Origin of the sequence: Mesorhizobium sp. M0894, from assembly GCF_040319725.1 — a bacterium.
Lineage (GTDB): Bacteria > Pseudomonadota > Alphaproteobacteria > Rhizobiales > Rhizobiaceae > Mesorhizobium.
Window position 1 is genome coordinate 453,657 of sequence record NZ_JAMYOG010000002.1, and the last position, 56,565, is coordinate 510,221.

The window sequence follows — 56,565 nt, forward strand, 5'->3', positions numbered from 1 at the left end:
TGGCCGGCGCGGCCTTTCGGCAGACCGATCGTAGGGATAAGGCTCATGGCTACACGTTGTTCAGAAGGTCATGTCCCGGCGCGAAGCCAGGATTTTTTGCAGGACGGCACAATCTATATCCGTCGGAACCGGGCGCTCGCCGGTGACGATAGGCAGGAATTCGGTGTCGGGAATGTCGAGAAGCCTCTCATATTGGTCGATTTCGTCGCCGGTCAAGGCGCCGATCTCGGCATCGGCGAAGCTGCCGAGTATCAGGTCCATCTCGCGCATGCCGCGGTGCCACGAACGAAACAGAAGCTTGCGGCGGCGGGTATCGAGCCCCTCGCTTGATCGAGTCGTTCCGGTCATCGTGCAACATCCTTGCCCAGGCGGCGCATATAGCGTGGATAGAAGGCGGTGTCAGCCTTGCGCTCCGGCCGGCGCAACATAAGCTGACATCATGCGTCCCTCCCTCCTCGATCCGCTGTTTGTCCCGATCACCTCGCTTGCTGGCGTCGGGTCGAAGGTTGGCGTATTGATCGAGAAAGTCGTGGCGGCGGATCTCGGCGACCGGGCAGCGCGCGCCGGCGACCTCTTGTTCGTGCTGCCGCATACTGTCATCGATCGCCGCAACCGGCCGGGCATCGCCGGTTCGGCCGAGGGCGCAATCGTCACGCTCGATGTGCGCATCGACCGCCACCAGCCGCCGCCGCGTGGCAACAGGTCGGTACCCTACCGGGTCTACGCCCATGACGACACTGGCGAGATCGCGCTGACCTTCTTCCATGCCCATGCCGCCTATCTCGAAAAAGCGATGCCCGTAGGCGAGCATGTCGTCGTCTCGGGCCGCATGGAATGGTTCAACGGCCGCCCGACCATGGTTCATCCCGACCATATCGCACTTGCCGGCGACGCAGAAAACCTCCCATTGGTCGAGCCGGTCTATCCGCTGACCGCCGGGCTCTCGGGCAAGGTGCTGCGCCGGGCGATTGGCCAAGCGCTGGCCCGCCTGCCGGTGCTGCCCGAATGGCAGGACGGCGAGTTCCGGCGCCGCCACGCCTTTCCTGCTTTCGGCGATGCGCTCACCCGGGTCCACAATCCTGCCGACCCGATCGACGTCTCCGTCGACGGCGCGGCGTGGCGGCGCCTTGCCTATGACGAGTTCTTGGCCGGCCAGGTATCGCTGGCGCTGGTCCGGGCCAAGGTCCGCCGATTATCGGGCCGGCCACTCGTTGGCGACGGCCGCATAGTCGAACAATTGCGCGCGGCACTCCCTTATTCGCTGACCATGTCGCAGGAAATGGCGCTTGCCGAAATCAACGCCGATCTTGGCGACCCCGAACGCATGCTGCGCCTTTTGCAGGGCGACGTCGGCTCCGGCAAGACGGTGATCGCGCTGCTTGCCATGGCGCGTGCCGTCGAGGCCGGCGGCCAGGCGGCATTGATGGCGCCGACCGAAATCCTGGCGCGCCAGCATCTCGCAACGATTGCGCCGTTGGCGGAACGGTCCGGCTTGCGCGTCGCCATCCTCACCGGCCGCGAAAACGGCCGCGAGCGCGCCGACACGCTGACCGGGCTGGCCAATGGCGACATCGACATCGTCGTCGGCACCCATGCGCTGTTCCAGCAAACGGTGACGTTCCATGACCTCGTGTTCGCCGTCGTCGACGAGCAGCACCGTTTCGGCGTCCACCAGCGCCTTGCCATCACCGCCAAGGGCGATGCGCCCGACATGCTGGTGATGACGGCAACGCCGATACCGCGGACGCTGGTGCTGACTGCCTTCGGCGACATGGACGTGTCGAAGCTGACGGAAAAGCCGGCCGGCCGCCAGCCGATCCGCACCGTCACCTTGCCGCTTGAACGGCTCGACGAGCTGATCGGCCGCATGCTCGACGCTGTCGCCGATGGCCAGAAAATCTACTGGATCTGTCCGCTGGTTGAGGAATCCGAGGAGATCAAGCTGATGTCGGCCGAGGACCGTTTTGCCTCGCTGAAGCCGCTGTTCGGTGATCGGATTGGCCTGGTGCATGGCCGCATGAAGGGCGCCGACAAGGACGAGGCGATGCGCGCCTTCAAGCAGGGTGAAACGCGCATCCTGATCGCCACCACGGTGATCGAGGTCGGCGTCGATGTGCCTGACGCAACAATCATGGTCATCGAGCATGCCGAGCGTTTTGGCCTTGCCCAGTTGCACCAATTGCGCGGCCGGGTCGGGCGCGGCGACAAGCCGTCGTCCTGCGTGCTGCTCTACAAGGACCCGATTGGCGAGACGGCCAAACGCCGGCTGTCGGTGATGCGCGAGACCGAGGACGGCTTCCGCATCGCCGAAGAGGATCTGAAGCTGCGCGGCGAAGGCGAGTTGCTCGGCACCCGCCAATCCGGCACGCCGGGCTTCCAGGTGGCGCGCATCGAGGCGCATGCCGACCTGCTCGAGGCCGCCCGCGACGATGCGCGGCTGATCCTGTCGCGTGATCCGGAACTGCAGTCCGAACGCGGCACGGCGCTGCGCCTGCTGCTCTATCTATTCGGCCGCGACGAGGCCGTGCGGCTCCTGCGCGCCGGCTGAGGCATCGCGTCGAGCGGCGGATTGGCGAGCGCGCCGTGGATCTGCTCGCCGTTCACCGTCACCATTTTGACCGCCGGCGCCACCAGGCCGGCCGAAACGATCAGCTTGGCTCCGTCCTCGATCGTCATGTCGAGCAGCACGATGTCGGATTTCGGTACATACATCAGAAAGCCCGTAGTCGGGTTAGGCGTACACGGCATGAACACCGCAATCAGCGGATCGCCTTGCTGGTCGAGCTTCTGGTTGATCTCGGTTTCCTTCTCGCTGGCGACGAAGACCAGCGACCAGACCCCCTTGCGCGGATATTCGACCAACCCGACCTGGCGGAACATGTCGCCCTTGTTCGACAGCACGGTCTCGAAAATCTGCTTCAGCGAACCGTAGATGCCGCGCACCAGCGGCATGCGGCCAAGCAGGCGCTCGCCGAAGTTGACGATGGCGCGACCGACGATATTGGCTGTCAGGAAACCGATAAAGGTGATGAGGATCAGGGCAACGATCAGCCCAAAACCCGGCACTGGAAACGGCAGGTAGGTGTCCGGATTGTAGCGTACCGGGATGTAGGGTTTCACCCAGGAATCGACCCAGCCGATAAGCGACCAGGCAATGTAGGCGGTGATCGCCAATGGCGCGCAAACGACGAAGCCGGTCAGGAAATAGTTTCTCAGCCGGGTCATGCCTGAGGTCTTGAGAGCATCCGACATGGTTCACCGCAGCGTGTGTTTGCAACGCGACACTACTGAACCCGAAGGCGCTTTGGAATTGCGAAGTTTTTAAACGAGACCTATTCCACCGTTACCGATTTCGCCAGGTTGCGAGGCTGGTCGACGTCCGTGCCCATGAACACGGCGGTGAAATAGGCGAGCATCTGGATCGGCAGCGCGTAGATGATCGGCGAGATGATTTCCGGCACGTCCGGCAAAACGATCGTCTCCATCGTCTTCACCGTAGCGTGTGCAGCGCCCTTGCTGTCGGTGATCAGGATGATCTTGCCGCCGCGCGCCGCCACCTCTTGCATGTTCGACACCGTCTTTTCGAAGATGCGGTCGTGCGGGGCGATGACGATGACAGGCATGTTCTCATCGATCAGTGCGATCGGCCCGTGCTTCAGCTCGCCGGCGGCATAGCCTTCGGCGTGGATATAGGAAATTTCCTTGAGCTTCAGCGCGCCTTCCATGGCCAGCGGAAAATTGGTGTCGCGGCCGAGGTAAAGTACATTCTTGTAGTGCGAGAGGTCGCGAGCGATCTTTTCGATCTGCCCATCGAGCTTCAGCACCTGGTTGGCGTAACGCGGCGCTTCGGATAGCGCGCGCACCAGTGTCTTCTCCTGCTCGGGCGAAATGGTCCCACGCGCCATACCAGCTCGCACCGCCAGCGAAGCCAGCACGGAGAGCTGGCAGGTGAACGCCTTGGTCGAGGCGACGCCGATCTCCGGGCCGGCCAGTGTCGGCAGGATGACGTCGGATTCCCGCGCCATGGTCGATTCGCGCACATTGACCACAACACCGATCTTCATGCCGGCCTTGCGGCAGTAGCGCAGCGACGCCAGTGTGTCCGCCGTCTCGCCCGATTGCGAGATAAAGAAGGCGGCATCGGTCTTCGACAGCGGCATCTCGCGGTAGCGAAACTCCGAGGCGACATCGATGTCGACCGGCAGCCGCGCATAGCGCTCGAACCAGTATTTGCTGATCAACCCGGCGAGATAAGCGGTGCCACAGGCCGAAATCGCCAGCCGGTCGATCTTGGCGAAATCGAATGGCAGGTCGAGCGGCTTCGAGACGCCACCGACGAAATCCACATAATATGCCAGCGTGTGCGAGATCACTTCCGGCTGTTCGTGGATTTCCTTTTCCATGAAATGGCGCCGGTTACCCTTGTCGACCATGAAGCTCGTGCTGAGCGACTGCTGGCGTTTGCGGTCGACCTTGTTGCCGTCCATGTCGAAGATGGCAACGTCGTTGCGGCGCACTACCGCCCAGTCGCCGTCTTCCAGATAGGTGATCGAGTTGGTGAACGGGGCAAGCGCGATGGCGTCGGAGCCCAGGAACATCTCGCCATCGCCATGTCCGACGGCCAGCGGCGGGCCATTGCGGGCGCCGACGATCAGATCCTCGTCGCCCTTAAACATGATGGCCAGCGCAAAGGCGCCTTCCAGCCGCTTCAGCGCCTGATGCGCGGCCTCGACCGGCTTCAGGCCCCTGGCCAGTTCGCGCGCCACCAGATGGGCGACGACCTCGGTGTCGGTCTGCGAGGAAAACGTATAGCCGTCGCGGATCAACTCATCGCGCAATTCGGCGAAATTCTCGATAATGCCGTTATGGACGATGGCGAGCCCGTCGGAAAAATGCGGATGCGCATTGGTCTCGTTCGGCACGCCATGCGTTGCCCAGCGCGTGTGGCCGATGCCGATCGTGCCACCGAGCGGTTCGTCCTTCAGCCGGCGCTCGAGATTGATCAGCTTGCCTTCGGCACGGCGACGGGCGAGATGGCCATGATCGATGGTCGCGACGCCGGCCGAATCATAGCCGCGATATTCGAGCCTTTTCAGCGCATCGACGATAAGCGGCGCGACCGGCGAGTTACCGACTATTCCAACGATACCGCACATGGCGCTTCCCCCGACTCTGACTTCAAACCCGGCACTATTTAGAGACTGCCTGGCGACCGCGAAAAATCACATTCCATTTCGTCCGGTATCAGCCGGACTATCCTGCACAGATGCACCATCACAGAGCGCTCTTGCAATCCGGTTACTGCAATTGCTCAGTTTCTCCGCTCATATATCCTATCTCGCCTCAAAGGCTCCTGAAATCAGTCAAAGACATGATGCGGCCATGAACGAACGAATTGACACGGTGACACTTTGGCGTCCGGTTGGGCCACGCGAACTGGAGTTGATCCAGAGTTCAGGGATGCGCGCCTTTCCTCCTCGACTTGCCGATCAGCCGATCTTCTATCCGGTAACGAGCGAGGCCTATGCCACCCAGATCGCCCGAGACTGGAATGTGCCCGCGAGCGGATCAGGTTTCGTGACCCGTTTCGAGGTGCGCCGCAGCTTTCTGGACCGTTACAGCGTCCAGCATGCCGGCAGCCGGGCGCATCTGGAATACTGGATCCCGGCCGAAGACCTGTCCGCCTTCAACGATGCAATCGTTGGGGAAATCCAGCTTGTCGCTGAGTTCCGTTAGGCTATCCTTTTTTGTGGGCAGCCGCGGCCGAAGCGAACCGTTCGCGCAACTCCTTGCCCTTGCCGGGCAGAGTCCGCTGGCGGGCACGGCCGAAGGCCAGTGCATCGTCGGGCACGCTTTCGGTGATGACGCTGCCCGAGGCGATGTAGCCGCCCTTGCCGATCGACACCGGCGCCACCAGCGAGGAATTCGAGCCGATGAAGGCGCCCTCGCCGATATCGGTGAAGAATTTCGAATAACCGTCATAATTGCAGGTGATGGTGCCGGCGCCGATATTGGCGCCTGCGCCGATGCGGGCATCGCCGATATAGGTCAGGTGGTTGACCTTGGCGCCCTCCTCGACGATCGCTTGCTTTACCTCGCAGAAATTGCCGACCTTGGCTTTGTTTCTCAGATCGGCCCCGGGCCGCAGCCGCGCGAACGGCCCGACATCGCAATTCGACGCGATGGTTGCGCCTTCGATATGGCTGAAGGCATGGATCTTGGCGCCCGTGGCGATTTTCACGCCCGGCCCGAACCAGACATTGGGCTCGATGATCGTATCGGCGCCGATATCGGTGTCGTGCGAGAAGAACACGGTTTCTGGCGCAATCAGCGTCACGCCGGAAAGCATCGCTTCATGCCGCCGGCGCGCCTGCCAGATGCCTTCCGCCTGGGCAAGCTCGGCGCGGTTGTTGATGCCGAGCGCATTTTCGAAACTGGCTTCGATGGCGACGACATCAAGTCCTTGCGCAGCGGCGATCTCGACGATGTCGGTGAGATAATACTCGCCCTTGGCGTTCTTGCTGCCGACTTGATCGAGCAGCTTCAGCGCATGCCTGCCGGCGACCGCCATCAGCCCGCCATTGCAGAAGGTGATTTTCTTCTCCTCGTCCGAACAGTCCTTCTCCTCGCGGATGGCGACGAGCTTGCCGGCCTTTTCGATAAGCCGGCCGTAGCCCGAAGGATTTTCCGTACGGAAGCCGACCACGACGACAGCCGCACCTTCGGCCAGCTTCAGCCGCGCCGCCGCCAGTGCTTCCGGATCGATTAACGGCGTGTCGCCAAACATCACCAGGATGTCATCATAACCCCTTGATATCGCTGCCCGCGCGGCAAGCACGGCGTGCGCGGTGCCGAGGCGCTTTTCCTGAACAAAAGTCTCGACCTTCGGCGCGAACTTGAGTGCCGCCTTGCGCATCTCGTCGGCGCCATGGCCGATCACCAGCGCCAGCTCACCGCTGCCGGCGGCTTCAGCCGCCTTGACGACGTGGGCAACCATTGGCAGGCCGGCGATTGTGTGCAGCACTTTCGGCACCGCACTCTTCATGCGCGTGCCTTCACCGGCAGCGAGGATGATGGACAGGCAGGATCTCTGGCTCATGGGGACAGCAACCGTTGAAAGGAGTCTGGAATCGAAGCGTTAGTAGCACCGGCGCCATGCTGCACCAATGCGGTTAAATTCCGGTGAGACGGTGGAACCTCCAACCCGCGAGACGCTCAAGCCGATCGGCTCAGGCGGCTTCCGCCTCGTTGCGTGATGCGAAGCCGGGGGCTCGGCCACGACCGTATTGCCGTGGCGAACAGTTCATGACCCGCTTGAAGGCTGTGCTGAAGGCGCTTTCGGATTCGTAACCGAGCGACAGCGCGATGACGGCGACGGGATCGCTGGAATTCGTCAGCCGGTCGCCGGCCAGCAGCATTCGCCAGCGCGTCAAATAGTCCATGGGCGATGCGCCGACCGTCTCCTTGAATCTAAGCGCAAAGGTCGATCGCGACATGCCGGCCCGTTCCGCCAGCTCCTGTAACGTCCAGCCATGCGCCGGATCGTCGTGCATGGCGCTGATCGCCGCGCCCATCTGTTTGTCCGCCAGGGCAAAGAGCCAGCCGATGCCACCTTTCAATCCTTCCGAAAGATGCAGCCGCAGCGCCTGAACCAGCATCATGTGGGCGAGGTGCCGGATCACCAGAAAGCCGCCCGGTTGTGGCTCGCGCAGCTCCTGCATCATCCGCTCCACCGACCAGCGCAGCGCAGACTGGTCCGACTCTTTGCGGATATGCACAATGGCTGGCAGCATCCGCAACAGGATGCCGGCATGATTGCCGCCAAGCGCGAAGCGGCTGCTGACCAGAAAGAAATCACCGCCGCCATTGTGGGTCACGACACCGCCGGCTCGCGCTGGCGGAAAAATCTTGACGGCTTCAACAGGCGCCAGGCCCATGTCGCTTGCAAGGCGGAAAGGCCGTCCGCTCGGCAGCAGGAAACAGTCCCCCGTCTCAAGGTGCACTGCGTCGGCAACGCCCTCCACCGACAGCCAGCACCGGCCCGAGACCACCGCTCCCGTCTTGATGCTTTGCTGCTGGTCGGGGAACTGGATCGACCATTCACCACCTGCATCGAAGCCGGCCGACATATAGTTTCGCGGCTTCAGCAGCGAGAGCACATCTGAAAGGGGATCCATGGGTCATTCCGGACGATTGCGAAGATAATACGCACTTTACCGCATAGATCGTATTTTCTCAAGCGCCTATCACGACGTCAGCGGGCCGCGAACATGGTCGTGGTCAGAAATGAACAAGGAGAAGTCGTGATGCGTGTTTTCGTTACCGGAGCGACCGGATTCGTCGGTTCTGCCGTCGTTCAAGAACTCATCGGCGTCGGCCATCGGGTGCTCGGCCTCGCCCGCTCAGAGGCGTCGGCCAAGTCGCTTGCCGCCACTGGGGCCGAGGTGCATCGAGGCGACCTCGAAGACCTGGAGAACCTGCGCAGGGGTGCGGCAGCCGCCGATGCGGTGATCCACACCGGGTTCAACCACGACTTTTCGAAGTTCGCGCAAAACTGCGAAATGGACCGGCGCGCCATCGAGGCGATGGGCGGTGCACTCAAAGGCTCCGAGCGCCCCCTGCTCGTCACCTCCGGAACCGCGCTACAGGCGCGGGGCCGTATCGCGACGGAGGAAGATGCGCCTGTCCCCGCTTCCGCTTCGTATCCCCGCGCCTCCGAAGCGACAGCCGCCGCGCTGGCGGCACGCGGGGTGTGCGCGTCGGTTGTCCGCCTTCCGCCGTCGGTCCATGGCCAGGGCGACCACGCCTTTGTTCCGATCCTCATCGACCTTGCTCGCAAGAAGGGCGTGTCGGCCTATGTCGGCGAAGGGCTCAATCGCTGGCCCGCCGTGCATCGGTTCGATGCCGCCCGCATCTACCGGCTTGCGCTCGAGCATGGCGCCGGTGGCGGGCGCTATCACGCGATCGCCGAAGAAGGCGTGCCGTTCAAGGACATCGCCGGCGTGATCGGCCGGCGCCTGAACGTGCCGGTCGTCGCCAAGTCCGCCGAAGAGGCCGGCGATCATTTTGGCTGGTTCACGATGTTCGCGGCGATGGATGTCCCGACTTCAAGCGAGCGAACCCGCGCGCTGCTGGGCTGGGCGCCGAGCGGACCCGGGCTCATCGTCGATATCGACCAGCCAAGCTATTTCGGAGGCTGAACGGACACGTAGCTGTGGTACCTTGTGCCGCAGTTACGGCCTCGCGCCTCGGCCGGGCGGCAAACCTATCCCAATTGCCCCAGCACCGGAAAATTCTCGAGCAACCAATAGGACGCCGCCTGCACGCCGCCGGTCAGGAAAAACACGCCGGCCACGACCAGCAGCGCGCCGATGGCTTTTTCGACGCGGCCGAGATGGACGCGGAATTTCCCGAGAAAGCGCATGAAGGCGCCGGAAAACAGCGCCGCGACCAGGAACGGTATGCCGAGGCCGAGCGAGTAGGCGGCAAGCAGCAGCGCGCCCTCGCCCACCGTCTCGCGGCCGCCGGCAAGCGTCAGGATCGGCCCCAGCACCGGGCCGATGCAGGGCGTCCAGCCAAAGGCAAAGGCCAAGCCCATGACGTAAGCGGCGATCAGGCTGGCCGGCTTGCCTTGTGACTGGAAGCGCGCCTCGCGTGAAAGCAAAGGGATGCGCAATACGCCGAGGAAATTCAGCCCCATCAGGATGATCAGCACTCCGGCCGCCATTGCCAGCGGCTCCTGCCAGACCCGTAGCAGATGGCCGATAGTGGAGGCGCCGGCGCCCAGCGCGACGAAGACGGTCGAGAAGCCGAGCACGAAGGCGATGGAGGAATTAACCAGCGCGCCTCGCGCGCCAGCCTTTGCCGCAATGCCGGCTTCGCCGCGGAAATCGTCGACCGACACGCCGGCCATGTAGCACAGATAGGGCGGCACCAACGGCAGCACGCAGGGTGACAGGAACGAAATCGCTCCCGCCCCGATCGCGCTGACATAGCCGACGTCCAATGCCATTTCCGTCTCCCGATGACTGCGCAGCCATATAGCCGCGACAACGGCCATCCGCCAATCACCATCGCGTGGCCCCAGCAAGTCGTCGCCCTCGCCTGGATCTATGGAAAACAGCCCGGGAAGAAAGGGCCGCCATGCAGCGTTGATCAAACGAAGCGCGTTGTTCCGCGCGCTTTTTCGAATCATCCAAGGAGAAGTCCATGAAAACGATCGCAATCGGCATGGCCGCGCTTTTGCTCGGCACCGTCGTGTCCTACGCCGCCGAGGCGTGGAAGGAAGCAGAAGTCGGCGGCACCAAGATCTACACCGACGCCAGCGGCATGACGCTCTACACCTATGACAAGGACGAGGCCGGCAAGTCGAATTGCTACGACAAATGCGCCGCCAATTGGCCGCCACTGAAAGCTGACGCCAACGCCAAGGCCGAGGGCGAATGGACGATCGTCGACCGCACCGACGGCACCAGGATGTGGGCCTATGAAGGCAAGCCGCTCTACACGTTCATCAAGGACAAGAAGGCCGGCGATGTCACCGGCGAGGGCGTCGGCGGCGTCTGGCATATCGCCAAAGCCGACTGAGCCTTGAGCCTCTGATCCGCTGTAACAGGCGGTAATACGGCTGGTCGCCGGGACGTTGACCCAACCACCCGGCGGCCAGCTTTTCAGCACAGCAATTCCGTGCGACTGTCCGAGCAAATGCCGGGCTGCATATTGCGCAGTTCACAGCGTCTGTTCAAGCAGGGCTGGCGCGTGCTCGATGTTTCTCTTATATCCGCGGGAGAGTTTGTCCCGTTCTCCAGGATCAATTGCCGGGTTTGTCCAGCGATAGGCTGCCCATTTCCCTTGTCCAGGATTGCGGAAATCGCAAGGCGCGCCGTTGGGTTGCGCATTCGGTGCAGGGCCGCATTTTGACTGCTTGGCCTTGACCGGATGCAAAAGCGCGGCCATGTGAGCGACACATTGAACGAGATTTCGTCGCGCGCAGCGGAATTCTTCTGCCGCATCACAACTGATATGAGACCGTATGGACGTCGTCGTCGTCGAATCGCCGGCCAAGGCGAAGACAATTAACAAGTACCTGGGCAAGAACTACAAGGTTCTGGCCTCGTTCGGCCATGTCCGCGATCTACCGGCCAAGGATGGCTCGGTGCGCCCGGATGAGGACTTTGCCATGTCCTGGGCCGTCGACACCGCGTCTGGAAAGCGTCTCGCCGATATCGCCAAGGCAGTCAAGGACGCCGACGGGCTGATCCTCGCCACCGATCCGGACCGTGAGGGCGAAGCGATCTCCTGGCATGTCCTGGAAGTGCTGAAACAGAAGCGCGCGTTGAAGGACAAGCCGGTCAGCCGCGTCGTCTTCAATGCCATCACCAAGGCGTCGGTGCTGGAGGCGATGGCCAATCCGCGCCAGATCGATGCGCCGCTGGTCGATGCCTATCTCGCCCGCCGCGCGCTCGACTATCTGGTCGGCTTCACGCTGTCGCCGGTGCTGTGGCGCAAGCTGCCCGGCGCCCGCTCGGCCGGCCGCGTCCAGTCGGTGGCACTGCGTCTGGTCTGCGACCGCGAATCCGAGATCGAGCGCTTCATTCGCGAGGAATACTGGCAGGTCGCCGCCATCCTCGGCACGCCGCGCAAGGAAAATTTCGAGGCGCGGCTGACCGCCTTCGAGCGCAAGAAGCTGCAAAAGCTCGACATTTCCAACAAGGCGCAGGCCGACGACATCAAAGCGATGCTCGAAGGCGCCAGCTTCAAGGCAGTGTCGGTCGAAGCCAAGCCGACCAGGCGCAATCCCGGCCCGCCCTTCACCACCTCGACGCTGCAGCAGGCAGCCTCATCGGGTCTCGGCTTTTCGGCCAACCGCACCATGCAGGTGGCGCAGCGGCTTTATGAGGGCATGGAGATCGGCGGCGAGACCACCGGCCTGATCACCTACATGCGAACCGACGGCGTGCAGATGGCGCCGGAGGCGATCTCTGCCGCACGCGATGCGATTGCCAAGGAATTCGGCCCTAAATACCTGCCTGAAAAGCCGCGCGTCTATTCCGCCAAGGCCAAGAATGCCCAGGAGGCGCACGAAGCGATCCGTCCGACCGATTTCATGCGCACGCCGGCTTCCGTCAGGCAGTATCTCGACGCCGACCAGGCGCGGCTTTACGAGATGATCTGGAAACGCGCCATCGCCAGCCAGATGCAGCCGGCCGAGATCGAGCGCACCACGGTCGAGATCGAGGCGATCAACGGTTCGCGTACCGCCGAGCTTCGTGCTGTCGGCTCGGTTGTTCGCTTCGACGGCTTCCTTGCCGCTTACATCGAGCAGAAGGAAGAAGATTCGGAAGACGAAGAAAGCCGCCGCCTGCCCGAGATCCGTGCCGGCGAGCAGCTCGCTCGCGAGGCGATCAACGCCACCCAGCACACCACCGAGCCGCCGCCGCGCTATTCCGAGGCGTCGCTGATCAAGAAGCTGGAAGAACTGGGCATTGGCCGCCCGTCGACCTATACGGCGATCCTCAAGACGCTCGAGGATCGCGATTACGTCACCATCGACAAGCGCAAGCTGGTGCCGCAGGCCAAGGGCCGGCTATTGTCGGCTTTCCTCGAAAGCTTCTTCGAGCGTTATGTCGAGTACGACTTCACCGCTTCGCTCGAGGAGAAACTCGACGAAATCTCCGACGGCAAGCTAGCCTGGAAGGATGTGCTGCGCGATTTCTGGAAGGATTTTTCCGGCGCCGTCGCCGACATCAAGGAGCTGCGCGTCACCGACGTGCTCGATGCGTTGAACGAGGAACTGGCGCCGCTGGTGTTTCCCGCGCGCGAGGATGGCTCCAACCCCCGCATATGCCCGAAATGCGGCACCGGCAACCTGTCGCTCAAGCTCGGCAAGTTCGGCGCCTTCGTCGGCTGCTCGAACTATCCCGAATGCTCCTTCACCCGCCAGCTCGGTGACGCCGCCAATCCCAATGGCGAGAACGGCAGCGGCGAAGACGGCACCAAGGTGCTCGGCAAGGACCCCTATACGGCCGAGGAGATCACGCTGCGCAATGGCCGGTTCGGCCCCTATATCCAGCGCGGCGACGGCAAGGATGCCAAGCGCTCCAGCCTACCCAAGGGCTGGACTGTCGATTCGATCGATCACGAAAAGGCGCTCGCCCTGCTGTCGCTGCCGCGCGACGTCGGCAAGCATCCGGAATCCGGCAAGATGATTTCGGCCGGGCTGGGGCGCTACGGGCCGTTCGTGCTGCATGACGGCACCTACGCCAATCTCGACAGCATCGAGGACGTGTTCTCGATCGGCCTCAATCGCGCCGTCTCGGTGATCGCCGAGAAGCAATTGAAAGGCAAGGGCGGCCGCAATGGCGGCACAGCCGCTGCTCTGAAGGAGCTTGGCGAGCATCCTGCCGGCGGCGGCAAGATCGTCGTGCGTGACGGCAAATACGGGCCTTATGTGAATTTCGGCAAGGTCAATGCGACCCTGCCGAAGGGCAAGGATCCGCAATCGGTGACGGTCGAGGATGCGGTGGCGCTGATTGCGGAAAAGGAAGCCAAGGGCGGCAATGGCGGCAGAAAGCCGTTCCGCAAAGCGGCCGCGCCTGCGAAGAAACCAGCAGCGGCCAAAAAACCGGCGGCCAGGAAAAAGGGATAGGACGGGTTGGCGCGCAAAGTCTCCGGAAGAAGCCACGGCGATCTGCGCACCGCCGATACCCGTGCCAAGGTCAGGGACAACTACCGGCCTTCGCGTGACGAGATACTGCGTTACATCGCAGAAAATCCAGACCGCGCCGGAAAACGCGACATCGCCAAGGCGTTCGCGCTGCGCGGCGAAGACCGTATCTGGCTGAAGGACATGTTGCGCGACTTGCAGGACGAAGGCCTGCTGACCAAGGAGCGCAAGCGGCTTGCCCGCGTCGGCGCCCTGCCCCACGTCGCGGTGCTCGACATCTTTGGCCGCGACGCCGACGGCGTGCTGCTGGCGCACCCGACCGAAGCGATCGGCAATGGCGAACCTCCGGTCATAGCGATCCGCGTGTCGCGCGGCGGCAATGGCCCGACGCCTGGCATCGGCGACCGGGTTTTGGCCAAGACCTTTCCAACCGACGATCCGGCAGGCCCGGCCTATACCGGCCGGGTGATGAAGATCTTCGAGAAGCGCACCGATGCGGTTCTCGGCGTTTTCCGTGTGCTGAAGGACGGCACGTTCCGCATCGAGCCGGTGGAAAGGCGCCAGCCGGAGCTGGTCGTCGACAAGGAATTCCAGAACGGCGCCAAGAATGGCGACCTGGTCGAGGTCGAGCCGGCGCGGGCCTCCCGTTACGGGCTGCCGAGAGCCAAGGTGCTGGCGGTATTGGGCTCCTTGACCAGCGAAAAGGCGGTCTCGATGATCGCCATCCACGCGCACGACATTCCGCATATTTTTCCCCTCGACGTCATCGCCGAGGCAGAGGCGGTCAAGCCGGCGACGCTTGCCGGCCGCGAGGATTGGCGCGAGCTGCCGCTGCTCACCATCGATCCGTCCGACGCCAAGGATCATGACGACGCGGTGTTCGCCATGCCCGACACCGACGAGACGAACGCCGGCGGCGTGATCGTCACCGTCGCCATTGCCGATGTCGCCGCCTATGTGCGCTATGGCACGGCGCTCGACCGCGAAGCGCTGAAGCGCGGCAATTCGGTCTATTTCCCCGATCGTGTCGTGCCGATGCTGCCGGAGCGCATCTCGAACGACCTCTGTTCGCTGCGCGAGGCCCAGGATCGTCCGGCGATAGCGGTGCGCATGACTTTCTCGGCTGATGGCCACAAACTCAGGCACTCCTTCCATCGCATCATGATGAAGTCGGCGGCGAAACTCGCGTATCAGCAGGCGCAAGCGGCGATCGACGGCGCACCGGACGACACGACTGGCCCGATCCTCGATGCGGTGCTGAGGCCGCTATGGGACGCTTACGCGATCCTGAAGCGCGGCCGCGACACGCGCCAGCCGCTCGAGCTCGATCTGCCGGAGCGCAAGATCCTGCTCAAGCAGGACGGCACCGTCGACAAGGTCGTCGTGCCGGAGCGGCTCGACGCGCACAAGCTGATCGAAGAGTTCATGATCCAGGCCAATGTCGCCGCCGCCGAGACGCTGGAGGCGAAGCGGCAGGCGCTGGTCTACCGCATCCACGATGCGCCTTCGCTCGCCAAGCAGGAATCGCTGCGCGAATTCCTGCAGACGCTCGGCCTGTCACTGACGCGCGGTGCGCAGATGCGGCCGAACCAGTTCAACGGCATCCTCGCTCGCGTGCGCGGCGCCGACAATGAGGGACTGGTCAACGAAGTGGTGCTGCGCTCGCAGAGCCAGGCTGAATATTCGCCTGCCAATATCGGCCATTTCGGCCTCAACCTGAAGCGCTACGCGCATTTCACCTCGCCGATCCGCAGATATGCCGACCTGATTGTGCATCGTGGGCTGATTGCCGCACTCGGCCTTGGTCCGGGCGGCCTGACGCAGGACGAGGCGGAGCGGCTGGAGGAGGTCTCGGCGCTGATCTCGGCGACCGAGCGGCGCGCCATGGCCGCCGAGCGCGACACGGTCGACCGGCTGATCGCCGCCTATCTCGCCGAGCGCATCGACGACCGTTTCGACGCCCGCATCTCGGGCGTCACCAAATCGGGCCTGTTTGTCCAATTGCCGCAGTATGGGGCGGATGGCTTCATTCCGGTTTCAACCCTGGGCGGCGACTACTATATATACGACGAAACTGCTCGATCGCTTTTCGGAGAACGCACCGGCAAGGGCTATCAGCTTGCCGATCGCGTCGAGGTTCGCCTGATCGAGGTGGCGCCGATGGCCGGTGCGATGCGTTTCGAGATGCTGACCGAGCCAAAGCCGCTGCCCGGCTCCAAACGGTCGTTCCATAAGGCCAAAAGCCGCGCCCGGGCGTCGCAATCGCGTCCAGGCACGCGCGGCAGGAGACGGTAATGCCAACAGAACTGCAGGTGGAAGAACGGGTCTTCGGCGGCGAACATCACTCGGGCCGGACCGCCCGGCCACTATTGACGGCAATGAAGCGCGGCATGCTCGGCCGCTGCCCGCATTGCGGCGAGGGAAAGCTGTTTCGCGCCTTCCTCAAGACCGTCGACAAATGCGGTCACTGCGGCGAGGAACTTCACCACCATCGCGCCGACGACCTGCCGGCCTATCTTGTGGTGGTCATTGTCGGCCATATCGTGCTCGGCGCCTTCATGGGTGTCGAGGCGACCTCGACGCTGTCGACCTGGCAGCACATTGCCATCTGGGTGCCATTGACCATCATTCTCGCCGTCGTCCTGCTGCAACCGGTCAAGGGCGCTGTCATCGGCCTGCAATGGGCGTTTTATATGCACGGCTTTGGCGGTGAAGAAGATCTGATCGAGTCGCATCCCGGGCTTGAGACCGAGGCTGGCGCAAATCGGCATGGCTGGACGCCACTTTCGCATCGGAGAAGATTCCGCTAGGTCGAGCGCATGGACGTTATGACCAAGGCGGAAGTCGGCAAGGTTGAGCGGATCGCGCTCGACGCCAAGCCTATACGCCCGCGCGACGCCGCGACGCTGATCCTGCTCGACCGCAAGGGCGACGAGTTCCTGGTGCTGATGGGCCGGCGCCACGCCCGTCATGCCTTCATGCCGGGTAAATTCGTGTTTCCCGGCGGCCGCACCGATCCGGCCGACAGCCGAATTCCCGTAGCCAGCGCACTTCATCCTGACGAAGAAGCGAGATTGACAGCCGGCATCGGCCGCACCAGCCCGGCCCGCGCCCGCGCCATCGCCTTGTCGGCAATCCGCGAAACCTATGAGGAGGCCGGCCTGCTGATCGGCCAAAATGGCACCTTCGCGACCGCCAAGCGCGACTGGCAGGGCTTTGTCGAGCACGGCGTCATCCCATCACTGCAACCGCTGCGCTTCATTGCACGCGCCATCACCCCGCCCAACCGGGTGCGCCGCTTCGATACGCGCTTTCTCGCCGCATGGCGCGACGACGTCGCCGTGGAACTGCCCGGCGGCGGGCCGACCAACGAGTTGGAAGACGTCGTTTGGCTGCCGCTGGCCAAGGCCAGGCAAGTCGATATTCCAGACATCACGCGCACGGTCCTGGAGGAGCTGGAAACGCGGCTCGCCCAGGATCCGCTGCTGAGCCCCGGCGGTCCCGTGCCGTTCTACCGGCTTGTCCGCAATCGCTTCGTCCGCGAAATTCTCTAGAGCAGCCAGGCATTCCATGACAGTCGATACCCAGCCGCAGGGCAAGGAACGCGTACACTGGCTGCCGATGGTCGCGGCGATCTCGTCGATCAGCGTCGTCGGCATTGCCATCGGCCTTGGCATGCCGCTGCTCAGTGTGATCCTGGAAACGCGCGGCCATTCCGCGTCGATGATCGGTCTCAATACCGCGGTCGCAGGCCTCGCCTCGATTGCCGGCGCGCCGCTCGCCACCCCGCTTGCCGTGCGATTCGGCGTCGCCTGGACGATGCTTGCCATGATTGCCGCCGGGGCGCTGGCTTTTGTCGGTTTCCATTTCGCGCCAGCTTTCTGGATGTGGTTTCCGCTGCGCGTCCTGCTGCATATCGCGCTGACGGTGCTGTTCATCCTGTCGGAATTCTGGATCAGCACCTCGGCGCCGCCGCACCGGCGCGGACTGGTGCTCGGCATCTATGCCACCGTGCTGTCACTCGGCTTTGCCGCCGGGCCATGGCTGTTCGCCCATCTCGGCAGCAGCGGTTTCCTCCCCTTCGGCGTCACCATCGCCTTGGTTACGCTCGCTGCCATACCGGTCCTGGCGGCGCGCAACGAAAGCCCAACGATCGTCTCCGACGGCGAAACCAGCAATTTCCTGCGTTATATCTGGCTGGTGCCGACGGCGACCGCCGCTGTGCTGGTGTTCGGCGCGGTTGAGACGGGCGGATTTGCGCTGTTCCCGGTCTACGGCAACCGCATCGGCTATTCAGAGGCGGACGCCGCCCTGTTGCTCACCATGATCGGCCTCGGCAACGTGCTGTTGCAAATCCCGATCGGCATGATCAGCGACCGCGTCAGCGACCGCCGCTATCTGCTGATGGCCTGTGCCACGGTCGGGCTTGTCGGCACCGTCTTTATGCCGTTCTTCGCGCAGAATTGGCACTTGATGGCAGCGCTTCTGTTCGTCTGGGGCGGCGTGGTCGCCGCCATGTACACGATCGGTCTGGCGCATCTCGGTTCCCAGCTTTCCGGCCACGAACTGGCCTCCGCCAACGCCGCCTTCGTGCTTTGCTACGGTGTCGGCATGGTGCTTGGCCCGCAGGCAATCGGCATCGGCATGGATGCTTTCGGGCCGTCGGGCTTCGGTTGGGCGCTCGGCCTGTTCTTCGCCTGCTATATCGTGCTGGTTGGCACCAGGCTGCTCCGCAAAATCCTCTGAGTGGGCCCGCTGCCGACATTGCTCCCACTGCTGACTAACTACTGACACCACCATGTCAGGAGCGCTCGCGTATATGCTCCCTCAAAGTGCATAAGCAGGGAGACCTCGGATGATCGACAGTGGCTTTGAGACGAAATCGCTGCGGATGGAATTGCTGCTGCTGGTGACCTTTCAGGCACCGGCCGCCGATGTCGACCGCATCATGGAGGCGGTGGTCGCGATCGCGCCGCTCAGAATGGGCAAATATGACAGCAATGCCTTTCAGTCGGCAGACGGCATCGAGCGCTATCGGCCGCTGGAAGGTGCCGCCGCCGGCGCCGAGACGGAATTGCGCAGGCGGCCGGGGACTGTCGAGGTGTCGTTCGAACTGCCCGACGACCAGAAGCTCGCCGCTCGCGTCGTCGAAGCGATTTACCAGGTTCACAGCTATCAGGAGCCGGTGATCCGTATTCAGCCACTGCTTGCCAGCCGCTCCAAGGGTCTCGACGACCGCGCCAACCCGAACCGTTGGTGGAACACGACGGGAGATTGGAAGAAGGCGTTGCAGCCGGAAACCGTCGCGGCGGAGTGAGCGGAACCCGGTCGTATCTCGGTTTGAATTTGGCTGTCAGGAAGCCTGCCAATGAATGATGAAGCAAATCGCAAACCAGCAAGCGATCCCCAGGATCTGGCGCGGCTATTGGTCTCTCGCGAGCAAGCGGGAGACGCCGAAGGAATGGCTGCTCTTTACGAACCCGGTGCCATCCTCGATACCGGCAACGGACAGTTGGCCTGCGGCAGAGACGCCATCAGCCGATTTTACGCCAAGTTGGTGGCAGCGGGACGAAAGTTTGATCTCGGAGATCAGCGTCCGGCTATCATCAACGGGGATTTGGGGCTTACGTCCACGCGCCTTGCCGATGGCACCGTGACTGCGGAAATCGCTCGCCGGCAAAGTGACGGGAACTGGCTTTGGGTGATCGATCAGCCGTCCATCGCTCGATACTCATAGCCAGCATTCAAACTGAGACGCCGCCCGGAGCCTGCTTACGACGGCCGAAGCCACACAGGAGCCTCATCCCCAGCCTCACTCGGCCGGCAATAAACCCGGACAACTCACGTGCTACCTAATCCGGACAACTCGCCTGCTTACGACACAGAACCTGGACAAGGGTTGACTTTCCGGGCGCGTTCTTTATGTGTCGCGGCAAGTTTCCCGCGTCCGGGTGTTTCCCCGTGCTCCAGCGGCCAAAACTCCACGAACATTTAACGGACGAACATCATGGCCAAAGCCGCAAACATCAAGATCAAGCTTCTGTCGACCGCCGACACCGGTTTCTTCTACGTGACCAGCAAGAACAGCCGCACCAAGACGGACAAGCTGTCGTTCCGCAAATACGACCCGGTCGCCAAGAAGCACGTCGAGTTCAAGGAAACCAAGATCAAGTAATCCGGTTTTCTCTCGCAGTACCGAAACGCCGCCTTCCGGGCGGCGTTTTTCGTTTCGGGGATGCAGGACTAGCCGATGCGATCACCGCTTGCCGGATCGAACAGATGCAGCGACGCCGGGTCGGCCGACAGGCGCACGGCCTCACCCGGTTTCACACTGGCCCGACCCATGGCGAAGACGCACACCTGCTGGCCGGCAAGCTTGGTGTAGAACTGGGTCGACAGGCCGAGCGGCTCCACTACGCCCACCTCGCCTTTCAGCGCGCCATTGTCGGCAAGCCGGATATGCTCCGGCCGTAAGCCGACGGTGATCGCATCGCCATCCCTGAGCGGCAACCCGTCCGGCAGCCGCAGCTTCTGGCCGTCGGCCAGTACGGCATCCGACTTGGCGGTCTTTTCAACCACGGCAGGCAGGAAATTCATGCCGGGCGAGCCGATGAACCCGGCGACGAACATGTTGACCGGCCGGTCATACAGATCGAGCGGCGCACCGACTTGCTGGACGAGGCCGTCATGCATGACGACGATACGGTCGGCCATTGTCATTGCTTCGATCTGGTCATGGGTGACATAGACCGAAGTGGTCTTCAATTGCTGGTGCAGCGCCTTGATCTCGGCACGCATATGGACGCGCAGCTTGGCATCGAGGTTCGAAAGCGGCTCGTCGAAGAGAAAGACTTTCGGGTCGCGGACGATGGCCCGGCCCATGGCGACGCGCTGACGCTGGCCGCCGGACAATTGCCGCGGCAAGCGTTGCAGAAGCGCATCGAGCCCGAGCCGCTTGGCGGCACCGTCCACCCTTGCATCGATCGCCGGCTTGCCGGCCTTCCTCAGCATCAGGCTGAAACCCATGTTCTTCGACACGTCCATATGCGGATAGAGCGCGTAGGACTGGAATACCATGGCAATGTCGCGGTCCTTTGGCGCGATGTCGTTGACCAGGCGCTCGCCAATATGGATTTCGCCGTCGGAGACCTCCTCCAGCCCGGCGATCATGCGCAGCAGGGTCGATTTCCCGCAGCCGGACGGGCCGACCAGGACCACGAACTCGCCGTCGGCGATTTCGAGATCGACCGCGTGCAGGACGCGCACGGCTCCATAGTCTTTGCGGACTTTGTCGAGTGTGACGGAGGCCATCGATCTATCCCTTGACGGCACCGGCCGTAAGACCGGTGACGAGGTAGCGTTGCAGGAAGGCAAAGAACATGCAGACCGGGATCAGCGCCAGGATGGAAGCGGCCATCATCTGCCCCCAGTCGACCGCGAATTTCCCTATATAGGTGAGCAGGCCGACCGCGAAGGTCTTCTGGTCGTCGCTGGAAATCAGCATCAGCGCAAACAGCAACTCGCTCCAGGCGGCGGTAAAGACGAAGCCGAGCGTCGCGCCCATGCCGGGCAGCGTCAGCGGCACGATCACCTTGCGCATCGCCTGCAGGCGCGTGCAGCCGTCGATCATGGCCGCCTCTTCCAGGTCCCGCGGAATGCCATCGAAGAAGGACTGCATCAGGAACGTCGCAAAGGCCGTATTGAAGGCGGTGTAGATGATGACGAGCCCGGTCAGGCTGTTGATGAGACCGATCTGCCCCATGATGCGATAGATCGGCGGAATGACCATCACCAGCGGAAAAGTCTGGGTGAGCAGAAGCAGGATGGCCAGGGTCGCCTTGCCGCGGAAGGAAAATCGCGACATGGCGTAGCCGGCCAGCGTGGCAATGACCGTTACGAAGGCCGCCGTCGACACCGAAACGATAACGCTGTTCAGGAAGTAGCGCGGGAAATCGGTGGCTTCGAGCACGGTGACGAAGTTCTGCAGCGTCGTTTGCGACGGCCAGAAAGTGATGCCTTCGGAGTAGAGCAGCCGCTCCGGCGTGACCGAGATCTTCAACGTCCAGAAGATCGGGAACAGCGCGAAGGCCATATAGGCGCCGATGGCGCCGTAAAGGCCGATGCCGCCGAGAACGCGCGAGGAGACGGAGCGTCCTGCAATCATCAGACGTGCCTCACCAGCGAGCGGCGGATGCCGATCAGTGCAATCGCATAGACGATGAGCAGCACAAGCAGCAGCACCGCCACTGCGGAGGCATAGCCCTTGTCCAGCGACTTGAACGCGCTGACGTAGATATAGACCGGCACTGTGGCGGTCGAACCGGCAGGCCCGCCTTCGGTCATGACGAAGATCAGGTCGGCGAAGGTGGCGATCCATATCGTGCGCAGCATGACGGTGATGACGATGGTCGGCGCCAGGAACGGCAGCGTCACCTTGGTGAAGCGCTGCCACGGCGAGGCGCCGTCGATCGCCGCCGCCTCATGCAATTCCGAGGGTATCGACTTCAACGCCGCCAAAAGCGTGATGGCAAAAAAGGGAATGCCGAACCAGACATTGGCGACGATCGGCCCCCACATGGCTGTCGAGGGATCGGAGAGCACGTTGGTCGGCTCGGCTTTCAGCCCCAATGCATAGAGCCAGTGGGGCAGCGGCCCGATGATCGGATTGAACAGCCAGGCCCAGGTCAGGCCTGACAGGAAGGACGGCACCGCCCAGGGCAGGAACACCACCGCCTGCACGATCTTTCTGCCCCGGAACGGCGTGTCGAGCAGCAGCGCCAGGCCAAGGCCGAGGAAGAACTGGAAGAACAGGCTGGCTGCCGTCCACCACAGCGTGTTGACGAGCGCCTGCGCGAGCACGGGATCCGACAGCATCGCCTGATACTGCCCAAGCCCGACATATTCGGATTTGAATGCCGAGAACTTGCGGAACGAGTAGCCGATACCGATGACCAGCGGCACCAGGAGCACGACGACCAGCAGCACGATAGCCGGGCTGAGATAGAGCCAGGGCTCGATCGCGGCATGGGATAGCCGCTTCTTTCGCGGTCTGCCGGCGGAGCGTATTTCGGACACGGCATAGGTCATTGGTGCTGGATTGTCTCCTGAAGCAGCGTCGAGGACAGCGCCCTTCTCCCAGTTTACGGGAAAAGATGCCGGTCCACCCTCCGCAGCTGCAGCGCAGCTGCTGCGGAGGACGGGCAGGCAGATGAGAGCCAGCACGAGCCACGACGGGTTGGCGCCGCCCCTCATCCGTCACTTTGTGACACCTTCTCCCCGTGAACGGGGAGAAGGAAGAAAAGCTATTTCTTGTTCTTGGCCAGCCAGTCCTGCTGTTCCTTGGTCAGGAACTTGGCCCATTCGTCGGCCACGTCCTTGGCCGCCTTCTGGCCAAGCAGCACTTCCTGAAAATTCTTGATCGCCACCTGGTCGACGAAATTGCCGAGGTTTTCCAGATGCGTCGGCGGCGTCACCATCTCGTATTTGTCGCCGTTGTTCAGTTCTTCGAACCAGCCCTTGAACTGCTCGGTCCTGAAGTGAGCGTCCTGGTCGGCGCCGTTGTGGATCGGAATGACGCCGACTTCCTTTGCCCATTCCAGATTGTCCTTGGGCGACAACAGCGTCGCCATCAGCTTCCAGGCATCGTCCTTGTGCTGGGAATTGGCGAACATCGCCCAGCCGGCATAACCGAGCGTCGGATAGGATTTGCCGCTCGGCCCGACCGGCATCGGCGCCACGGCGAAGTCGTCGGCGCTCATCTTGTCGGCGATGCCGAGCAGCGCGTCGGGATCCTGGTTCAGCATGGCGCAGGTGCCACTATAGAAGCCGGTGACGGTCTCGTTAAAACCCCAGCTCACCGCATCTTTCGGCGCCAGGCCATTCTTGTACATGTCGGCGAGCATCTGCAGGCCCTTGACCGAGCCTTCCTCGTTGATGGTCGAGGTGCCGTCCTCGTTGAAATAGCCGCCCTTACCAGCGGCAATGTTCATGAACATGTGCATGCCGTTGAAGGCGCCCGGGCCACCGCGCAGGCAGTAGCCGTATTTGCCCGGTATCGCCGAGATCTTCTTGGAGTCCTCGACGAATTCGTCGAGCGTCGACGGCGGACCGTCCAGGCCGGCCTCCTTGAACAGCTTCTTGTTCCAGAACAGCGCGTTCAGGTAATAGCCGTAAGGGATCATGTACTGCTTGTTGTCGACCGTCGAGCCGAACTGCTTGGCGCGCTCGCCCAGCGTTTTGGCATCGTCCCATTTGGCCATGTATGGCCCGAGGTCCTCGAGCTGGCCGTTGGTCGCGTAGAGGCCCATCCAGCGTTCCGGCATCTCGACGATGTCGGGCGTGTCGCCGGCCTGCACCATGGTGAGGAACTTCTCGAACGCCTGGCCCCAAGGCAGCGATACGAGCTCGACCTTGACGCCCGGATTGGCCGTCTCGAACTCGGCGATCTGCTTCTTGAGGAATTCGGTACGCGGCGGGCTGGTAATGACCTCGACCATCTTGACGGTGGAATCGGCCAGCACGCTGCCGGCGGAAATCGCCAGACCCGCGACGGCACCAAGAAGGATGCTCAGTTTTTTCATGTTCAGCACTCCCATTTTGAACGGCTCCTTTTATCTTTTTGCTCTGTCGAAGGCCTGGGCGACATCCGCCCACAGGTCTTCGACACTTTCCAATCCGACACTGAAGCGGATGGTTCGCGGGCTGACGCCGAAGCGCGCCATCGAATTCAGGCCCGGCGTCTGCTCGAGCGAGGCCTTTGCCGGAACGACCAGGCTCTCATGGCCGCCCCAGCTGACGCCGATGCGAAAGAGTTTCAGCGCATCGACGAAAGCCGGGATGTCGACGTCTTCCGTCACTTCGAATGAGAACAGCCCGGCATAGCCGGCAAGCGTCGCCTTGCCTGGATGGTTGGAATAGGCCGGGTGGTTGACCCGCTCGACATGGCCATGCGCCTTCAGCCGCTCGGCGATGGTCAGCCCGCTCTTCATGTGGTGCGGCAACCGCAGCGGCAATGTGCGCAGCCCGCGCAGCAACAGCCAGGCCTCGAAAGGCGAAAGCTTGCCGCCGAGATAGGAATAGGTCTGCTCGTTGATGTGTCGGATATGGGCAGCCGAACCGGCCACCACGCCGGCGACTGTGTCGCTGTGGCCGCCAAGATATTTCGAGGCGGAATGCAGCACCAGGTCGACGCCATGTGAAATCGGCTTCTGGAACACTGGCGTCGCCCAGGAATTGTCGATCGAGGTGACGATGCCCTGCTCTTTGGCCAGCCGTGCCAGCTGCGTTATGTCCTGGAGCTCGAACATCATCGACGTCGGGCTTTCCAGGTAGAGCAGCTTGGCGCCGGGAAGTGCTGCGGCGACCGCGTCCGGATCGGAACCGTCGACATAGTCGACCTTGATGTTGAGCCGAGGCAACAGCCGTTCGAACAGCCGGTAGGCATCGCCGTAGCAGTTGCGCACGACGACCATTCGCTCGCCGGCACTGACGAAAGCAAGCACCGTGGCGCTGATCGCTGCCATGCCGCTGGAAAAGCCGCGCGCGGCTTGCGCGCCTTCGAGGGCGGCGACACGCGCCTCGAACTCCATCACCGTCGGGTTGTCGCCACGCGAATAGATCGGCTGGCGTCGCCTGCCGGCGAATGTGTCGGCCATCTCGGCATAATTGGCGAAGGTGAAGAGCGAAGTCTGGTAGATCGGCGGGACCACCGCACCGCCGGGAAAAGGCTCATCATGGGCGAGAAGCGTCGCAGCCTCGGCGAGATAGTCGTTTTCGAAACCGGCGGGATGGTCGTTCATTTCTGGCCTGAGAGTTTGAGTTTGGCCGCACCGCGTTTCAGATCGTCCTCGACGGTGGCGATCAGCTTCAGCGCCTCGGCCCGGGCTCCCTCCGGATCGTGCGCGGCGATGCGTTCGAAGATGGTGCGGTGATAAGGGAAGCTGGCGTGGCCGAAGTCGCGCACGCCGAGCGGATGTTCCCAGAAACGGTGGAACAGCTCGTGCATGGCGGCGATGATCTGCTCGAACAGCGGATTGCCGGAAGCGCGGTAGATCGACTGGTGGAATTCCCAGTCCTCCTCCGCCGACATGCCGGCGCGCGTGTGGAAGGCCTGCTCCATAATGTCGAGCTTGCGCCCGATCTCGACGAGATTTGCCTGGCCGGCGCGAACGGCGCAAAGGGCGGCTGCTTCCGCCTCCAGCGCGCGGCGGATTTCCAGCGTCTGCATCAGGCTGGTGAAATCATTGCCGCCGGCCAGCGTCAGCGGCATGTGCAGCATGTCCAGCGACACCACTCCCTTGAGATAAGTGCCGCTGCCTTGCCGCCGCTCGACCAGGCCGAGCCCTTCCCAGCGCGTCAGCGCCTCGCGCACGGTGTTGCGGCTCACCTTGAGGCGCTCGGCAAGGATGCGTTCGGTCGGCAGTCTCTGGCCGGGCCCGAGGGCTTCCCGCATCACAAAGCCGGCCAGGGCCTTGAGCACCGCGTCGTCGCGAGCAGTTGCCTGTATGGGCGAAAGGCCGAATTCGGGCATGCCAACGGGTCACCAAAAATGGCTCAATGGTCCAACCAATTTCTGCATAGAAGACAGGCTCTGTCAATCGGCTGCAGGCACATGCGTACCGCCCCCAGCGTGCTGATCAAAAGGCGGCCTACCTGTCACGGCAAAAAGCCAGCATTTTCTGGATGCTGACACAGAGTCCTGATGTGTTTTGAAATTGGGAGCCGGCCGGCGTTTGGCAGCGGTACGAGGAGGCCACTATGTGCCAGCGCCGGCCGGCCGACCCCACGGACCCAGGAGATGCGGCGGACCTGAGCATCATGGGGTATTCTTCGGGTCGAACCGGCGATCTAGCCTCGTGCCGGTTACGTCTAAGGGCTGCACATTTGCGCACCAACTTATGAAAATCAACAGTTTCTTAACCAAGCCTCGCAAATCGCTTGGATTAAGGTAAATTCGTAACCTTGTCGCGTTGACTGGCTAATTGGTGTCCGGGCTATGCCGCCTTGGCGACGACGCGATTGCGGCCGCCGCTCTTGGCCTCGTAGAGCGCGAGGTCGGCGCGTTTCATCAGCGCAGCGACCGTATCCACCCCTTTCAGCACCGACGACACGCCGACGCTGACGGTGACTTCGATCGCTTTGCCCTCGCTGCCAACGGCAAACGGCAGTTGGGCGATTTCGGCGCGAATGCGCTCGGCTACCTTTTCGGCTACCGCGCCGTCCGTGTCCGGCATCACCACCACGAACTCCTCGCCACCGAAGCGGCAGGCCAGGTCGATGCCGCGCACATTCTTGCGCAGCCGCCGCGCGAATTCGCGCAGCACGTCGTCGCCGCCGTCATGGCCATGCGTATCGTTGATGGTCTTGAAGCGGTCCAGATCGGTGATCATCACCGACAGCGGCCGGCGCCGTGCCACGGCGCGGTCGAACAGCGTCTGCAGATGGCTGTCGAGATAGCGGCGGTTGTGCAGGCCGGTCAGGGCATCGGTCACCGCCATCTCGATGGTCTGGGTGACGCTGGCGCGAAGCTGGTCGTTGTAGCGCTTGCGGCGCACCTGCGTGCGCAGCCGCGCGGTCAGCTCCTGCTGGTCGATCGGCCGCATCAGATAGTCGTTGATGCCGAGTTCGAGGCCGCGGATGATGCGCCCCTCCTCGCCCTCGTCCGCCAGAAGGATGATTGGCAGGAAACGGGTGCGATCGAGCGAGCGCAATTGCGAGCAGAGCCTCAGCGGGTCGAAATCGGCGAAGGCCGTCGAAATCATCACGCATTCGTAGGGCAACTCGGCAGCCTGAAAGAAACCGGCATGCGGATCGGTGGCGACGTCGAGATCGGCACTGCCGCGCAGCATCTTCTGGATGCGCTCGAAGGAGGATTTGCGCTCGTCGACCAGCAGCACCTTTGGCACCGCATCGTCGGCCGCGAAGTTGCGGCTCAAAAGCTCCTCGATGCCGATATTGCGCGTCGTCGAGGCACGCAGCCGCAGCTCGTCGGTCAGCGACTTCAGCCTGACCAGGCTCTTGACGCGCGTCATCAGCTGCAGATCGTTGACCGGCTTGGTCAAAAAATCGTCGGCGCCGGCCTCGAGGCCTCGCACCCGGTCCGAAACCTGATCGAGCGCGGTGATCATCACGACCGGGATGTGCGATGTCGCCGGGTCACCCTTCAGCCGCCGGCAAACCTCGAACCCGTCCATATCGGGCATCATCACGTCGAGCAGCACGACGTCGACCTTGCCGTTCTCGCAGATCTCGATCGCATCCGGCCCGTTGGTGGCGGTCAGAACCTCGAAATATTCGGCGAGCAGCCGAACCTCCAGCAGCCTGACATTTGCTGGGATGTCGTCGACGACGAGGATCCGCGCGGTCATTTCACAAAGCTCCGGCTCGGCTGGAAAGATACATCAGGCATCGCCCAGGTAGGATTTGATGGTTTCGATGAAACGCGGCACCGAGATCGGCTTGGAAATATATGCCTCGCAGCCGCCCTGGCGAATGCGCTCCTCGTCGCCCTTCATCGCGAAGGCGGTGACGGCGATGACCGGGATGACGTGGAGATCATCGTCCTCCTTCAACCATTTGGTCACCTCGAGGCCGGACACTTCGGGCAGCTGGATGTCCATCAGGATGAGGTCCGGCCTGTGCTGCCGCGCCAGATCCAGCGCTTCCAGGCCGTTGCGTGTACGCACCGTCTCGTAGCCGCTCGCTTCGATCAGGTCGCGAAAGAGCTTCATGTTGAGCTCGTTGTCCTCGACGATCATAACCTTTTTAGGCATCGATTTCCCGTCCCGGCTGGCCTTCCACTCGAAGGGTGCCGTCATGCGCCCCTTGTCGGCACGCACCAAACCTGTTCCCACTATACGGCAATATGATTGACGAAACGGAAACCGGCCGCCGGAAAAGCGTTCGGATTCCAGGTCGGCGAGCTTGCTGCCGGCAACACTTGCCACTACTGCGAAAACAGAACGATTCCGCCCACGAAGGAAAAGTAGCGATGGCAAACGCAGCGTCAATGCGCGAGGAAGCCGAAACCATTGCCGTAAAGGCGTTGGGCTTCGTCGCCGCCGATCCGGAACTTCTGCCCCGCTTCCTGGCGATCACCGGCATCGAGGCCCATTCCATCCGCCGGGCGGCCGGCGAGCCGGGTTTCCTGGCCGGCGTGCTGCAGTTCATCCTCGCCCACGAGCCGACGCTGATGCGTTTTTCGGAGGAAACCGGCACGCCGCCGGCCGCAGTGGGCAAGGCGTTGCGGGCACTGCCGCTCGGCGACGACAATCATGAGCATTCGACATAAGCCACGATGCCGAGACTGCGGGCAGATCGAAGAGCCTTCCGCAGACGATGGGCCACTGCTGGTGCTTTATGGCGTTGCCTCTTCCCCACTGTTGTCCGTCCCAACGGGGTCGGCCGGCTTCAGCATGGCGCCGTTGACCGTCACCGAACCGTCGGCTTTGGTGTTGATCACCCATTCAAGCCGGCCGTCCGGCAGCGTCTTGCCAAACCCTTTGATCGCCAGCGCGCCGGTAAAATACTGCGCGGCCTGCGGGTCCGTCTTCGCCGCCGTCTGCAAGGTCTCCACGATCTTGTCGTAGCCGGTGATGTCGATTGTCACGTCCGCACGCGGCTTCTTGCCGGGGAAGGTCATCTCGCCTTCCATCGCAATCTCGATGTTGCCGTTCTTGATCGTGCTGTGTCCGAGAATGGCCTTTGGCGTCTTGGCCAGGAAATCGGCGGAGATCTGGTTGCCGAAATCTGCCGGCAGCGGTGGATCCTTGCTGAAATCAAGGGTTTCGATGGTTTTCTTCGCCATGCTGTCCAGATCGATGTTGGCGCCGCCGAAGTTGAGGTCGATATCCGTCGGCAGCAACGCAACGCTCCAGCTGGGCAGCACCTGCTGCGGTATTGTCAGGCCTTGAACGCGTAGTTGATCTTGCCTTCCTTGGCGATGCCGTCCATGCCGACAGCGGTATTCAGTTGCGTCGCACCGAACTTGCCGACCGGACTCTCCACCACAAGGTCCTTGAAGCCGTAGGTGCCGTCGATCCGCTCCCACAACGGCAGTGCTGCCGTCAGAAGCGATTTGAACTCCGCCCCATCCGCCTTGAATTTGGCTGCATCATCAGTCGCCACGATGAAAGCAAGCAGGTCGAGCAGCGGCTTTGTCCGCAAACCCTTGCCGGCCGCATCCACAGAAAGTTCAGGCGCTTTTACAGCAGCCGGAAAACTCAACCCACTTTTGGGATCGTTGACTTTGATCGTTTCGGCGAAGTTCGTTATTTTTTCCGTCACCGTGAAATCGACGCCGCCGTTTGCGGATTTGGTCGAAACTATTACGGCAGTGCCAGGACCGACCGTGACATCCGCCTGCTGCTTGGGCTCTCGGGTGGTCATCGTCATGCCAGCCATCGAACCGGTTGCGCTCGCGAAAGCGGCCAGGTCGGGGTCATAAACTCCGGTGAACTTGTTGTCCGACACGGAGAAGTCGATGTGCTGCGCCCCCTCAGGGCCAACGAAATCGATAGACCCCTTCGGGGACACGTCCGCCGAAACGTCCCAGTGTCCATCTTTGCGCGGCTTGACCAAGATGAAGTAAGGCGTGATGTCGAACTTGAAGGCTTGCTGCTTTGCCATCAAATCCGTGACTGGCTTGAAGTCGAATGCGAGCTTGTAGGCATCGCCGTCGACTGAAATTTTCACGAACCCGATATCGAACAGCTTCTTTCCGATATAGCGCGCCAGATCGTCGGAAAGCTGCTTCGCCCCTTGCCTGTCGACCGCTTGGCCGAAGGCCGGTCCGCTGCAGGCAAGCAGTAAAACAAGTGGCAAAACGCGCTTCATGTCGATCCTCACTTATTCGCGGCCGTCAAACCGTTTCTATCACTGGTAGGGAATTACCATCACAACCGCAAGGCGAGCCGGACGGATCGATGTCGCCCGCGGCATTGCCTAAAGCACCAGCCGCACCAGCGGCCGGCCCGGCTTGCGCTCGACCAATCGCTGGAACCCGGCCTTTTCGAAGACCCGCGACGAGCCGACGAACAGCCCGATCGAGCGCGAATCCTTCGATAGATCGATCGGGCAGGCCTCGATCAGCCGGGCACCATTTTCCCGTGCGAAGTCGATGCCGCCTGTGACCAGGCGGTGCGACAGGCCCCTGCCGCGTGCCTTGGCGCGGATGAAAAAGCAGGAGATCGCCCAGACGTCGGGATCGGTGGCATCGGCGGCGGAGAGCGGCGCCGACCCCCTGCCCTGGTTGTTCCATTCGGGCACGTCGGCGCGCGGGCCGATCTGCATCCAGCCGACTGCCCGGCCGTCCTCGAAGGCCAGCAGGCCGGGCGGCGGCCCGGCCTCGATCCGCGCCTTGATATGATCCTTGTTGCGCTCCCGGTCGCTCGCGCGGCGCGCTGCCGGCGACAGCCGGAAATGTGTGCACCAGCAGCCGTAGCAGGCGCCTTGCTTACCGAAAAGATCTTCGAAATCCGCCCAAAGCTCGGGCACTAGCGGCGCTATGGTCGTATTCATGAGCTCTCTCCCGGCCCACCGCCTTGTCGTGGCGTCCGTCCTGACGTACCATTGCATTTGTTCTCTTTATGTTCGCAGCGATGGCGGCCCCTGTCAACAATCCCGAACACGGTTTTTGCCGCGACTGCCTGAATTTTCAGCGCAGCGAGGCACGCCGTTGCGAGCGCTGCGGCAGTCCGCGGCTTGCGCGCCATCCCGAGCTTTACCGGCTGCGCCTTGCCCATATCGATTGCGACGCGTTCTACGCGGCGGTCGAAAAGCGCGACAACCCGGCATTGAAGGACCGGCCGTTGATCATCGGCGGCGGCAAGCGCGGCGTCGTCTCCACCGCCTGCTATATCGCCCGCATCCATGGCGTGCGCTCGGCAATGCCGATGTTCAAGGCGCTCGAAGCCTGCCCGGACGCGGTGGTCCTCCCGCCGGACATGGAAAAATACGTCCGCGTCGGCCGCGAGGTGCGCGCCATGATGCAGGCGCTGACGCCGCTGGTCGAGCCGCTCTCGATCGATGAGGCCTTCCTCGACCTCGCCGGCACCGAGCGCCTGCATGGCCTGCCGCCTGCGGTGGTGCTGGCGCGCTTCGCTCTCAGCGTCGAAAAGGAGATCGGCATCACCGTTTCGGCAGGCCTGTCCTATTGCAAGTTCCTGGCCAAGGTGGCCTCGGACTTCCGCAAGCCGCGCGGCTTTTCGGTGATCGGCGAGGCCGAGGCTATCGGCTTCCTGGCCGAGCAGCCGGTGACGCTGATCTGGGGCGTCGGCAAGGCCTTTGCCGCCACGCTCGAGCGCGACGGCATCCGCACCATCGGCCAGCTGCAGCGCATGGAACGCGGCGACCTGATGCGCCGCTATGGCGTCATGGGCGACCGGCTCTACCGGCTTTCGCGCGGCGAGGACGACCGCCGCGTCGTTCCCGACCAGGACGCGAAAAGCGTCTCGGCGGAAACCACTTTCGACACCGACATCGCCTCCGTCGAGGAACTGGTTTCGGTGCTGAGGGCGCTGGCGGAGAAAGTCTCGGCCCGGCTGAAAAAATCCGGCATTGCCGGACGCACCGTCGTCCTCAAGCTGAAGACCCAGGATTTCAAGATCCGCACGCGCAATCGCCAGCTCGGCGATCCGACCCGGCTGGCCGACCGCATCTTTCAGACCGGGCTCGAGCTGCTACGCAAGGAAGCGGATGGCACGAAATACCGGCTGCTCGGCATTGGCGTCAGCGATCTCTCCGACGATGACCGGGCGGACCCGCCCGACCTGGTCGACGTCAAGTCACGCAAGCGCGCCATGGCCGAAGGCGCCATCGACACGCTGCGCGGCAAGTTCGGCCGCAGGGCGGTGGAAACCGGCTATACCTTCGGCAAGGGCCGTGATGCGCACCCGCCCGAACCGATCGAGGAGTGATAGTGCTAAGTGCGCCGCAGATCGATCCGGCTGGTAATCACGCGCTCGCCGGTTTTCGGGTCGACGTCGATAACGGTCAGCCGCATGCCGTCCTCGCCATTCTTCTCGACCGTCATTTGCGCCTTGCGATCGCCATTGACCTCCTTGGCCCAGCGGATGCCGAGATTGATTGCGTTGCCTTTTCGGCTGCCGCTCAATTGCGCCGGCCCGGTGCGCGATCCGACATAGGTGCCGCTGTATTTCGTCCCGCTGGACCTGAGGTCCGCGCTGATGTCGCGCGTCACCAAGATAAGACCGCGGCAGCTGCCGTCGAGCGACAATGAGTTCGACGTCGCGTCGGAATTGAAGTGACAGGAGACATTCACCGTCGGCGCATCGGTGGTGACCTTGACGATGCCCTTGCCGGCGAAATTCCCCTGGAATGAGCGAAGAAAATCCGGATCGTCGGCATGCGCTGCGCCGGCCCCGGCCGTCAGGCAGCCGGCAAGTACAAATCGTGCGAGTGATTTCATCGGACCGCTCCTCGTTGGTATCCAAAACACGGCACGCAAACACTGAGGGACCAACGCTTCCCTCAGCGGCGGGTTCCGGCTTCAACATCACTGTTTGCAACGCTTCACGGCTGGCCCAGTCGAATGCGTCGGCTAGCGGTTGCGATGAAAGCCCCGGCTTGCGACATAGCGCCCATGGCACCCGCACCCTCGATCCCCAAGGCCGCGTTCTGGATGGCGCTGTCGATCGCCTCGTTCCTGGCGATGTCGGTCGCCGGCCGGGCCACGACGGCAGAGCTCAACGTCTTCCAGGTGCTCGAGCTGCGCTCGGTGATCGGCTTTTTCATCCTGCTGCCGCTGGTCATGATGTCAGGCGGTTTTGCGGCGATGCGCACCGGGCGTCCGCTGGCCCATATCGCCCGCAACGTCGTCCACTATACCGGCCAGGCTGCCTGGCTTTACGCCTTGACGCTGATCCCGCTTGCGGTGCTGATCTCGATCGAATTCACCACGCCGATCTGGACCGCCCTGCTGGCGGTCGCTTTCCTCGGCGAAAGGCTCTCCCGGCCACGGCTTGCGGCAATCGTGCTGGGGCTGATCGGCGTGATGATCATCGTGCGCCCGGGCGTCGGTGCGGTCAATCCGGGGCATGTTATCGTGCTGGGAGCCGCAGTCTGCTTCGGCGTCTCGGTGGTTCTCGTCAAGTCGCTGACGCGGACGGACAGCGTCGTGCGCATCATCTTCTGGATGCTGATCATCCAGTCGGTGCTTGGCCTCGTCCCGGCGCTATACGAATGGCGCAACCCGCCGCTCGAGCTCTGGCCGTGGATCCTGCTGATCGCGTTTACCGGCATGTCGTCGCATTTCTGCATGGCCCGCGCACTTGTCTATGCCGATGCGACGGTCATCTCGCCAATGGACTTTTTGCGCGTACCGCTGTCGGCGGTGATCGGATGGCTGCTTTATCACGAGCAGATCGACGCCTTCACCGCTGGCGGTGGCGCGCTGATCCTGCTCGGCAATCTGCTCAATCTGCAGAAAAAAGCCGCCAAACCGGCTGAGGTCGCAGCATCGTAGCCCTGCAATTCAATCGCCATCGTCGGGTATGTTCAGAACGTGCCCACAGGCCTTGCAATGGACGGCGTCGGGCTCGTGCCGCTGCAGCCCGCATTGCGGGCAAGGAAAGAACACCTTGGTGGGACGGAAGAGCGCCTGCGCAAGCCTGACGAACAGCGATATGCCGATGATCATGGTGGCGATCGCGGTGAGCTTGCCGGCCACGCCGGGCAGGACGATGTCACCGAAGCCGGTCGTGGTAACTGTGGCGACGGTGAAATACAGCGCATCGACATAGCCCTCGAGACCGCCCACGGTGCGGAAGAAGAAGGTGTAGACGAAGCCGGTGATGACAAAGAGGAACGTCAGGAAATTGATGACCGCGCGGCTCGCCTCGCGCCATCGCCTGAAGCCGCGCATCTCGAGAAATCGCCACAGCGCGCCGCTACGCGACAGCGACCACAGCCGCAGGATGCGCAAAAAACCGAGATTGGCCAGCGCCGTAGGCATCAGCAGAGTCAGCAGGATGAAGGCATCGATCCACGACGCCGGCTGTCTCATCAGGCGCAGCATGTCGTTGGAGGCAAGCAGCCGGGCAATCATGTCGGCGGCGACGAGTGCTGCCACGGAGTAGTCCAGCCAGAGGAACGAGGACGACTTCTGTATCACCGGCGTGGCAATAAAAAAGGCAATGATGGCGAGGTCGATGACAACAGCCGCAAGCTGAAACCGGAACGCCGCCGCTGTGCGCCCGTGATATAGCTTGCGCAGCATGTCGCGGAGCCGCGCCAAGGCTGAAGAATCCTGCGCTCCACTCTTGTCTATTGCATTCATGGCGACTGCGATAACGTTTGGGCCACCAGCCGTCCAGTGTTGCCAGCCGGGCAGCCGGCTACACCAGCTCCACTTCCACCACGCCTGGCACAGCGCGCATCGCCGACGCGATCTGCGGCGAGACGCGGTAGCGGTTGGGCAACTCAATCTCGACCTCGCCCTCGCCGCCTTCCTTGATGACGATGATGCTCACCTGACTGTCGCCACGCTGCCCAAGTTGCGATTGGATTGTCGATGCCGGTGCGTCATTTCTGACGAAGATGCGCAGCGCTTTCTGGATGCGGCTTGCCTCGTCCTCCAGCGACTGCACGGTCTGGATGCGCAGATTGACGCCTTCCGGCCTGTCCTCGGCCGAAACGGTGATCACCACCGAGCGGCCGGGTTCGAGCAGGTCGCGGTATTGTGCCAGCCCCTCCGAAAACAGCACCGCTTCATACTGGCCCGACGTGTCGGAAAACTGCACGACGCCCATCTTGTTGCCGGTGCGCGTCTTGCGTTCCTGCTTGGTGGTGACGGTACCGGCGAGCCGGCCGGCGGCAGCACCGCGTTTGACGGCGGCCGAAAACTCGCCCCAGGTCTGCACCCGCATTTTCTGCAGCGCCGCCTTGTATTCGTCGAGCGGATGCGCCGAGAGATAGAATCCAACCACCTGGAATTCGCGATGCAGGCGATCGGCGGCGAGCCAGGGGTCGGTCGCCGGCAGGTTGAGTGCCCGCGACTGTGCGCCAAGCGAAGCGCCAAAAATGTCATGCTGGCCGGTGACGGCATTCTGCTGCGCCAGCGATGCCAGCCCCATCATCCGCTCGACGCCGGCCATCATCGCCGCGCGGTCGTGGCCGAAGCAGTCGAGCGCGCCAGCCATGATCAGGCTTTCGAAGACGCGCTTGCCGACGATCTTCGGATCTACCCTTTCGCAGAAATCGGCGAGGCTCTTGAACGGCTTTTCGCCGCGCGTGGCGACGATGTGCTCGACCGCCGCGTCGCCGACGCCCTTGAGCGCGGCCAGCGAATAGAAGATGCGGTTCTCGCCGACCTCGAAATCCCGGAACGACGTCATCACCGATGGCGCCACCACTTCGATGCCGAGACGCAGCGCATCCTGGCGGAAATCGGCGAGCTTGTCCGTATTGCCCATGTCGAGCGTCATCGATGCGGCCAGGAATTCGACCGGGTAATGCGCCTTCAGATAGGCGGTCTGGTACGACACGACGGCATAGGCGGCAGCATGCGATTTGTTGAAACCATAGTCGGCGAACTTTGCCAGCAGGTCGAAAATGAAGTCGGCTTGCGGCTTGCCGACGCCACGCTCGACCGCACCGGAAACAAAGCGCTCGCGCTGCTTGTCCATCTCGGCGCGGATCTTCTTGCCCATGGCGCGGCGCAGCAGATCGGCTTCGCCCAGCGAATAGCCGGAAAGCTCCTGCGCGATCTGCATCACCTGTTCCTGGTAGACGATGACGCCTTGCGTCTCCTTGACGAGATGGTCGATCTTCGGGTGGATCGACGCCATCTCCTCCTCGCCATGCTTTCTGGCGTTGTAGGTCGGGATGTTCTCCATCGGCCCCGGCCGGTAGAGCGCGACCAGCGCGATGATGTCCTCGATACAGTCGGGCCGCATGCCGATCAGCGCCTTGCGCATGCCGGCACTTTCCACTTGGAACACGCCGACCACCTCGCCGCGCGACAGCATGGCGTAGGTTTCCGGGTCGTCGAGCGGAATGTGGGCGAGATCGATCTCGATGCCGCGGCGGCGGATCAGCTTGACCGCCCTGTCCAGCACGGTCAGCGTCTTCAGCCCAAGGAAGTCGAATTTCACCAGCCCGGCCTGCTCGACATACTTCATGTTGAACTGTGTGACCGGCATGTCCGAGCGCGGATCGCGGTACATCGGCACCAGTTCCCACAGCGGCCGGTCGCCGATAACGATACCGGCGGCGTGCGTCGAGGCGTGGCGGTAGAGACCTTCCAGCTTCTGCGCCGTGTCGAGCAGCGTTTGCACGATCGGCTCCCGCTCGGCCTCTTCGGCAAAGCGCGGCTCGTTGGCGATGGCGTCGGCGAGCTTGACCGGATTGGCCGGGTTCGACGGCACCATCTTGCTCAGCTTGTCGACCTGGCCGTAAGGCATCTGCAGCACGCGGCCGACGTCGCGCAGCACCGCGCGCGCCTGTAGTGTGCCGAAGGTGATGATCTGGCCGACCTGGTCGCGGCCGTATTTCTGCTGGACGTAACGGATGACCTCCTCGCGCCGGTCCTGGCAGAAGTCGATGTCGAAGTCGGGCATCGACACGCGATCGGGATTGAGGAAGCGCTCGAACAGCAGCGAAAAGCGCAGCGGATCGATGTCGGTGATGGTCGTCGAATACGCAACCAGCGAGCCGGCGCCCGAACCGCGGCCCGGGCCGACCGGAATGCCTTGTGCCTTGGCCCATTTGATGAAGTCGGCAACGATCAGGAAATAGCCCGGATATTTCATCTTCTCGATGACCCCGAGCTCGAAATCCAGTCTTTCGCGATACTGGTCGGCCGTGTAGCCGGGTGTGAGCCCATGCGCCGCCAGCCGCGCGTCCAGCCCTTCATGCGCCTGCCGGGCAAGCTCCTGCGCCTCCGCTTTAACCGCCGCTTCGGCGTCGGCGACATCGCGGCCGGCAAAGCGCGGCAGGATCGGGTTGCGGGTCTTCGGATAGTAGGAGCAGCGCAGCGCGATCTCGACGGTGTTGTCGATTGCTTCCGGCAGGTCGGCGAACAGCCTCGCCATATCGGCCTGGCTTCTCAGGAAGTGGTCGGGCGAAAGGCGGCGGCGATTGTCGGCCGCAACCACGGAGCCTTCGGCGATGGCGATCAGCGCGTCATGCGCCTCATAGTCTTCACGAGAAAAGAAAAACGCCTCGTTGGTGGCAACCAGCGGCAGATCGTGGCGGTAGGCGAGGTCGACCGACGACTGCTCGATCGTGCGGTCGTAGCCGGACACGCGCTCCAGCTCGACATAGAGCCGGTCGCCGAACAGGCCCTTGAGCGCCAGGAGCCGGGTCTCGGCGAGTTCGCGGCGGTCCTCTTTCAAGGCATTGCCGATCGGGCCTCGCGGCCCGCCCGTAAGGCAGATCAGACCGTCGGAGTGGCCCTGCAGCATCTCGGTCGTCAGATGCACCGCTTCGCCGGGCGGTGTCTCGAGGTAGACGCGGCTGACCAGCCTGACCAGATTGCCGTAGCCGGCCTCGGTTGCGGCGATCAGTACGACGGGCCGCATCTCCGGTCCTTGCCGCCTGCGGTCGCGCTGGCTGTCGCTCGCCTCGCCGGAAAAGGCGAGGTCGATCTGGCAGCCGATGATCGGCTGGATGCCGTCCTTCACGGCTTTCTGGGCGAATTCCAGCGCGCCGAACAGATTGTTGGTGTCGGTGACGGCGATTGCCGGGCACTCGTCCTGCACCGCATGGCCGACGATCTTGCCGAGCTGCAAGGCGCCTTCGAGCAGAGAATAGGCCGAATGCACGCGCAGATGAATGAACCGACGCGCCGCCTGCTCCGCCCGCGACGCCTTCGCATAGGCCTCGCGCAGCAAGGGATCGCGTGGAAGTCTCTCATCCGCCATGGTTTTTTCGCGCCGCCTCACAAGGACTCAGTCGATGAAGATGTATTGTCCGGCACCGGGTAACACGAGTCCAGCGGAAGCGATTGGAGCTTTGTGAGTTTAGAGCAACCGCCGAACCTGCCAATCTCCCCCCTCGTGGGGGAGATGTCCGGCAGGACAGAGAGGGGCGCTGTCCCGCCGACCTCAGGCCGGAAACAAAAAACCCGCCACAGCGGGCGGGTCGTTGGAGCCAATTAGCACCATACCCAGATTAGTAGCATAGCTGCCGGCACAAAGCAAGAACAAAATACGCCACGACGGCAAAAAGCGAATTCCTCACGGCCTCGCCTGTCCCTCCTCCACTGAGCGTGCCAACCCATTGCAAGGTCGCGTTTCTTCGCGCCCCTCTCTGTCCTGCCGGACATCTCCCCCACGAGGGGGGAGATTGGCCGTCACCTCGGCTTTCGCTAATCTCCAACGTCCCAGGCCGGCGCCGAGGCGGATTTCAGCCTTACGCGAATTCCATGATTACCGCGTCGACCGCAAGGCTGTCGCCGGGCTTGGCGTTGAGCTTCGATACGATGAGATCGCGCTCGGCGCGCAGCACGTTTTCCATCTTCATCGCCTCGACCACAGCCAGCGTCTCGCCGGCCTTGACCTCCTGCCCCTCGGCAACCGCGATCGACACGACGAGGCCAGGCATCGGGCAGAGCAGCATCTTCGACGTGTCCGGCGCCACTTTTTCCGGCATCAGCCGTTCGAGTTCGGCGGTTCGCGGCAGCATGGCGCGGGCTGTCACAGACATGCCTTTCCAGGCAAGGCGGAACCCGTTCAGCACCGGCCTGACCTGCGCCGCGACTTTGCGGCCGCCGACCGTGCCGCGCCAGATGAGATCGCCCGGCCGCCAGTCGGAGGTCACCCTCAGTGCCTTGCCGCCGTCGATTGTGAGGTCGAGCTCCATCGGAATGGAAATCATGCCTTCGACGATGGCGACCGAAAGATAATCCCGGCCGATCTTCACCGCCCAATCGCGTTTCAAGGCGCCGGAATGCGGCGCCAGCCGCCCGCCCAGCCGGTCGAGCCGGTCGCGGCGCAGCAGTTCGACCGCGGTGGCGATCGCGGCCAGCACCGCTTTCTCCTCGGCGTCTGGCACGATCGGCGCGAAGCCTTCGGGGTATTCCTCGGCGATAAAAGCGGTCGACAGCCGCCCTTCCCGCCAGCGCGGATGCTGCATCAGCGCCGCCAGGAACGGTATGTTGTGCTCGATACCGTCGACAACGAACCTGTCCAGCGCTTCCGACATCGCATCTATTGCCGCAAGCCGCGTCGGCGCCCAGGTGCACAGCTTGGCGACCATCGGATCATAGAACATCGAGATTTCCGAGCCTTCGGTGACGCCGGTATCGTTGCGGATGACTATTTCGCCAAATTGCCCCTCTTCCGGCGGCCGGTATCTCGTCAACCGGCCAATCGACGGCAGAAAGTTGCGATACGGGTCTTCGGCATAGAGGCGGCTTTCCACCGCCCAGCCGTTCAGCTTGACGTCGCCCTGCTTGATGGCGAGCTTTTCGCCGGCTGCCACGCGGATCATCTGCTCGACCAGGTCGATGCCGGTGACCAGTTCCGTCACCGGATGCTCGACCTGCAAGCGCGTATTCATTTCCAGGAAATAGAAGTTCTTGTCGCTATCGACGATGAATTCGACCGTGCCGGCGCTCTGGTAGTCGACCGCCTTGGCCAGCGCCACAGACTGCTCGCCCATGGCTTTGCGGGTCTTGGGATCGAGGAACGGCGACGGCGCCTCCTCTACGACCTTCTGGTTGCGGCGCTGGATCGAGCATTCGCGCTCGCCGAAATAGAGCGTGTTGCCATGGGCGTCGGCGAGCACCTGGATTTCGATATGGCGCGGATCGACAATGAACTTCTCGATGAAGACGCGGTCATCACCGAACGAGCTTTTGGCCTCCGACCGCGCCCGGTCGAAGCCGTCGCGCACCTCGGCCTTGTTCCAGGCGATGCGCATGCCCTTGCCGCCGCCGCCGGCCGAGGCCTTGATCATCACGGGATAGCCGATTTCGCCAGCGATCTTTTCGGCATGGGCGGCGTTTTCGATGACGCCGAGCCAGCCGGGCACCGTCGAAATCTTGGCGGCGTTGGCGAACTTCTTCGATTCGATCTTGTCGCCCATTGCCTTGATGGCCTTGGGCTTCGGGCCGATGAAGACGATGCCTTCCTGCTCCAGCGCCTCGCAGAAGGATGCCCGCTCGGACAGGAAACCGTAGCCGGGATGCACGGCCTCGGCCCCTGTCGCCTTGCAGGCGGCGATGATCTTTTCCGGGGCCAGATAGCTTTGCGCGGCGGGAGAAGGGCCGATATGCACCGCCTCGTCAGCCATTTCGACATGCACCGCGTCGCGGTCGGCGTCGGAATAGACCGCGACGGTGGCGATGCCCATCTTGCGCGCCGTCTTGATCACGCGGCAGGCGATCTCGCCACGGTTGGCGATCAGGATCTTTGTGAACATGCAGGCCTCGTCCCTCGGCTGCCCTTCTTTTCCGGGCTTCCCGTTTTATGGGCTTCAGGGGGCCGGTCAAGGCAAAGTCGGAGCCTATCCCGGACGCAAATCGGCGAGCTCTGACGACAATCCGGGATCAGAACGTCGCTTCGTGCATAGCGCAGAGCTGAGTGGTAAGTTAAATCTAACCTGGATTGCAGACTGCCATGGGAGGATTGCCTGATGAAAACGCGCGCCGCTGTCGCCGTCGCCGCCGGAAAGCCGCTGGAGATCATGGAGGTCGACCTCGAAGGTCCCCGTGATGGCGAGGTGCTGGTCGAGATCAAGGCAACCGGCATCTGCCACACCGACGAGTTCACACTGTCGGGCGCCGACCCGGAAGGCCTGTTCCCGGCAATCCTCGGCCATGAGGGCGCCGGCATCGTCGTCGACGTCGGCAAGGGCGTCACCTCCGTCAAGAAGGGCGACCACGTCATCCCGCTTTACACGCCGGAATGCCGGCAGTGCCCCTCCTGCCTGTCGCGCAAGACCAATCTCTGCACCGCGATCCGCGCCACGCAGGGGCAAGGCCTGATGCCCGACGGCACGTCGCGGTTCTCGATCGGCAAGGACAAGCTGTTCCACTACATGGGCTGCTCGACCTTCTCCAACTTCACCGTGCTGCCCGAGATCGCGGTGGCCAAGGTCAATGCCGACGCCCCCTTCGACAAGATCTGCTACATCGGCTGCGGCGTCACCACCGGCATCGGCGCTGTCATCAACACGGCCAAGGTCGAGCAAGGCGCGACCGCCGTCGTCTTCGGCCTTGGCGGCATCGGCCTCAACGTCATCCAGGGCCTGCGCCTTGCCGGCGCCGACATGATCATCGGCGTCGACCTGAACAACGACAAGAAGGCCTGGGGCGAGAAATTCGGCATGACGCATTTCGTCAATCCGAAGGAGATCGACGGCGATATCGTGGCTCATCTCGTCAACATGACCAAGCGCGGCGCCGACCAGATCGGCGGTGCCGACTACACGTTCGACTGCACCGGCAACACGAAAGTCATGCGGCAGGCGCTTGAATCGTCCCACCGTGGCTGGGGCAAGTCGGTCATCATCGGCGTTGCCGGCGCCGGACAGGAGATCTCGACGCGGCCGTTCCAACTGGTCACCGGCCGCACCTGGATGGGCACCGCTTTCGGCGGCGCGCGCGGCCGCACCGACGTGCCGAAGATCGTCGACTGGTACATGGACGGCAAGATCGAGATCGATCCGATGATCACCCACACGCTGAAGCTCGAGGACATCAATAAGGGGTTTGACCTTATGCATGAAGGCAAGTCGATCAGGAGCGTGGTAGTTTACTGAGGAGGAGGAGAAAGCCGCCGGCCAATCAGCCAGCGGCCGAAAATGCACATGTTCAACAAGGGAGGAGACAAAAATGCCGGAAAAACTGCATCCGAAAATCGACAATGGACTGCCCAGGGAAAAGGCCGACTTTGCCGGCGGGACGCTGGTCTGCGCCTGCACCAGCAATCCGGTCAAGGTGAAGGTCAAGGGCCAGATCGCCCACAACCATGCCTGCGGCTGCACCAAATGCTGGAAGCCGGAAGGCGCACTGTTCTCGGTCGTGGCGGTGGCCGGTACAAGCGACGTGACGGTCACCGAAAACGGCGACAAGCTGAGGATCGTCGATCCGGGCGCGCTGATCCTGCGCCATGCCTGCACCGGCTGCGGCGTCCACATGCACGGCCCGGTCGAGCGCGACCACGCTTTCAAGGGGCTGTCCTTCATCCATCCGGAGCGCTTCCAGGAGGACGGCTGGTCGCCTCCGGGCTTCACCGCCTTCGTCTCGTCGATCATCGAATCCGGTGTCGATCCGAGCCGTATGGACGGCATAAGGTCACAGCTGAAGTCGATCGGGCTCGAGCCTTATGACTGCCTCAATCCAGGTTTGATGGACTATATCGCCACCTGGACGGCGAAGAGATCTGGCGCGTTGCCGGCCTAGTAGCCGCTCGACTATCATCGATCGAGCCGGGCGACGTCGCCCGGCTCTTTCACATTTGGAACAACGATGCCCACACCCGCTATTCTCGTCGATGCCGATGCCTGCCCGGTGAAGGCCGAGGTCGAAAAGGTCGCCGAGCGCCACGGCACCGTCGTCACCTTCGTCTCCAATGGTGGCTTGCGTCCGTCGCGCGATCCGATGATCCGCAATGTCGTCGTCTCCAAGGGTGCGGACGCTGCCGACGACGGGATCGTCGAAAATGCCCGGCCCAACGACATCGTGGTGACCGCCGACATCCCGCTTGCTGCCCGCGCGGTGGCGCTTGGCGCCCATGTACTCGGCCCGACCGGGCGCCCGTTTACGCCGGAGACGATCGGCATGGCGGTGGCGATGCGCGACCTCAAGCAGCACCTGCGCGAGACCGGCGAAAGCAAGGGCTACAATTCGAGCTTCGCGCCGCAGGATCGCTCGCGGTTTCTCGGCGAACTTGACCGCATCTTGCGGCGGGCGCTGAAATCCGCCTCAGCGGACTGAAACCATGACGACCGGTACCCCCACCAGGATGCCCATGCAACGCCACACGCCGTTCGCGCTGTCGGCCTGCATCGGCGTGGCAGCCTTCGCCGCAGCGCTGATCTGGCGTGCGCCGCTTGCCTATTCGATCGGCGCCAATGTGTTCTTTGCCGCCTATCTCTGTCTTGTCGTCGCTCACATGCCGCGGCTTACTGGCAGCTATCTGCGCAAGAATGCAGGCGACACGGACCTGCCGGTGCTGGCCATCTTCGCGGTCACGCTGGTTGTGGTCGCAATTGCCATCATCTCGTTGTTTCAATTGATCAACAGGGAGAAGAGCGCGGATCCCGTCGAGCTTACGGTGGCGTTGTTGTCTATCCCGCTTGGCTGGTTGACCATCCATGCGATGGCGGCACTTCACTACGCACATCTCTATTGGTTGGACGGCGACGCGATGGATGGCGACACCAAAAAGAAAATTCCGGTCGGCGGCCTCGACTTCCCGGGCGGCAAACGGCCGGAAGGCTCGGATTTCCTCTATTTTGCGACAGTGATCGGCATGACGGCGCAAACTGCCGACACCAACATCACAACCTCGCAAATGCGCCGTGTCGTGCTTGTGCATTCGATCCTGTCGTTCTTCTTCAACACGGTGATCGTGGCAGCCGCGGTCAACCTCGCAGTCAGCCTCGGCAGTCCGTAATAAATCCGGGATCGGGTGAAACATCGCTTAAGCTGGCGACGTATTGGGAGGAGAAGAGATCTGACAGGCCGCGGCGAACGTGCGGCCGGAGGGAACAACAGATGGAATCGCTTGCCAGAAACCAAGCCGCCGAAGCAGATACCGCCGCGCCGAGCGATGCGACGCTGATCTATCGGCAGTCGCGCTGGACGCGGCTGATGCATTGGCTGTGGGCGATCGCGCTGTTCTTCATGCTGCTTTCCGGTCTGCAAATATTTAACGCCCGCCCACAGCTCTACATCGGCAAGGAGTCGGGCTTTGGCTACAACAACACCATCTTCGCCATTGGCGCCGAAAACACGGTGACTGGCCCGCGCGGCTACACCGACATCTTCGGCAAGCGCTTCGATACCACCGGCGTGCTCGGCTGGTCGGGTCCGGCCGGCCAGGAGACCTCCCGCGCCTTCCCGTCCTGGGCGACGATCCCTTCCTACTACGATCTCGGCACCGCGCGCGTCGTTCATTTCTTCTTCGCCTGGGTGCTGACCACCACGCTGCTGGTCTGGCTGGTCGCCAGTCTGATCAACGGCCATTTGCGGCGCGATCTTGCCCCGCGCCTCGATGATATCAGGCGGCTGCCGCGAGACATTGTCGACCACGCAAGGTTCAGGTTCCACCACACGCGCGAATACAACACGTTGCAGAAGATGGCCTATGGCGGCGTGCTGTTCGTGCTGCTGCCGCTGATGATCATCACCGGCCTGGCCATGTCGCCGAGCATGAACTCGGTGCTGCCATTCCTGAACGACCTGCTCGGCGGCCGGCAGACGGCGCGCACCATTCATTTCACGGTGATGCTGCTGCTCGTCGCCTTCTTCATCATCCACATCCTGATGATCCTCGCCGCCGGCCCGATCAACGAGCTGCGTTCGATCATCACCGGCTGGTACCGAACCGACCCGCCGGCGCATGGCGACAAAGCACCCGAGAGGAGCGCCTGACATGGCGAAATTCGAGATCAGCCCCAAGCTACAGACAAGCCGAAGAAAATTCCTGACCTCGGCCAGCCTCGGCCTTTCCGGCATCATGCTTTCGGGCTGCGACGCCTTCGACAGCCAGCTTGGCGTCGGCGACGGCCTGCGCAGCTTCCTCGAAAGCGCCAATGGCCTGACCTGGCGGGCGCAGCGGCTGCTTGCCGGCCGTGACGCGCTGGCGCCGGAGTTCACCGAGGCCGACATTCGCCAGCCGCAGCGGCCGAACGGCGTCACCGCGCCCGACGACGATTTCTACAAGGGCCTGCTCGCCAACGATTTCGCCGACTGGCGGCTGGAGGTTTCCGGCCTCGTCGAAAAACCGCTGTCGCTGAGCCGCGAGCAGCTGATGAACATGCCGAGCCGCACCCAGATCACCCGCCACGACTGCGTCGAAGGCTGGAGCTGCATTGCCAAATGGACCGGCACGCCGCTGTCGCTGGTGCTCGACCAGGCGGTGGTCAAGCCGCAGGCGCGCTACGTCATGTTCCACTGCCTCGATACGATCGACCGCAGCCTTGCCGGCGATATCAAATATTACGGCTCGATCGACCTGATCGATGCCCGTCATCCGCAAACGATCCTTGCCTATGGCCTCAACGGCAAGCCGTTGCCGGTCGAGAACGGCGCGCCGCTGCGCGTCCGCGTCGAGCGCCAGCTCGGCTACAAAATGCCGAAATACCTCACCAAGATCGAGCTGGTCGACGGCTTCGCCAATGTCGGCGGCGGCAGAGGCGGCTATTGGGAGGACAATGGCTACGACTGGTACGGCGGCATCTGACCGAAACCTGACTTAAGCCTCATCTAACTGTCGTCGTCGCTGTCGTCGCCGTCGCTGCGCAGGGCCGGATTCAGATCAGGATTGTCGTCAGGGGTAACAAGCTTCCCCAGCCCGTGCGGTCCTTGGTAGTTGCCGTGGGTATCGAAGTTGGGATTGCCCTGATTGTCGAATTGCGGCGTCGGATCGATCGATTGGTCGTAACGGCGCGGGCGCGGCTTCGGATAGTAATTGTCGGAATGATGGCGGTGCGAATTGCCGTCGTCGAGAATGGCGCCTACCACGCCGCCGACGATAATGGCTGCAGCGACGTCGCCAGCAGAGGGATTGCGGTTGGGGCCGGCGACTGCGAATTCGGCCGAGCAACCATTGTCGACCCAGATGCCGCCGCCGTCATAGCCCCAGCTTCTACCATATACGCAACGCGCCTTCGAAAGCCTGGAGGTCAACTGCACGCCACGTCGCGTATCGATCCCGCAATAGGAATAGCGGTAATCGGCGCTGGAGCAGACCATGCGTTTTGCCCCCGCAGCCTGCGCTGCCGCCGGCAGCAACGAAAGCTTCGCCGGGTTGCCCAGGATGCAAACCAGGAACATCATCGAACTGCTAACCGCCATCCGTGCCGACATCGCAACTCTCCATCAGGGTCCGCTATCGACAGAATGGCACCTCTGTGTAAATCTGACAACCGGACGGGCTCAGCGAGGTTATATTAATGCGCGCTAAGATGATCGCCACAACTATACTTGCCCTTTCTGCCTGGTTGGCTTTGTCGCTGCTGCCAGCCCGGGCGGATGACAGCCTCAAGCGCATCATCGACCAGAAGACACTGACGGTCGGCGTGGGGCTCAACCCGCCATGGATCCTCAAGAAGGCCGACGGGAAGTTCGCCGGCTATGATGTCGACCTGACCAATGCGCTGGCGTCTGATCTCGGCGTCGACCTGAAGCTGGTCGAGGTGCATTGGAACGACCTCAAGACACGACTGCTCAAGGGTGATTTCGACATGATCGCGGCGGGCTACGCCAGCACGCCGGAACGCGCACGCGAGGTGGTGTTCTCCAACCAGACCGGTACCGCCGATATCCGCATGGTTGCGACGATCGCCAGCCTTGGGAAAAGGCCGGGAAAGGCAGTAGCGGCGCCGGGATACAAGATCGCCGTGTTGTCCAATTCCACCGATGAAGCCGCCGCGAAGGAAGCTTTTCCTAAGGCGACCATCCTTTCTTTCGACAATACCTCAGATGTTTTCGCCGCGATCATCGGCGGCGACGCACAGGCGATGGTCGCCACATCGCCAACGCCGCAAATGGCCGCCAGGCTCTATGACGCGAAATTGAAAATGGTGGGCGGTCCGCTGTTGCGGACGCCGGAGGCGTTTGCCATGCGGCCGGACGATGTCCGCCTCATCCAATACGTCAACAACTGGATCGGCGCGCGTACCGCTGACGGCACCATAGGCGGCGTGCGCCGCTACTGGTTCGGCAGCTTCAAATGGATGTCGCGGTTCGACACCGGCGCCAAGCCGGAACCTGCCAAGCAATAGGTTGGCGACCTGTTATGCGACCTTGTCGATCAGCGGCTTGAGCGCCGGGTGGATTTCCGGCGAGGCGTGCTTGATCAGCGTCAGCAACGCACGCTCGTTCTCCTGCAGCGGCCGGTCGCCGATGTGTTCAGCCAGCCATTTCGCCTCGCCGGCATCGACCGTCTCGGCGCGGCGGGCCAGAGCCTCGGCTGCGTTGTTCCTCGATTCCCATTCGGCCTCGACGTCGCCCGGTGAACGATAGGCCTCCATAATGCCGGACAGGCCACCCGACACCATGCGGCTGAAGAAACCGCCGATCTCCGGATCGGCCTGCTCGAAAAAAGCATCCCGGCGCAGCGCCACATCGCGCACCGGCGCTTCGTAGCCGGCCGAACACATGACGAAATTGGCGATCGCCTTGACGAACAGATCGTTCCACGACGGATCATTGTCGCCCGCCACTGTCCGCTCGTTGATCTTGAACAGCACCTCGGCCTCGGCGCGGCTGATGGCGATGTTGCCATCGCCGCCATAGGCGTAAAGGATGCGGCGCAACAGCTCGACCTCAGCCTTGGCTATCGACCCAGGGATAAGCCTGCCGCCGGTCGTCAGCGGCCCCTTGCCATCCACGACCGCATGAGCGACCTGCTCCAGCGCATAGCCGGAAAGCGTGCTCGGCGATGATTTGGCAACTTCCAGCACGTGCACTAGCAACTCGAGTTCGGTTCGGCTGTCAACCATGCCGTCGCGCGAAATCGCCCGGATCAGCCAGTCGGCATTGTCCTGGGAAACATAGCCGGCCGGCTGTTCCTGGTGGACGATGAAGTCGGTGACGGCCTCGACGAAAAACTCGAGCCATTCCGCGCATTTGTCCCTCGCCGTCGCGTCGAGCGCAAACAGCGCCTCGGCCTCGCCGCGCGTTACCACGCCGTCGCCGAACACTTCGCCGCGCAGCATGACCACGTCTTCCGCCGTGATCCGATTTTTCGAGGTCAGCCCGGCCACTGGCGCGCTCATGATCAATTCGCCCATTTTGTTCCCCGCCCGCCGCCGGCAATTGCCGGCCCTTATCCGGCATATCAGCAAGGTCTTGAGAAACCGGCAAGCGGCGTGGTTAGCGAAGGCTTGCCTGTAAAGAAGGCCCGCAGAAGACTGCCAGTAAAAATGTCGCTGGCAGGTGACAAGGTGTCGTCCACGGGCTATGGATGACGAGTCGAGGGCTCTTAACCGAGTCCTACCTGTTTGCGGGAGAGAGCAGCGAGAGCTGCCGCCGAAGGGGAAATCGCCCGAAATCTCTCAGGCAAAAGAACCGTAGACGGGAAAGACACTCTGGAAAGTCGGGGCTTGCCCCCGCGCCGAAGGTGTAAGCGCTGCCGACAGAGTTACGGGGCGCGAGTCTCTCAGGCTTCAGACAGAGGGGCACGGACTGGTCGCCATTCGCGACCGCTTGCGTGCGACTCTGGAGATGACATGACGGGCGACGACACCAAACACCTTCCCCTCGAAGATCTGCACATGGCAGCCGGTGCGCGCTTCGGCGCCTTCGCCGGCTGGTCGATGCCGCTGACCTATCCGGCCGGCGTGATGAGGGAGCATCTTCACAGCCGCGAGCATGCCGGCCTGTTCGACATCTCGCACATGAAGCTGTTCGAAATCAGCGGCCCGGGCGCAGCAGCGCTTCTGAACCGCGTCTGCCCGTTCGATGCCGGCGCGCTTCAGGTTTCCCAGTCCAAATACACGTTCTTCCTCAATGAGGCCGCCGGAATACTCGACGATCTGATCGTCACCAGGCTCGGCGTCGAGCGCTTCATGATGGTCGCCAATGCCGGCAACGCCGCCGCCGACGAAAAGCATCTGCGTGAACTTGCCGAGGATTTCGACGTGAAGGTGGACGCGCTCGACCGCGTCTTCCTGGCCATCCAGGGCCCCGAGGCATGGGCTGCCCTTTCCCGCGCCGGCATCGAGACCGGTTCGCTGGTGTTCATGCACGGCATCGAGCCGCGCGAAAACTGGTTCATGAGCCGGTCGGGCTATACCGGCGAAGACGGTTTCGAGATCGGCCTGCCGGAAGCGGACGCGCGAACCCTCGTCACCAGGTTGCTCGAGGACGAGCGAGTGATGTGGATCGGCCTTGCCGCCCGCGACAGTCTGCGGCTCGAAGCAGGACTGTGCCTGCACGGGCTGGACATCACGCCGGAGATCGATCCGGCCAGCGCCGGGCTGATGTGGGCCATCCCCAAGGAGGTTCGCGCCTCTGGCGCGTTCATCGGCGCCGATGCATTGCGCGCCATCCTGGAGCGCGGCCCGGCGCAAAAACGCGTCGGCCTGAAGCCGGACGGCCGCCAGCCGGTGCGCGCCGGTGCTGCCCTTTTCGACGCCGACGGCAACCCTGCCGGCCATGTCACCTCAGGCGGCTTCGGCCCCTCGGCCGGTCATCCGGTGGCAATGGGCTACGTCCGGACGCCGCTTGCCAAGCCCGGCACAAGACTGTTCGCCGATGTCCGCGGGACGAAAATCCCGGTCGACATCCACCCCTTGCCCTTCACGCCCCATCGCTACCGCAAAGGATGATTTCAATGGCAAAGACCTATTTCACCGAAGATCACGAATGGCTTCGCGTCGAGGGCGGCATCGCCACCGTCGGCATCACCGATTACGCGCAGCAGCAGCTCGGTGACCTCGTCTTCGTCGAACTGCCTGAGCCAGGGAAAAAGCTGGCCAAGGGCGATACGGCCGTGGTGGTCGAATCGGTCAAGGCGGCATCGGACGTCTACGCACCGGTCGACGGCGAGATCACCGAAGCCAACACCGCGCTGTCGGCCGATCCTTCGCTCGTCAATTCGGCGGCAACCGGCGACGGCTGGCTGTGGAAGATGAAGCTGGCCAATGAGAGCCAGCTCGACGGCCTCCTCGATGAAGCCGCTTACAAAGCCCATATTGGTTGATAGCAGGACCAGCAAGATGACCGCAGCACCCTACCCCTTCTCGGCTCGCCATATCGGCCCGGGCCTCCAAGACGTCAGAGCCATGCTGGCCACGATCGGCGTTCCCTCGGTCGAGACGCTGATCAGCCAGGCAGTGCCGAAGTCGATCCGGCTCGACCGTCCATTGGCCTTGCCCGCCGCTGCAAGCGAAGCGGAAGCGCTGACCGAGCTCGCGGCGACGATGGCAAAGAACACGGTGCTGAAGAGCTTCATCGGTACCGGCTATCATGGCGTCCACGTGCCGCCGGTGATCCAGCGCAACCTGTTCGAGAACCCGGCCTGGTATACGGCTTACACGCCTTACCAAGCCGAGATCAGCCAGGGCCGGCTGGAAATGCTGTTCAACTTCCAGACGCTGGTCACCGAGCTGACCGGCTTGCCGGTGGCGTCGGCCTCGCTGCTCGACGAGGCGACGGCGGTGGCCGAAGCGGTCGGCATTGCGCTGCGCCATCATCGCGACAAGCGCACCAAGGTGGCACTGGCCGGCACGCCGCACCCGCAGACGCTGGACGTCGTTCGCACCCGCGCCGAACCGCTCGGCATCGAGGTCGACGGCGAGGTGATCGACGACAACACCGCCGCCCTGCTGGTCTCCTGGCCCGATACATTCGGCGTCTATGGCAATCACAAGGCAGCGATCGACAAGGCCCGCGCTGCCGGCGCGCTGGTCGTCTTCATTGCCGATCCGTTGGGCCTGACGCTGACCGACGCGCCAGCCAGGCTTGGCGCCGACATCGCCGTCGGCCCGATGCAGCGTTTTGGCGTGCCGATGGGCTTTGGCGGGCCGCACGCCGCCTATTGCGCCGTGTCCGACAGGCTGACGCGGCTGATGCCCGGCCGGCTCGTTGGCCAGTCGACGGACAGCAAGCGCCGTCCCGGATATCGCCTGGCCTTGCAGACACGCGAGCAGCATATCCGCCGCGACAAGGCGACCTCCAACATCTGCACCGCACAGGCGCTGCTCGCCAACATGGCGACGGCCTATGCGATCTGGCATGGCCCTGCCGGGCTGCAGGCGATTGCCGGCCGCGTCCACACGCTGGCCAACCGCCTGGCTGCCGGCCTCAAGGCAGCAGGCGTTTCGGTGCTCGGCGGAAGCCGCTTCGACACGGTGACCGTGGAAGTGAAGGGCAGAGCCGCCGCACTTGCCGCCGCCGCCGAGAAGACCGGCCGGCTGCTGCGTGTCATCGACGCCGACCATGTCGGCATCAGCTTTGACGAGACCTCCACTGAGGCCGATCTGGAGGCGATCGCAGCACTTTTCGGCGCCAAGGCCGGCGTTGCCGCCGGCAGTTCCATGCCAGGAAAACCGCGCGGCAAGGAGTTCCTCACCCAGCCCGTCTTCCACGAAAACCACTCGGAAACCGACATGATGCGCTTCTTGCGCCGGCTGTCCGACAAGGACCTGGCGCTCGACCGCGCCATGATCCCGCTCGGCTCCTGCACCATGAAGCTCAACGCCGCCGCCGAAATGATGCCGGTAAGCTGGCCCGATGTCGCCAACCTGCATCCCTTTGCCCCGGCGAGCCATTCGGTAGGCTATCGCGCCATGATCGACGAGCTGGAAGGCTGGCTGGCGGAGATCACCGGCTTCGACGCGGTGACCCTGCAGCCCAATGCCGGCAGCCAGGGCGAATATGCAGGGCTGCTCGCCATTCGCGGCTATCATTTGTCGCGTGGCGAAGGCCATCGCACCGTCTGCCTGATCCCGTCCTCGGCGCATGGCACCAATCCGGCAAGTGCGGCCATGGCCGGCATGAGTGTCGTCGTCGTGCGCTGCACCGAGGACGGCAATATCGACATGGAAGACTTGCAGGCCAAGGCGGCCGAGCATGCAAAAGACCTCGCGGCGCTGATGTTCACCTATCCTTCAACGCATGGTGTTTTCGAGGAAGGCGCGCGCGACCTCTGTGCGCTCGTCCACAGCCATGGCGGCCAGGTCTATTTCGACGGCGCCAATCTCAACGCTCTGGTCGGCCTCGCCCGTCCCGGCGATATCGGTGCCGATGTCTGCCACATGAACCTGCACAAGACCTTCTGCATTCCACATGGCGGCGGCGGCCCCGGCGTCGGCCCGATCGGCGTCAAGGCGCATCTGAAGCCATATCTGCCCGGCCACGTCACCGAAGGCTCGGCCCATGCCGTGGCGGCGGCACCGTTCGGCAGCGCCTCGATCCTGCCGATCACCTGGATGTATATCCGCATGATGGGTGCTTCCGGCCTGAAGCAGGCGACCGAGACGGCGATCATCTCCGCCAACTATGTGGCGACGCGGCTTGGCGAGCATTTCCCCCTGCTTTACAAAGGGCGCAACGGACGCGTTGCGCATGAATGCATCCTCGACACCCGCGTGCTCAAGGACAGCGCCGGTATCAGCGTCGACGATATCGCCAAGCGGCTGATCGACTATGGCTTCCACGCGCCGACCATGTCGTTCCCGGTGGCCGGCACGCTGATGGTCGAGCCGACCGAATCCGAGCCCAAGCGCGAGCTGGATCGTTTCTGCGAAGCCATGATCGCCATAGCCGGCGAGGCAGCCAAGGTGGCGAAGGGCGAATGGCCCTTGGCCGACAATCCTCTGGTCAATGCGCCACATACCGCCGCCGAGGCGTTGGCCGGCCAGTGGACCCATCCCTATTCGCGCCTGGAAGCGGCCTACCCCGCCGGCGATGCCGATACGGCGGCAAAATACTGGCCACCGGTGTCACGCATCGACAACGTCGCTGGCGACCGCAACCTGGTCTGCTCCTGCCCGCCGCTGTCGGAATATCTGGGTGCGGCGGAGTAGACCATGATCCCGAAGAATGGAATCCGGTTTTCGGACAAGATCATGGTCTAACAAGAAGATAGAAGCCTCAATCAGGCAGAACGCAAGGCCGGCCCGTCGGCCTTGCTCGCCCTGTCCCGGGCGATGACGCGATTTCGCCCGGCGCGCTTTGCCGCATAGAGCGCGGCGTCGGCTTCGGCCAGCACATCATCGAGACCGGTGCCGCTCGTCCCACCAAAGCCGATGCCGCCGCTGACTGTGCTTCGCAACGGACCAAGCTGGGTGGCCACGACTTCCGTACCGAAGGCGACGCTGATCTTGCTCGCAATGTCATAGGCTTTTTCTTCCGTCATCCGCGACATGACGAGCACGAATTCCTCGCCGCCCAGCCGGAAGGCGTCGACGCCGGTTCTGGCGTATTTCCTAATGACGGCGGCAAAGCGGCGCAGGACCTGGTCGCCGACCGGATGACCGAATACGTCGTTCGTCCTTTTGAAATGGTCGAGGTCGAACATGGCGACGGACATAAACGGACCGAAGACCCGCTCGCCGTAGAGTGCCGTTAACGCCCGCCGGTTCATCAGCCCGGTCAATGGATCGGTCATCGTCTCGGCCTTCATTCGATCTGCGCCTGCAAATGGTGCAGGGAGAGCGTTAATGCGCCAAGCCCGGTCATGCAGGCGACGGCTACGACGGAATTCACCCGCTCGGCCCAATTGTCCGGTGCTACGCCGAGCACCCACTGGCCCTTGACCAGCAGGACCGCGCCGCAAAGTCCGAACGACAGCGCACAGACGCCGCTCAGGAACGATACGACCAGCAATATCCGGCGATCATGACCACCCTCAATCCAGAACATCGCCCCGATAAGCGAGAGTAGCGCCGTTACCGTCGCATAGGTGACAATGAAGCCGACACCATCAAACCCGAGATACGTCGCGCCCGCGCAAACAGCCATCGCAGCCAAGGTCGGCAAGATGGCGCGCCTATAGTCGCGCATGCTGAGATTTTGCATGGCCGACAGGCAGATAATCAGGAAGCCGAGGCTGAGAAGAGCAAGCACGATCTGGCAAAGCCAGGGGCTTGGATCTCTTGTGTAATGCCAAAACAAGACCACATGTGCGACGAGCACGAGAATGCCGCACGCCACCGTCAGCACAAAGCGTGCCTGTGGCGCGGTGAACCAGATCGCAAACATGGTGATGCTGAGGCACGTGCCCGACAGCGCCGCTGCGAGCAGGAGCGAACTGTAATCCAACATGCTTAAGCGACAGCCTCTTGAGGGTTTCGCTGCATTCTAGGTCAGCGACAGTCCGCGGATATCGTTTTTCAGCCAACCTTGCGGCGTAACCTTCGGACAAGGTTTACAAAGCGTCGATGCTCCAAGCTTCGACCCCATTTCCGCCGCTTGGTTGTCGAATGGTTTTGCAGTAAGAGGCTCTATCCTCGAACGTAACAGGAACCTCCGTCGCCTGCCCGCAAAAAGCGTGGCAGTATCGGGTGGTGATTCGCAGCATCGGAATCCAGGACCGGCATGGACGACAATAACGATCTTTTCGGCAATTTGGGCAAGCAGCCGCAACCGGCTCGCGCCGCGCGCCCGGCCGACCCGCTGGTGCAGGCGGCGAAGCGGCCGGCGCCCCGCGATGCCAGCGAGAGCTATAGTGCCGCCGATATCGAGGTGCTGGAGGGGCTGGAGCCGGTGCGCCGCCGCCCGGGCATGTACATTGGCGGCACCGACGACAAGGCGATGCACCATCTGTTCGCCGAGGTCATCGACAATTCGATGGACGAGGCGGTCGCCGGCCATGCTACCTTCATCGATGTCGAGCTTTCCGCCGACGGATACCTGTCTGTAACCGACAACGGCCGCGGCATTCCGGTCGATCCGCACCCGAAATTCAAGAAGCCGGCGCTCGAACTCATCATGACCACGCTGCATTCAGGCGGCAAGTTCGACAGCAAGGTCTACGAGACCTCGGGAGGCCTGCACGGTGTCGGCGTTTCCGTGGTCAACGCGCTGTCCGACCATCTCGAGGTCGAGGTTGCGATTGGGCGCAAGCTCTATCGCCAGCGCTTCTCGCGAGGCGTTCCGGTGACCGGCCTGGAGCAGCTCGGCGAGGTGCACAACCGGCGCGGCACGAAGATCCGCTTCCATCCAGACGAGCAGATTTTCGGCAAGGGTGCTGCGTTCGAGCCGGCGCGGCTCTACCGCATGGCGCGGTCAAAAGCCTATCTGTTCGGCGGTGTCGAAATCCGCTGGACCTGCGATCCCTCGCTGATCAAGGAAAAGGACACGACGCCGGCCAAGGCAGAATTCCATTTTCCGGGCGGCCTCAAGGACTATCTGAAAGCCTCGCTCGGCGACGAATTCCAGGTGACCCGTGAAATGTTCGCCGGCAAGAGCGAGAAGCAGGGCGGTCACGGCTCGCTCGAATGGGCGGTGACCTGGTTCGGCGGCGACGGTTTTATAAATTCCTATTGCAACACCATTCCGACAGCTGAAGGCGGCACGCACGAGGCCGGCTTCCGCAACGTTCTGACGCGCGGCTTGCGCGCTTATGCCGATCTGGTCGGCAACAAGCGCGCTTCGATCGTCACATCCGAGGATGTGATGATCTCGGCGGCGGGCATGCTGTCGGTGTTCATCCGCGAACCGGAATTCGTCGGCCAGACCAAGGACAGGCTGGCGACGATCGAGGCGATCCGCATCGTCGAAAGCGCCATCCGCGACCCGTTCGACCATTGGCTGGCCGACAATCCGCAGGAAGCTTCGAAACTGCTCGAATGGGTGATCGCGCGTGCCGACGAGCGGGTGCGCCGCCGCCAGGAAAAGGAAGTGTCGCGCAAGAGCGCCGTGCGCAGGCTGCGCCTGCCCGGCAAGCTCGCCGATTGCACGCAGAATGCAGCGGCCGGCGCCGAGCTGTTCATCGTCGAGGGCGATTCGGCTGGCGGTTCGGCAAAGCAGGCGCGCGACCGCGCCAGCCAGGCGGTGCTGCCGCTCCGCGGCAAGATCCTCAACGTCGCCAGCGCCGGTAACGACAAGCTGGCCGGCAACCAGCAGATATCCGACCTGATCCAGGCCTTGGGCTGCGGCACGCGCTCGAGATACCGCGACGAGGACCTGCGTTACGACCGGGTCATCATCATGACCGACGCCGACGTCGATGGCGCCCATATCGCTTCGCTGCTGATCACCTTCTTCTACCAGGAGATGCCGAGCCTGGTCCGCGGCGGCCATCTCTATCTGG

53 protein-coding genes and 1 riboswitch (2 of these 54 running past the window's edge) are annotated in these 56,565 nt (G+C 62.9%); of the genes, 26 read left to right on the forward strand and 27 right to left on the reverse strand.

The genetic code is table 11. From position 1 onward, the window contains the following. Both mfd and NKH91_RS05530 read right to left on the reverse strand, forming a co-directional pair. A protein-coding gene (mfd, locus tag NKH91_RS05525; protein ID WP_352495352.1) for a transcription-repair coupling factor crosses the window boundary here: on the reverse strand, positions 1-47 show its 5' end (the start). The gene continues 3,454 nt to the left of window position 1, outside the view; only the first 47 of its 3,501 coding nucleotides appear in the window; it begins with the start codon at positions 45-47; the stop codon falls past the left edge of the window. A 13-nt stretch (positions 48-60) separates the two neighbouring features. Continuing rightward, entirely contained in the window at positions 61-348 is a 288-nt protein-coding gene (locus NKH91_RS05530; protein WP_023720093.1) for a succinate dehydrogenase assembly factor 2, read from the reverse strand. A gap of 91 nt (positions 349-439) precedes the next feature. Between NKH91_RS05530 and recG the strand changes: the two genes are divergently transcribed. After that, the gene (gene recG / locus NKH91_RS05535; protein WP_352482208.1) at positions 440-2,548 is read left to right on the forward strand and encodes an ATP-dependent DNA helicase RecG; all 2,109 of its coding nucleotides are present in this window, start codon (positions 440-442) and stop codon (positions 2,546-2,548) included. Here recG and NKH91_RS05540 read toward each other — a convergent pair. Beyond that, positions 2,500-3,252, reverse strand: a complete 753-nt coding sequence (locus NKH91_RS05540; RefSeq protein ID WP_031194320.1) for a DUF502 domain-containing protein — start codon at positions 3,250-3,252, stop codon at positions 2,500-2,502. The two genes, recG and NKH91_RS05540, sit on opposite strands and share 49 nt — an antisense overlap. An 80-nt stretch (positions 3,253-3,332) precedes the next feature. Further along, positions 3,333-5,156, reverse strand: a complete 1,824-nt coding sequence (gene glmS, locus NKH91_RS05545) for a glutamine--fructose-6-phosphate transaminase (isomerizing) (protein WP_352844165.1) — start codon at positions 5,154-5,156, stop codon at positions 3,333-3,335. Positions 5,157-5,382: 226 nt separating this feature from the next. Here glmS and NKH91_RS05550 point away from each other — a divergent pair, with 226 nt between their 5' ends. Then, positions 5,383-5,736 carry a hypothetical protein gene (locus NKH91_RS05550; protein WP_031194321.1) on the forward strand — a complete coding sequence of 118 codons (354 nt, stop codon included), beginning with the start codon at positions 5,383-5,385 and terminating at the stop codon, positions 5,734-5,736. A gap of 1 nt (position 5,737) precedes the next feature. Here NKH91_RS05550 and glmU read toward each other — a convergent pair whose 3' ends face one another. Then, positions 5,738-7,099: a bifunctional UDP-N-acetylglucosamine diphosphorylase/glucosamine-1-phosphate N-acetyltransferase GlmU gene (glmU, locus tag NKH91_RS05555; RefSeq protein ID WP_352844167.1), complete on the reverse strand. Its 1,362-nt coding sequence runs from the start codon at positions 7,097-7,099 to the stop codon at positions 5,738-5,740. A 130-nt stretch (positions 7,100-7,229) separates the two neighbouring features. After that, the gene (locus NKH91_RS05560; RefSeq protein ID WP_352482204.1) at positions 7,230-8,177 is read right to left on the reverse strand and encodes an AraC family transcriptional regulator; all 948 of its coding nucleotides are present in this window, start codon (positions 8,175-8,177) and stop codon (positions 7,230-7,232) included. A gap of 129 nt (positions 8,178-8,306) precedes the next feature. On the opposite strand from NKH91_RS05560, the gene NKH91_RS05565 reads away from it, so the two are divergent. Beyond that, on the forward strand, positions 8,307-9,200 hold the full coding sequence (locus NKH91_RS05565; protein ID WP_352844169.1) for an SDR family oxidoreductase: 894 nt from the start codon (positions 8,307-8,309) through the stop codon (positions 9,198-9,200). A gap of 65 nt (positions 9,201-9,265) precedes the next feature. On the opposite strand, the gene NKH91_RS05570 is transcribed toward NKH91_RS05565, so the two are convergent. Further along, positions 9,266-10,012 (reverse strand): cytochrome c biogenesis CcdA family protein, encoded by a 747-nt coding sequence (locus NKH91_RS05570; RefSeq protein WP_023720100.1) that lies wholly within the window; start codon positions 10,010-10,012, stop codon positions 9,266-9,268. Between the two features lie 197 nt (positions 10,013-10,209). Here NKH91_RS05570 and NKH91_RS05575 point away from each other — a divergent pair, with 197 nt between their 5' ends. Further along, positions 10,210-10,587, forward strand: coding sequence for a COG4315 family predicted lipoprotein (locus tag NKH91_RS05575; RefSeq protein WP_352587018.1), 378 nt, complete (start codon positions 10,210-10,212; stop codon positions 10,585-10,587). A gap of 141 nt (positions 10,588-10,728) precedes the next feature. On the opposite strand, the gene NKH91_RS05580 is transcribed toward NKH91_RS05575, so the two are convergent. After that, entirely contained in the window at positions 10,729-10,956 is a 228-nt protein-coding gene (locus NKH91_RS05580) for a hypothetical protein (RefSeq protein ID WP_023720101.1), read from the reverse strand. A 76-nt stretch (positions 10,957-11,032) separates the two neighbouring features. Between NKH91_RS05580 and topA the strand changes: the two genes are divergently transcribed. The 8 genes from topA (at position 11,033) to rpmG (ending at position 19,841) form a co-directional block, all read left to right on the forward strand. Then, on the forward strand, positions 11,033-13,648 hold the full coding sequence (gene topA, locus NKH91_RS05585) for a type I DNA topoisomerase (RefSeq protein ID WP_352844171.1): 2,616 nt from the start codon (positions 11,033-11,035) through the stop codon (positions 13,646-13,648). A gap of 6 nt (positions 13,649-13,654) precedes the next feature. After that, entirely contained in the window at positions 13,655-15,961 is a 2,307-nt protein-coding gene (rnr, locus tag NKH91_RS05590; protein WP_502898972.1) for a ribonuclease R, read from the forward strand. Then, the gene (locus NKH91_RS05595; RefSeq protein ID WP_352844173.1) at positions 15,961-16,476 is read left to right on the forward strand and encodes a DUF983 domain-containing protein; all 516 of its coding nucleotides are present in this window, start codon (positions 15,961-15,963) and stop codon (positions 16,474-16,476) included. Before rnr ends, NKH91_RS05595 begins: the two co-directional genes overlap by 1 nt. 9 nt (positions 16,477-16,485) lie before the next feature. Then, on the forward strand, positions 16,486-17,220 hold the full coding sequence (locus NKH91_RS05600) for an NUDIX hydrolase (protein WP_352844175.1): 735 nt from the start codon (positions 16,486-16,488) through the stop codon (positions 17,218-17,220). Between the two features lie 16 nt (positions 17,221-17,236). Next, positions 17,237-18,412, forward strand: coding sequence for an MFS transporter (locus NKH91_RS05605; RefSeq protein ID WP_352844177.1), 1,176 nt, complete (start codon positions 17,237-17,239; stop codon positions 18,410-18,412). 109 nt (positions 18,413-18,521) lie between these two features. After that, a complete protein-coding gene (locus tag NKH91_RS05610; protein WP_352530866.1) occupies positions 18,522-18,983 on the forward strand; it encodes a YqfO family protein in 462 nt (153 codons plus the stop codon). A gap of 51 nt (positions 18,984-19,034) precedes the next feature. Then, positions 19,035-19,403 carry a YybH family protein gene (locus tag NKH91_RS05615; protein WP_352844179.1) on the forward strand — a complete coding sequence of 123 codons (369 nt, stop codon included), beginning with the start codon at positions 19,035-19,037 and terminating at the stop codon, positions 19,401-19,403. Positions 19,404-19,673: 270 nt separating this feature from the next. Beyond that, positions 19,674-19,841: a 50S ribosomal protein L33 gene (rpmG, locus tag NKH91_RS05620; protein WP_006201775.1), complete on the forward strand. Its 168-nt coding sequence runs from the start codon at positions 19,674-19,676 to the stop codon at positions 19,839-19,841. Positions 19,842-19,909: 68 nt separating this feature from the next. On the opposite strand, the gene NKH91_RS05625 is transcribed toward rpmG, so the two are convergent. From NKH91_RS05625 to NKH91_RS05660, 8 genes are all read right to left on the reverse strand, one after another. Next, positions 19,910-20,977, reverse strand: a complete 1,068-nt coding sequence (locus NKH91_RS05625) for an ABC transporter ATP-binding protein (RefSeq protein WP_352587004.1) — start codon at positions 20,975-20,977, stop codon at positions 19,910-19,912. Between the two features lie 4 nt (positions 20,978-20,981). Next, complete coding sequence (locus NKH91_RS05630) at positions 20,982-21,830, reverse strand: carbohydrate ABC transporter permease (RefSeq protein ID WP_023720109.1); 849 nt, start codon at positions 21,828-21,830, stop codon at positions 20,982-20,984. Further along, positions 21,830-22,753: a carbohydrate ABC transporter permease gene (locus NKH91_RS05635; protein WP_352814544.1), complete on the reverse strand. Its 924-nt coding sequence runs from the start codon at positions 22,751-22,753 to the stop codon at positions 21,830-21,832. The genes NKH91_RS05630 and NKH91_RS05635 overlap by 1 nt, the downstream gene beginning before the upstream one ends. 215 nt (positions 22,754-22,968) lie before the next feature. Beyond that, on the reverse strand, positions 22,969-24,246 hold the full coding sequence (locus NKH91_RS05640; RefSeq protein ID WP_352844182.1) for an ABC transporter substrate-binding protein: 1,278 nt from the start codon (positions 24,244-24,246) through the stop codon (positions 22,969-22,971). 30 nt (positions 24,247-24,276) lie between these two features. Next, on the reverse strand, positions 24,277-25,464 hold the full coding sequence (locus NKH91_RS05645; protein ID WP_352844184.1) for a PLP-dependent transferase: 1,188 nt from the start codon (positions 25,462-25,464) through the stop codon (positions 24,277-24,279). Further along, a complete protein-coding gene (locus NKH91_RS05650; RefSeq protein WP_352844186.1) occupies positions 25,461-26,195 on the reverse strand; it encodes a FadR/GntR family transcriptional regulator in 735 nt (244 codons plus the stop codon). The genes NKH91_RS05645 and NKH91_RS05650 overlap by 4 nt, the downstream gene beginning before the upstream one ends. 463 nt (positions 26,196-26,658) lie before the next feature. Continuing rightward, the gene (locus NKH91_RS05655) at positions 26,659-28,032 is read right to left on the reverse strand and encodes a PleD family two-component system response regulator (protein WP_023720114.1); all 1,374 of its coding nucleotides are present in this window, start codon (positions 28,030-28,032) and stop codon (positions 26,659-26,661) included. Positions 28,033-28,065: 33 nt separating this feature from the next. Next, entirely contained in the window at positions 28,066-28,482 is a 417-nt protein-coding gene (locus tag NKH91_RS05660) for a response regulator (RefSeq protein WP_348625950.1), read from the reverse strand. Positions 28,483-28,655: 173 nt separating this feature from the next. On the opposite strand from NKH91_RS05660, the gene NKH91_RS05665 reads away from it, so the two are divergent. After that, positions 28,656-28,955 (forward strand): DUF3572 domain-containing protein, encoded by a 300-nt coding sequence (locus NKH91_RS05665; RefSeq protein ID WP_023720115.1) that lies wholly within the window; start codon positions 28,656-28,658, stop codon positions 28,953-28,955. A 66-nt stretch (positions 28,956-29,021) separates the two neighbouring features. Here the strand turns inward: NKH91_RS05665 and NKH91_RS05670 are convergent, their stop codons facing one another. From NKH91_RS05670 to NKH91_RS05680, 3 genes are all read right to left on the reverse strand, one after another. Next, positions 29,022-29,528 (reverse strand): hypothetical protein, encoded by a 507-nt coding sequence (locus NKH91_RS05670; RefSeq protein WP_352844188.1) that lies wholly within the window; start codon positions 29,526-29,528, stop codon positions 29,022-29,024. A 38-nt stretch (positions 29,529-29,566) separates the two neighbouring features. After that, positions 29,567-30,295 carry a hypothetical protein gene (locus tag NKH91_RS05675; protein WP_352844190.1) on the reverse strand — a complete coding sequence of 243 codons (729 nt, stop codon included), beginning with the start codon at positions 30,293-30,295 and terminating at the stop codon, positions 29,567-29,569. Positions 30,296-30,607: 312 nt separating this feature from the next. Continuing rightward, entirely contained in the window at positions 30,608-31,183 is a 576-nt protein-coding gene (locus NKH91_RS05680; RefSeq protein WP_352844192.1) for a GNAT family N-acetyltransferase, read from the reverse strand. Positions 31,184-31,251: 68 nt separating this feature from the next. Here NKH91_RS05680 and NKH91_RS05685 point away from each other — a divergent pair, with 68 nt between their 5' ends. Continuing rightward, entirely contained in the window at positions 31,252-32,580 is a 1,329-nt protein-coding gene (locus NKH91_RS05685; protein WP_023720118.1) for a DNA polymerase IV, read from the forward strand. A gap of 5 nt (positions 32,581-32,585) precedes the next feature. On the opposite strand, the gene NKH91_RS05690 is transcribed toward NKH91_RS05685, so the two are convergent. Then, positions 32,586-33,092: a hypothetical protein gene (locus tag NKH91_RS05690; RefSeq protein WP_352495357.1), complete on the reverse strand. Its 507-nt coding sequence runs from the start codon at positions 33,090-33,092 to the stop codon at positions 32,586-32,588. A gap of 174 nt (positions 33,093-33,266) precedes the next feature. Between NKH91_RS05690 and NKH91_RS05695 the strand changes: the two genes are divergently transcribed. Beyond that, positions 33,267-34,148: a DMT family transporter gene (locus NKH91_RS05695; RefSeq protein ID WP_352495358.1), complete on the forward strand. Its 882-nt coding sequence runs from the start codon at positions 33,267-33,269 to the stop codon at positions 34,146-34,148. A gap of 9 nt (positions 34,149-34,157) precedes the next feature. Here NKH91_RS05695 and NKH91_RS05700 read toward each other — a convergent pair whose 3' ends face one another. The 3 genes from NKH91_RS05700 to NKH91_RS05710 form a co-directional block, all read right to left on the reverse strand. Next, positions 34,158-34,961: an ion channel gene (locus NKH91_RS05700; protein WP_352482189.1), complete on the reverse strand. Its 804-nt coding sequence runs from the start codon at positions 34,959-34,961 to the stop codon at positions 34,158-34,160. A gap of 58 nt (positions 34,962-35,019) precedes the next feature. Continuing rightward, positions 35,020-38,547 (reverse strand): DNA polymerase III subunit alpha, encoded by a 3,528-nt coding sequence (dnaE, locus tag NKH91_RS05705; protein WP_352814555.1) that lies wholly within the window; start codon positions 38,545-38,547, stop codon positions 35,020-35,022. Positions 38,548-39,037: 490 nt separating this feature from the next. After that, positions 39,038-41,050, reverse strand: coding sequence for an acetyl-CoA carboxylase biotin carboxylase subunit (locus tag NKH91_RS05710; protein WP_352844194.1), 2,013 nt, complete (start codon positions 41,048-41,050; stop codon positions 39,038-39,040). A 213-nt stretch (positions 41,051-41,263) separates the two neighbouring features. On the opposite strand from NKH91_RS05710, the gene NKH91_RS05715 reads away from it, so the two are divergent. The 6 genes from NKH91_RS05715 to NKH91_RS05740 all read left to right on the forward strand — a co-directional run bounded on the left by NKH91_RS05715 (position 41,264) and on the right by NKH91_RS05740 (position 46,041). Then, positions 41,264-42,391 (forward strand): S-(hydroxymethyl)glutathione dehydrogenase/class III alcohol dehydrogenase, encoded by a 1,128-nt coding sequence (locus NKH91_RS05715; RefSeq protein WP_352547345.1) that lies wholly within the window; start codon positions 41,264-41,266, stop codon positions 42,389-42,391. A 73-nt stretch (positions 42,392-42,464) separates the two neighbouring features. After that, positions 42,465-43,034: an S-(hydroxymethyl)glutathione synthase gene (gene gfa, locus NKH91_RS05720; RefSeq protein ID WP_023720122.1), complete on the forward strand. Its 570-nt coding sequence runs from the start codon at positions 42,465-42,467 to the stop codon at positions 43,032-43,034. A gap of 66 nt (positions 43,035-43,100) precedes the next feature. Then, entirely contained in the window at positions 43,101-43,568 is a 468-nt protein-coding gene (locus NKH91_RS05725; RefSeq protein WP_352883709.1) for a YaiI/YqxD family protein, read from the forward strand. A 4-nt stretch (positions 43,569-43,572) separates the two neighbouring features. Further along, positions 43,573-44,250 carry a DUF1345 domain-containing protein gene (locus NKH91_RS05730; protein ID WP_352482182.1) on the forward strand — a complete coding sequence of 226 codons (678 nt, stop codon included), beginning with the start codon at positions 43,573-43,575 and terminating at the stop codon, positions 44,248-44,250. Positions 44,251-44,351: 101 nt separating this feature from the next. Then, positions 44,352-45,230 (forward strand): cytochrome b/b6 domain-containing protein, encoded by an 879-nt coding sequence (locus NKH91_RS05735; protein WP_352844197.1) that lies wholly within the window; start codon positions 44,352-44,354, stop codon positions 45,228-45,230. Between the two features lies 1 nt (position 45,231). Further along, a complete protein-coding gene (locus NKH91_RS05740; protein WP_352844199.1) occupies positions 45,232-46,041 on the forward strand; it encodes a molybdopterin-binding protein in 810 nt (269 codons plus the stop codon). Between the two features lie 23 nt (positions 46,042-46,064). Here the strand turns inward: NKH91_RS05740 and NKH91_RS05745 are convergent, their stop codons facing one another. Further along, entirely contained in the window at positions 46,065-46,667 is a 603-nt protein-coding gene (locus tag NKH91_RS05745; protein WP_352640642.1) for a DUF3011 domain-containing protein, read from the reverse strand. Positions 46,668-46,753: 86 nt separating this feature from the next. Between NKH91_RS05745 and NKH91_RS05750 the strand changes: the two genes are divergently transcribed. Further along, positions 46,754-47,584, forward strand: a complete 831-nt coding sequence (locus NKH91_RS05750) for a transporter substrate-binding domain-containing protein (RefSeq protein WP_352950958.1) — start codon at positions 46,754-46,756, stop codon at positions 47,582-47,584. 12 nt (positions 47,585-47,596) lie between these two features. Here the strand turns inward: NKH91_RS05750 and NKH91_RS05755 are convergent, their stop codons facing one another. After that, on the reverse strand, positions 47,597-48,595 hold the full coding sequence (locus NKH91_RS05755; RefSeq protein WP_352547341.1) for a hypothetical protein: 999 nt from the start codon (positions 48,593-48,595) through the stop codon (positions 47,597-47,599). Between the two features lie 203 nt (positions 48,596-48,798). Next, positions 48,799-48,885, forward strand: a riboswitch (glycine riboswitch). 148 nt (positions 48,886-49,033) lie between these two features. On the opposite strand from NKH91_RS05755, the gene gcvT reads away from it, so the two are divergent. Genes gcvT through gcvP form a run of 3 tightly spaced genes read left to right on the forward strand, consistent with a single transcriptional unit; the run spans position 49,034 to position 53,335 of the window. Continuing rightward, positions 49,034-50,134, forward strand: coding sequence for a glycine cleavage system aminomethyltransferase GcvT (gene gcvT, locus NKH91_RS05760; protein ID WP_352844201.1), 1,101 nt, complete (start codon positions 49,034-49,036; stop codon positions 50,132-50,134). A gap of 5 nt (positions 50,135-50,139) precedes the next feature. After that, entirely contained in the window at positions 50,140-50,508 is a 369-nt protein-coding gene (gene gcvH / locus NKH91_RS05765; protein WP_352482176.1) for a glycine cleavage system protein GcvH, read from the forward strand. 16 nt (positions 50,509-50,524) lie between these two features. Next, positions 50,525-53,335: an aminomethyl-transferring glycine dehydrogenase gene (gene gcvP, locus NKH91_RS05770; protein WP_352844203.1), complete on the forward strand. Its 2,811-nt coding sequence runs from the start codon at positions 50,525-50,527 to the stop codon at positions 53,333-53,335. Between the two features lie 71 nt (positions 53,336-53,406). Here the strand turns inward: gcvP and NKH91_RS05775 are convergent, their stop codons facing one another. Both NKH91_RS05775 and NKH91_RS05780 read right to left on the reverse strand, forming a co-directional pair. Continuing rightward, positions 53,407-53,934 carry a GGDEF domain-containing protein gene (locus NKH91_RS05775; RefSeq protein ID WP_352844205.1) on the reverse strand — a complete coding sequence of 176 codons (528 nt, stop codon included), beginning with the start codon at positions 53,932-53,934 and terminating at the stop codon, positions 53,407-53,409. Further along, positions 53,931-54,512, reverse strand: a complete 582-nt coding sequence (locus tag NKH91_RS05780; RefSeq protein ID WP_352883719.1) for a hypothetical protein — start codon at positions 54,510-54,512, stop codon at positions 53,931-53,933. The genes NKH91_RS05775 and NKH91_RS05780 overlap by 4 nt, the downstream gene beginning before the upstream one ends. 336 nt (positions 54,513-54,848) lie before the next feature. Here NKH91_RS05780 and parE point away from each other — a divergent pair, with 336 nt between their 5' ends. Further along, on the forward strand, positions 54,849-56,565 hold the 5' portion of the coding sequence (gene parE, locus NKH91_RS05785) for a DNA topoisomerase IV subunit B (RefSeq protein WP_352586974.1). 332 nt of this gene lie beyond the right edge of the window; only the first 1,717 of its 2,049 coding nucleotides appear in the window; it begins with the start codon at positions 54,849-54,851; the stop codon falls past the right edge of the window.

Coding starts and splice junctions, on each gene's coding strand:
- NKH91_RS05530 (WP_023720093.1), bottom strand. CDS start 348: ATGACCGGAACGACTCGATCAAGCGAGGGGCTCGATACCCGCCGCCGC.
- recG (WP_352482208.1), top strand. CDS start 440: ATGCGTCCCTCCCTCCTCGATCCGCTGTTTGTCCCGATCACCTCGCTT.
- NKH91_RS05540 (WP_031194320.1), bottom strand. CDS start 3,252: ATGTCGGATGCTCTCAAGACCTCAGGCATGACCCGGCTGAGAAACTAT.
- glmS (WP_352844165.1), bottom strand. CDS start 5,156: ATGTGCGGTATCGTTGGAATAGTCGGTAACTCGCCGGTCGCGCCGCTT.
- NKH91_RS05550 (WP_031194321.1), top strand. CDS start 5,383: ATGAACGAACGAATTGACACGGTGACACTTTGGCGTCCGGTTGGGCCA.
- glmU (WP_352844167.1), bottom strand. CDS start 7,099: ATGAGCCAGAGATCCTGCCTGTCCATCATCCTCGCTGCCGGTGAAGGC.
- NKH91_RS05560 (WP_352482204.1), bottom strand. CDS start 8,177: ATGGATCCCCTTTCAGATGTGCTCTCGCTGCTGAAGCCGCGAAACTAT.
- NKH91_RS05565 (WP_352844169.1), top strand. CDS start 8,307: ATGCGTGTTTTCGTTACCGGAGCGACCGGATTCGTCGGTTCTGCCGTC.
- NKH91_RS05570 (WP_023720100.1), bottom strand. CDS start 10,012: ATGGCATTGGACGTCGGCTATGTCAGCGCGATCGGGGCGGGAGCGATT.
- NKH91_RS05575 (WP_352587018.1), top strand. CDS start 10,210: ATGAAAACGATCGCAATCGGCATGGCCGCGCTTTTGCTCGGCACCGTC.
- NKH91_RS05580 (WP_023720101.1), bottom strand. CDS start 10,956: ATGGCCGCGCTTTTGCATCCGGTCAAGGCCAAGCAGTCAAAATGCGGC.
- topA (WP_352844171.1), top strand. CDS start 11,033: ATGGACGTCGTCGTCGTCGAATCGCCGGCCAAGGCGAAGACAATTAAC.
- NKH91_RS05595 (WP_352844173.1), top strand. CDS start 15,961: ATGCCAACAGAACTGCAGGTGGAAGAACGGGTCTTCGGCGGCGAACAT.
- NKH91_RS05600 (WP_352844175.1), top strand. CDS start 16,486: ATGGACGTTATGACCAAGGCGGAAGTCGGCAAGGTTGAGCGGATCGCG.
- NKH91_RS05605 (WP_352844177.1), top strand. CDS start 17,237: ATGACAGTCGATACCCAGCCGCAGGGCAAGGAACGCGTACACTGGCTG.
- NKH91_RS05610 (WP_352530866.1), top strand. CDS start 18,522: ATGATCGACAGTGGCTTTGAGACGAAATCGCTGCGGATGGAATTGCTG.
- NKH91_RS05615 (WP_352844179.1), top strand. CDS start 19,035: ATGAATGATGAAGCAAATCGCAAACCAGCAAGCGATCCCCAGGATCTG.
- rpmG (WP_006201775.1), top strand. CDS start 19,674: ATGGCCAAAGCCGCAAACATCAAGATCAAGCTTCTGTCGACCGCCGAC.
- NKH91_RS05625 (WP_352587004.1), bottom strand. CDS start 20,977: ATGGCCTCCGTCACACTCGACAAAGTCCGCAAAGACTATGGAGCCGTG.
- NKH91_RS05630 (WP_023720109.1), bottom strand. CDS start 21,830: ATGATTGCAGGACGCTCCGTCTCCTCGCGCGTTCTCGGCGGCATCGGC.
- NKH91_RS05635 (WP_352814544.1), bottom strand. CDS start 22,753: ATGACCTATGCCGTGTCCGAAATACGCTCCGCCGGCAGACCGCGAAAG.
- NKH91_RS05640 (WP_352844182.1), bottom strand. CDS start 24,246: ATGAAAAAACTGAGCATCCTTCTTGGTGCCGTCGCGGGTCTGGCGATT.
- NKH91_RS05645 (WP_352844184.1), bottom strand. CDS start 25,464: ATGAACGACCATCCCGCCGGTTTCGAAAACGACTATCTCGCCGAGGCT.
- NKH91_RS05650 (WP_352844186.1), bottom strand. CDS start 26,195: ATGCCCGAATTCGGCCTTTCGCCCATACAGGCAACTGCTCGCGACGAC.
- NKH91_RS05655 (WP_023720114.1), bottom strand. CDS start 28,032: ATGACCGCGCGGATCCTCGTCGTCGACGACATCCCAGCAAATGTCAGG.
- NKH91_RS05660 (WP_348625950.1), bottom strand. CDS start 28,482: ATGACGGCACCCTTCGAGTGGAAGGCCAGCCGGGACGGGAAATCGATG.
- NKH91_RS05665 (WP_023720115.1), top strand. CDS start 28,656: ATGGCAAACGCAGCGTCAATGCGCGAGGAAGCCGAAACCATTGCCGTA.
- NKH91_RS05680 (WP_352844192.1), bottom strand. CDS start 31,183: ATGAATACGACCATAGCGCCGCTAGTGCCCGAGCTTTGGGCGGATTTC.
- NKH91_RS05685 (WP_023720118.1), top strand. CDS start 31,252: ATGTTCGCAGCGATGGCGGCCCCTGTCAACAATCCCGAACACGGTTTT.
- NKH91_RS05690 (WP_352495357.1), bottom strand. CDS start 33,092: ATGAAATCACTCGCACGATTTGTACTTGCCGGCTGCCTGACGGCCGGG.
- NKH91_RS05695 (WP_352495358.1), top strand. CDS start 33,267: ATGGCACCCGCACCCTCGATCCCCAAGGCCGCGTTCTGGATGGCGCTG.
- NKH91_RS05700 (WP_352482189.1), bottom strand. CDS start 34,961: ATGAATGCAATAGACAAGAGTGGAGCGCAGGATTCTTCAGCCTTGGCG.
- dnaE (WP_352814555.1), bottom strand. CDS start 38,547: ATGGCGGATGAGAGACTTCCACGCGATCCCTTGCTGCGCGAGGCCTAT.
- NKH91_RS05710 (WP_352844194.1), bottom strand. CDS start 41,050: ATGTTCACAAAGATCCTGATCGCCAACCGTGGCGAGATCGCCTGCCGC.
- NKH91_RS05715 (WP_352547345.1), top strand. CDS start 41,264: ATGAAAACGCGCGCCGCTGTCGCCGTCGCCGCCGGAAAGCCGCTGGAG.
- gfa (WP_023720122.1), top strand. CDS start 42,465: ATGCCGGAAAAACTGCATCCGAAAATCGACAATGGACTGCCCAGGGAA.
- NKH91_RS05725 (WP_352883709.1), top strand. CDS start 43,101: ATGCCCACACCCGCTATTCTCGTCGATGCCGATGCCTGCCCGGTGAAG.
- NKH91_RS05730 (WP_352482182.1), top strand. CDS start 43,573: ATGACGACCGGTACCCCCACCAGGATGCCCATGCAACGCCACACGCCG.
- NKH91_RS05735 (WP_352844197.1), top strand. CDS start 44,352: ATGGAATCGCTTGCCAGAAACCAAGCCGCCGAAGCAGATACCGCCGCG.
- NKH91_RS05740 (WP_352844199.1), top strand. CDS start 45,232: ATGGCGAAATTCGAGATCAGCCCCAAGCTACAGACAAGCCGAAGAAAA.
- NKH91_RS05745 (WP_352640642.1), bottom strand. CDS start 46,667: ATGTCGGCACGGATGGCGGTTAGCAGTTCGATGATGTTCCTGGTTTGC.
- NKH91_RS05750 (WP_352950958.1), top strand. CDS start 46,754: ATGCGCGCTAAGATGATCGCCACAACTATACTTGCCCTTTCTGCCTGG.
- NKH91_RS05755 (WP_352547341.1), bottom strand. CDS start 48,595: ATGGGCGAATTGATCATGAGCGCGCCAGTGGCCGGGCTGACCTCGAAA.
- gcvT (WP_352844201.1), top strand. CDS start 49,034: ATGACGGGCGACGACACCAAACACCTTCCCCTCGAAGATCTGCACATG.
- gcvH (WP_352482176.1), top strand. CDS start 50,140: ATGGCAAAGACCTATTTCACCGAAGATCACGAATGGCTTCGCGTCGAG.
- gcvP (WP_352844203.1), top strand. CDS start 50,525: ATGACCGCAGCACCCTACCCCTTCTCGGCTCGCCATATCGGCCCGGGC.
- NKH91_RS05775 (WP_352844205.1), bottom strand. CDS start 53,934: ATGAAGGCCGAGACGATGACCGATCCATTGACCGGGCTGATGAACCGG.
- NKH91_RS05780 (WP_352883719.1), bottom strand. CDS start 54,512: ATGTTTGCGATCTGGTTCACCGCGCCACAGGCACGCTTTGTGCTGACG.